Source organism: Nostoc sp. NMS8, from assembly GCF_017115045.1.
GTDB lineage: Bacteria > Cyanobacteriota > Cyanobacteriia > Cyanobacteriales > Nostocaceae > Nostoc.
Genome location: NZ_JABXKK010000121.1, coordinates 1 through 57,671, shown reverse-complemented (window position 1 = coordinate 57,671; position 57,671 = coordinate 1). Strand labels below are relative to the sequence as shown.

The following is a 57,671-nucleotide window of genomic DNA, read 5'->3' as shown; positions in this document are numbered from 1 at the left end:
CTTGTAGTGCAAAGCTTTCTAAAAAGTATTATCGTGACTTGCAAAAGTTGCTTTTATTCTAAGAAGTGGTTAAAAAGAATTACAATAGCTGTCTTAGCTGCCTTGTTAAGCGTTTCGGGAATTTCAGTTCCTGCCTTCTCTCAATTTACTCAGACCCAGCCAAATGCTCAACTATTGGTTGAACAAGGCCGAAAACTCTATGAAACTGGACAGTTATCTGAAGCAGTAATAATTTTGCAGCAAGCAACAGATGCTTTTAATCTGCAAAAAGACGAACTAGGAAAGGCAATGGCGTTAAGCAATCTTTCGTTAGTCTTTAAGCAACTTGGACAGTGGAAAAAAGCAGAAGCTGCAATTACACAAAGTCTCAACCTTTTAAAAAACTCACAACTAAAAACTCAAAAGTTTGCAATAATCTTGGCACAAACTCTAGATATTCAAGGAAATCTGCAATTAGAACTAGGCAGAACTGAACAAGCTTTAGACTCATGGAAGCAATCTGCTAGTACCTATGCTCAAGCAGGTGATGAAGTTGGTAGTATCCGCAGTTTGATTAACCAAAGTATGGCAGAGCAAGCATTAGGGCTTTACCATCAAGCTCGCACCACCTTAGAAGAGTTACAACCCCGTCTTGAACAGCAACCAAACTCACTTGTTAAAGCTACTGCTTTACGTAGCTTTGGTGATGTTCTGCAATTAGTCGGTGATTTAGAACTATCCTTCAAAGTTTTACAACAAAGCCGAGACATCGCCAAAAAATTACAATCTCCTTCAGAAATAAGTGCTACACTGCTGAGTTTAGGTAATACCGCACTAGCTTTAGGTAATAGAGAAACCTCGCAGCAAGACAGTATCAGTTTTGAAAACTATACTCCCTTGCATTGTATTAACAAATCTGTCTCTACAGAATCTGTCAAATTTTATCAACAAGCAGCCCAATTCTACGAAGAAGCTGTCACCACAGCAACCTCACCACTCTCACAAATCCAAGCCCAACTTAATCATTTGAGTATATTGTTGAAACTTCAGCAATGGTCACAAGCTAAGAAATTATCTTCTGAAATACAAGTAAAGCTAGCTAAAATCCCCCCAAGTCACACAGCAAATTATGCACAAATTAATTTTGCTCAGAACTTAGTATGCTTAAAACAAGCTACCAACGCAGACATTCCTTCATCGAAAGAAATTGCTCAAATTTTAGCGACATCTGTACAGCAAGCTAGAAGCATGGATGATGAACGTTCAGTTGCTTATGCTTTAGGCGCATTGGGTGGATTATACCTAGAAAACCAAGACTTAATTAATGCTCAAAAACTGACACAGGAAGCTTTAATGGTAGCCCAAGCGATAAAAGCTGGTGATATAGCTTATTTGTGGCAATGGCAACTAGGGTACATACTTAGAATACAAGGAGATGTGACTGGAGCGATCGCTAACTACACTGAAGCGGTAAATACTCTCAAATATTTACGTAATGATTTAATTGCTCTCAATCCAGATGTACAATTTTCCTTTCGGGATAATATAGAACCCGTTTACCGACAATTAGTTGATTTACTTTTGCAACCTTCATCTACAGTTAGTTCAAAAAGCATTAGTCAAAAAAATTTAAAGCAAGCTCGTGGCATACTTGAAACACTCCAACTAGCTGAACTAGAAAACTTTTTCCGAGAAGCTTGTTTAAAAGCCGTACCCGAACAAATTGATGAGGTAGTTGATAAAACAGATGGCACCGCAGCAGTAATTTATCCCATTATTTTGGCAGACCATCTAGACATTATTCTCAAGTTACCAAATCAAACTGAATTATCTCATTACACAATTAATGAAAAATTCAGAGATGTTGAAAGTATTTTAGAAAAATTACAAAAATATTTGAGAGAACCAGACAGGATCAACGATGTTAATAAGTTATCTCAACAGGTCTATAGTTGGCTAATTCAACCTTTAGAAAGTGAATTAGAAAGGAAGAATATAAAAACCCTAGTATTTGTACTAGATGGTGACTTACGGAATATTCCAATGGCGGTTTTATACGATCGGGAACACCAAAAATATTTAATTCAAAAATATGCTATATCCTTAGCTCCAGGTTTACAATTAATTGAACCAAAATCTTTACAAAAAGTACAGATAAATGGATTAATTGCCGGAGTAAGTGAGCAACGCCAAATTGAAGGACGTTCATTTGCTAAACTCAAAAATGTAGAAGTTGAATTACAACAAATTCAAACAGCTATACCTAGAAATGCAGAACTATTTAATCAAGCCTTTACCAAAATAAATTTACAGAATCAAATAAAAAAAATACCATATACAGTAGTTCATATAGCAACTCATGGTGAGTTTAGTTCTAATCCCGATAAAACATTTATTTTAACTTGGGAACAACTATTAAAAGTTAAGGATTTTGATAATTTAATTCGGCTCAGTGGACAAAGAGAATCCAGCGCTATTGAACTACTTGTCTTAAGTGCTTGTGAAACTGCTCAAGGAGACAACCGAGCTACTTTAGGGCTTGCTGGTATAGCAGTCCGTGCAGGCGCTCGAAGTACCTTAGCAACTTTGTGGGCGGTAGATGATAAATCTACTGCTCAATTTATGAGTCAGTTTTATCAAGAATTAGAAAATAATAAAGTAACTAAAGCTGAAGCTGTTCGTCGCGCTCAAATTCAGCTATTGACTGATTATGAAATCCCTTATTTATGGGCACCATACATTTTGATCGGAAACTGGCTTTAAAAAGCACAAGGAACAATAAGTAGGGGCATTTGTGCGTCCCTACTGTTTAATTTTTACTTCTCCTACAAGAGGTTTTTGGGACAAATTTTCTAGTTCAATATTTCTCAGGAGACTAGCCCATTCATTGTCTAAAGTTGCATTTTTGGGTTCAGTAAGGCGGAGTTTTGCTAACTCTGTCAGGGCTGAATACCAAATACCATTTTGAGTATATATTTGAATGCGATCGCGTATTGTGGTAGCTGTTTTTAACTGCCTTTCCAAGTCAAACTTAAGTGCTATACGTTGTACCCATCCGCGCACAAATACAGAGTCAAATTTTTGTTGATTACAATAAACTTTAAAGTACCATTGGTATCTTTTATTAACTTCTAGCGGTACAGATGATGGTAAAGCAAAGCTAACAATACCTGGTATCTCAGGTAGGGTAAAAGAAGCCCGGTAAATGTCGTTGTTTGCTTCATCTTGCAAGACAAATTCTCCGCTAGGTACATCTTTAAGTTGATAGGGTACAAACACCCAAAAGGTGGGATTCGCTTCAACAACTGAGCTTACTGTTTTTTCAGGTATTAAGGCTATAAGTGGTACTTCCACAGATGGACAGTTACCACGGCTACCTGCTCCTCCTCGTTGAGTAGGTCTACCTCTACTCGATCCGTCTTGTGGTGGTTGATTACCACTGCTAGTTGGCTGCTGAGACTTTGCTATCAATGTTAAAGGATAACTAGTACAGCTAAACAATGCCACAAGTAGAGCGATCGGAAATTTACTTTGAGATAGAGAAAATATTTTCTGTATATTTTTTAGTTTCATAGTTAGATATAAATACTCAATATTCTCAAATCACTGACAATCTTACCATTGGTGTCAAGCTCAGAAAAATAGAATCTTGTTAAACTGAAATTCAGATGAGGATTTTTTACTTTTATATCTTAAATGGATATAACAGAAATCAAATTATGCATCTGTGAATTCTGTTCGATAATTGTTAAGAGAGAGCGTGGCAGCTGATAGATCAGTAAATGCGCTCGTCTTCACCTATCCTGTCTGATAGTTACAACTTGGCAGCAAACCGGGATACGACCATTTAAAATCACATAGATAATTTATACAATTTTTATTTGAAAATTGCATAAATTGATTTATTTAATACCCATTAGAAGTATAGAGGTATAATAAACGGAGTTGAAGTTCTGCCCTTTCTTTGATTAATTTATGTAAAATGCAAAAAAAATATGAAAAAACGTGAAGGTATCATCCACCAATTTTCAAGTTTTCTTAGCTTAATAAACGACCACAAAAATTTTAATTTTGTTTGGCAAGTTGATATAGACCTAAAACGGGATATAAGTTCTTTAACGCAGTTAGAGCCAGATGCTAAAGAAGAATATTGGGCACGTTATTTTCTAAAAATACTTAGAGAGGTATCACCGCAAGAGTTACTTAAAATTTGTTCTCAAACGGAGAATGAACAAAAGCTTAGTGTCTCTAGATCATCGGCAGAAAAAATATCAAAGTCTTCTTGCAGAGCAGAGAAACATTTGTCTGCATACTTACAGGAGGCTTGTCTTTGGGCAGCTAGAAAAAGCTATCAAAGATTTAAGTTTATCCAGCATAAATATCCATTAGAAGAATACTTTCAAATAGCTAACTTAGCTATCTTTCCTCCAGCCAAACTTTTCAAAAGTTTTGATTTTGAGCGTTCTCAAAGCAATATAGAAGGTTATGCTAAAACATCTATCATCCGTTTTATTAGTAATACCATTTATCAGAAAGACTTAGAAGGTAAAAGAGAAAAATTTTCTAACTACGGTCTTTTAAAAGATTTGACTAAAAAAGAGATGCAGGAAGCTTTAACTATAAAAGGAATAAATCAGAACCGTGTTAGTTTATATTGTCTAACTTGGCAATGCTTAGAGCAAATTTATCAACCAAACCAAAGGCAAGGAAGTCGTAGTTTAGAAACGCCTAGTGACGAATGTTTTCAGGCAATTGCATCATTATATAATGAACGGTGTAATCAATTAGGATTTATGGAAGCACCAGCTTCAAAGGATAGAATTCAAGAAATATTAGAAATTTGTATCCAAGCTGCTCGTGATTACAGAACAAAGTCTTTTCTGCCTTTAGAAAACTACGAAAATTTAACTGATAGTCGGTATACTGCCTTAGATAATCTTGTCCAAGAAGAAGAATGGCAGCAAGTAAGCTCACTTATTTCAAGCTTATTTTCAACTATCTCAGAGACTAGCCAAATAATGTTAATACTGTGGCTAGGATTAAACTTAACTCAAAGTGAGATGGCAGTAGTTTTAAAAAATAAATATCCTGAACTCCAGAAACAATATCAAGTAGCTAGACAGTTAGCAAGATATAATAAAATACTATTAAAAGACTTTATTAAAGAATCTCAGAAAGTTTATCCGGAAATTTCTTTGAATGAAGACAAAGATATTGAAATTATCAAAGAATCATTAGATGAATGCTTACAGTTACACTGTCAGAAAATCTGTAAATCTGCTTTAGATAAAATTACTCAAGAATGGCAGATTCAAGATAAGATAGGTGTTTTAGAATTGGAGTTGACAGACCAAGAAAAAATAGATAGAAAGTTGGTACATTCAAGCTTGAAGGGATCTATTAGTAGAAATGAAGTAAATGAAAATGTGAGAGAAGCTTTTATGTACCAACTAGAAATAGATATGGGTTTACCTAAAAATTCTTTAGTGGTAGCCAGCAATAAACTAGCTAATTTTGTAAATGAATGGCTAAAAGATAAATTTTTAATTAAGACTAGGAATTAATCTTATGACAATTAGCTTAAATGATTTGACTCTAATTTATCCTGAACATTTATGTTTAGATATATCAAAGCAAGAGCAAGAAACTGCATGGCACGAAACGATGCAAGAGTCTTACTCAAACACAGCTACTCGCTGGAATGCTTACCTAAATAATTTATCTTTAAATGCTTTTTTAAATTGGTTGCAAGAAGACCCAGATTTGCAAGTAATGCCTAGATTATGCTTTCCAAAAGCTGAATTACCGAGTATTTGGGAATTAGTAAATGGCTCTGTGTTAACTCTAGGTGAGACTCGATTAGCGTTAATTCCCAGCGATAAAAGTTCCTTTCCAGAGTTTCGGATTCCTCAAGAATGGATTGATATTCCTAGTTGGTCAGCCCATTACTATCTAGCGGTGCAGTTAAATTTAGAAGAAGGTTGGCTGCGGATATCGGGTTATACTAACTATCAACAAATTCGGGAGCAAGCTATTTATGACCCAATGGATCGAACTTATTGTTTAGATGCAGAATATTTGATTGCAGACTTAAATGTGATGTGGGTAGCACAAGAACTTTGTCCTCCCAAAATACCAGAGATTAAATCTTTAGCAACTTTGTCAAAAGTACAAACAGACCAATTACTGGAACAATTGAGTAAGTGGACTTTTTCTTCGCCAAGACTTAATGTCCCCTTTGATGTGTGGGGAGCATTTTTGGCGGTGGATGAATTGCGGCAGCATCTCTATCAGAAAAGATTGAAAAAGCAAAACAATAATCAAGTTGAAGCCAGCTATGTGGGTAGTAACTTGAGTTTATGGTTTCAAAATATCTTTAGTGTGGGTTGGCAAAATTTGGATACTTTATTATCACCACAACAAAAAACTTTAGCCGTTCAATTCAGAAGTGATTTGGGGTTGAATGAGGGATATGTTAAACGAGCCAAGTTAATTGATTTAGGAATGGAAGTTGGGGGTAGTGCAGTTGTGTTGTTAATTGGCCTTAAAACAGAGGTTGATGGCAAAATCGGTCTGCGCGTACAGTTACATCCAGCAAATGCAGAACCTTATTTAATACCTAATCTCAAGCTAATTTTGCTTTCACAAACAGGGACAATTCTTCAGGAAGTCACTTCCAGAAGTCACGATCATTATATTCAACTCAAAAAATTCAAATCTTCTCCCGGAATTCGGTTTAGTATACAAGTTGCTCTTGATAATGTCAGTATAAAAGAGGATTTTCTACTGGAAGCACTTGATGACTGATAGCCATGACTAAATTAGTCGTGTTGAACTTAGGAAAGGGTAACTTGAAGCAGGGATTTGCTACCGTTACAGCACAGTTGTACAACTATAGCAACCCTATACCGATACAATTTACAGGTAGCTTGCCTGCGGCTCTAGAACTTATAGAACTCTACAGACGTTGGCAGTTACTCTATTTGTTGCTGCATGAGACTCTTTTCCCTGGTCAACGTTGGCATAGAAATATGTCAAACGATGCAGGTATTGAAATTGATACAGAAGATATAACTAATATTTCCTCTGTTGAGTTTAGTAATTTATGTGACAATTTACAAAATGAAATTAATGTTTGGCTGAAATCTGAGCTATTTCGCAACATTGACCAGAAATTACGCACTAAGTTAAATCCTCATGAAGAAATTCGGATTATTCTAGAAACAGAAGACGACCAAGTTCGTCGGCTACCCTGGCATTTATGGGATTTCTTTGAGGATTACCATAAGGCAGTATTTGGTTTAAGCGCTCCTGAAGTAGATGAAGTTAAACCATTACGCAAACCTACTACAAATAAACTTAGAATATTAGCGATTCTTGGTAATAGTGAAGGAATTGATATTCAACAAGACCGGGCAATACTTGAACAACTACCAGAAACGGAGACTGTTTTTCTGATTGAGCCACAGCGCAGGGAGTTAGATCAATGGCTTTGGGACAAGAAAGGCTGGGATATTCTCTTTTTTGCCGGACATGGTTCGAGTCAAGCTGATGGTGAAATAGGTCAAATTTATATCAATCAAACTGATAGTTTAACAATTTCTCAGTTAAAAAATGGACTGAAAGCAGCGATCGCTAGGGGTTTGCAATTGGCAATTTTTAACTGCTGTGATGGACTAGGATTAGTACGACAATTGGCATCGCTGCACATTCCCCAAATGATTGTCATGCGGGAAGCAGTACCAGATCGGGTTGCTCAAGAATTTTTAAAGCACTTTCTAGAGGCTTTTGCTAATGGAGAATCTTGCCATTTGGCGATGCGGGAAGCTATAGAAAAGTTGCAGGGTCTAGAAAGCAGCTTTCCCTGTGCTAGTTGGCTACCAGTGATGTGTCAAAATCCAACGGCGATGTCGTTGGTATTGGCGAACAAAGTAGACTCTCAACCTACTAGCTGGCATAGCCGAAATATTATTGAGACAATTTTTAAAGTCAGTATAGTTACGACTGCCTTGATAATGGGGATGCGCTCCGTTGGCATGTTGCAGTCATGGGAGCTTATGGCTTTTGATGCAATGATGCGATCGCGACCTGATGAAGGACAAGATCCACGTATTTTAGTCGTTACCGTCACTGAAGCTGATGTGCGATCGCAACCAGCCAAAGAAAGAGGTGGAGCTTCACTATCAGACCGCGCCCTAGCTCAAGTTGTAGAAAAATTAGAGCAGTTTCAACCGCGAGTCATTGGCTTAGATATCTATCGAGAGAATCACGTAGATAAAAAGTATAATAAGTTATCTAAATTAATGCAAAAAAGCGATCGCTTTTTTGCAATATGCGAAGTTAGTGAGGAAAACAAAAACAGTGGTGTTTCGCCACCCCCTGAAGTTCCCAAACAAAACTTGGGTTTTAGTGACGTTATACCCGATCCCGATGGCATTATCCGCCGTCAAATATTGGCTATGGCTCCTGCATCGCCCTGCAACGTTGATAAATCTTTTAGCTTTCAATTAGCAAATCGTTACTTGCTTGCTCTTGGTATTCAGTCCAAACTAACTACAGAAAAAAACTGGCAGTTTGGGAATGTTGTCTTTAAAAACTTAGAGTCAAATAGCGGCGGCTATCACAGAATCGATAATCTAGGTCATCAAGTGCTACTTAATTATCGCTCTTCCCATCAAGCTGCTATACAAGTAACTCTAGCAAATGTTTTGAACAATAAACTCACTTCTGATTTAGTGAAGAATCGGATCATTCTCATTGGTACAAGTGCTGAAAGTTTTCATGATTATTGGTCTACACCATATAGCGCCAGTCAGTGGTCGTATAATCAAATGCCAGGGGTGATGCTTCAAGCACAGATGGTGAGTCAGATTCTCAGTGCCGTTTTAGATAATCGTCCACTATTGTGGATGTTACCAAAGTGGGGTGAATTTATTTGGGTATGGGGTTGGTCGTTAATTGGAGGCATAATTGTTTGGCAATTTCGATCGTGGTTAAGATTGGGATTGGCAGGAGTGGCAACTGTTTGCATTTTATATGGTGTATCCTTTGGTCTGTTGCTCCAAGGAGTCTGGATACCTATAGTGCCATCAGTTTTAGTTTTGATAGTTAGTGGCGTTAGTGTAGCTATTTATTATATATATTCTTTAAGTGGCCAACGTAATCAATAGACCTATTACAGAATAAGTGCAGGTTAATTTTTTCTAGTTACACATTTTCTTTCAATAAAACTCAAAATTTCTTCCTCAAATGCTGTCAAATACGGTCGCTTCAGTTCTCCTAAACACTTCAAAACTGCCTCTGCTGGTGCTTCTAAACTTGCCACCGTCCCTTAACCTATAAATGCGATCGCTGATTAACTGCATCTGCTGACATTCCGACTTCAAGTAATTCAGTAGCTTTAAGTGGTCAATTCTGACAGAGTAAAGGAATTACTCAGTACCCTAACGATTGATGAGCGGTTGGGTGTGATGCTGGAGTTTGAGGATGTTGACCCTGAAAGGTTTGCTCAATTGGTGACAGATGCGCCGCATTGGACTGAATGAATGGCTTGATTTACTCAAGTTATAGAATAGTTGACTGTGTTAATTCCTCAAACATCGCATTTTCAACCTGGCTTTATTGCGCTTGCTCCATGTAAATAATTTCCTAAATATGACAGTTTAAGTCAGCAAACCCGTGTCCGTACAAAAAACTGTGGTCTTGTGGTTCATTGTAGGTTGCTCCATCGGCGGTAAGTGCAGGGAGCAACCATCGCATCGCATCAACTTTTTCTCGGCTTGATGAAGATAAACATACAAGCACCTCATCCCTAACAAGAGAGACTCAAGCTTTCGCCAAAAACTCATCTAGGCAGTCAAAAGTGGAGTTCCACCCTTCGATCACACCCATCTGTTCATGCTTACGCCGATCCTCAATAGACTCATGTATAATCTGGAGCGTGAGTTTGGTATTGCCATCTAAATCCTCGAAAATGACTGTTATAACCATTTCCTTCGGCAAATCAACGTTCACTACCTTTTCAAAGCCTTCATCAAATTCATCAGTGGTAACAATCTTATAAAAGGGTACGATTTCACGAAAGACACCTTTAACTGGGTACTCCCTGCCGTCTGGGCCAGTCATCACGTAGCGCCATTTCCCACCGGGACGCAGATCCATCTCAATCACACGGGTTGTGAAACCTTTGGGCCCCCACCACTGCGCTAAGTGTTTAGGATCAGTCCATGCTTGGAACACAAGTTCGCGCGGCGCTTTCAAGACGCGGGTGATCACGATGTCACGTTGAGATTGAGCATCAGTGTCATCATTTTTGTTGCTCATTTTGTTTCTCCTGAGTTTGTAATTCGTGCAGGTAATTATCAAGCTGATCAAGCCTCTGTTCCCACAATTGACGATATTGCTCAATCCAATCCGCCGCGTCCCTGAGCGGCTGTGCTTTAATCTGGCAGGGTCGCCATTGAGCTTCGCGACCCCGCGAGATCAGTCCAGCACGTTCTAGCACCTTGAGATGCTTTGAAATTGCAGGAAGACTCATCTTAAAAGGCTTCGCTAACTCACTCACCGATGCCTCACCCTTGGCGAGGTGAGCCAGAATTGCACGCCGTGTAGGATCGGCTAGGGCAGCAAAGGTAAGGCTCAGTTGTTCGTTAGACATTTTTGTTTAACCTAATGGTTAATTAACTACTAGGTTAAATGTACTATTGAAGAATGTCAAGCGCCCACTTAAGGGAAATCCGCGTGTAAGTAGCAATGGAACGAATCTCAGTTTGCAGTACTCCAGATTGCACCATTGGTAGTTGGGTAAGTGCTGCTTGTACTGACTCTAGATTGGTTGCTTCGTATATCAAAACAGCTCCACTCATATCAGCAATATAATAAACACTGCGAATGTGGTCGGCTGCATAGTACTCCCAAATCTTCGCGGATTCCAGTTTCACATTGGAATATATGCATTTATCACCTGAAGATGCAGTCGGCATTGGCGATGCAGAGAATGACCATGATTTCCTGAGTATTTGTGGTTATTCAGTAGCAGTTGCCAATGCTTTGCCAACGCTAAAAGAGCGCGTGGATTTTGTGACTAATGGCAGTCGAGGCGATGGTGTTATAGAACTAATCGAAAAACTCATTTCCTCAGATTAGTCATGCCTATGGCGGCAAATTAAGCCATAAGATTATTCCATTCTCAATAGAATCTACTACATTTCATATAAATGCCATACATTAGTCGCAGCAAAGTCATAGATGCTGGTTGATTTACCGATACTTTATTAAAAGTAAATTCTCTAAGCCTGAAAAATTATGCTGTTTTTGGCAGTGGCAAATACAAGCTGCGGCAGTGGTAGTGAAGTAAATCTAGACTTTGCTAACCTCGGCTGGGTTGAAGTGAGCTTTTTGGGTATTGTTCAGGGAATTACAGAACTGTTGCCTATTAGTAGTACTGCCCATTTGCGGATAGTACCTACTTTACTGGGAATGCAAGATCCTGGATCTGCTTTTTCAGCAGCTATGCAGTTAGCTAGCTTAACGGCTGTTTTGGTTTATTTTTGGCAAGACTTAAAAAAGTTAACAGGCGAGACATTTAGAGCTATTACTGGGCAAGATTATCAATCTAGTTCTTTACGATTAATGTTGGGCTTATTGCTAGGAACTCTGCCGATAATTGTTACAGGCGCACTACTCAAGCCGATTCTCAATGCCTGCAATTCACCAATGCGAGGGTTAATCGTTATTAGTGCAGCCTCTATTATTATGTCTGGATTGTTAGCGATCGCAGAAAAGTGCAGAAGGGGCACTCGTACCTTTGACAAGCTAACCCTTCGAGATGGCATTTTGGTAGGAATTGCTCAAGCCTTTGCCTTGATTCCCGGTGTTTCTCGCTCTGGTTCTACCCTAACCGCAGGGATGTTCTTGGGTATGGAACGGGAAACATCAGCGCGATTTTCTTTTCTGTTGGGCTTACCAGCAGTGATTTTGGCAGGTGCTGTAGAACTCCACACCCTATTTAAAGCTGGGTTAAGCGCATCTGGCTGGTTGACTTTATTAGTAGGTTTAATCTGTGCCAGTATTTCCGCCTTTTTGGCGATTTGGGGACTCTTACACTATTTGGAAAAACACAGTACTTGGATTTTCGTTTTTTACCGTTTTGCGATGGGTATATTTTTAATAGTCGCTGTGATGCTTGGTTGGTTACAGAATTGATTTAAACTTTGTCGCTCAACAACTTTACCCACAAACTTTTATTCTGCTAGCTTGTGTTTGAAATTTTCTGACAGTAATTTGGTTAATGCATCGGGGTATAGCCGCCAGTTAAATAATCCGGCTAGTCCCATCAACAAGCCAGATATAGTTGGTAGCAAAGCGGCGTAGAACCAATTACTGCTCAAGAGAAATATTGGCCGAGTAGATATGCCATCTACGTTGCTTTGGAGTTGAGCCAGGAACGTTATTGACTCGTCTCAGCTTATAGCTACCATGAAAACGCTGTGGAGTTCCATTGCTAGTAACAGAAGTAACAGTAACGGGAATTTCAATATATAGCGAGCCTGTTGCTCCTTCTAAAGAACCCGGTTTTCCGACTTCTTCAACAACGGATACGGTGTTAGCAAAACCCTGCTGAAATTCCTCAAATGATTGCTTACTGGCAGTACCATCTCCATCCCAAGCCAAGTAAGCTTGTTTATAGTCTTGGCGAGCGATGGCATCATAATAATCATGAATGAGTTGGACTGCTTGTTGTTCTTGAGACTGGTTATTTACAGGCTTTTGTGTGCCAGAGGCGGGTGGAGAAGATGGATTAGAGGTGTCCGAAAGATTTGCCAGCGTTGGGCGATTGGTAGATGCTAGTTGTGATGTAGCAGAGTTATTACAAGCTGTAATAGACGTAGCAAGCAATAAAACTCCAATGACTGTATAACGCTGTTTTAACCAGATACAAAAAGAAAAGTTGATATTGAACAAAGCTATCTCCTGTGGAATCTGCACTAGTAGCCTGATAAATTCAGCATACTTGAATTTATTGGTTACAGCCATTGACAAATTAAGATGAATATAAGGTTGAGTGAAACAAGAGAATAGATACTTGTTGATAGAATGCCTGTATTGGTGTTGGGTTAGATGTAAAGGGTGTACGATTCACAATACCTTTGCTAAAAACAGAGATGTCTAACTTTTGCTGAAACAGTCCAACACAATGATGTGCTTAATTATTGACCAAAACCTATAACCCTCACCCAGATGTACAGGAAAGTCAAAATTACTTCCGCAAAACTATACAGGATTTTATTAACTCAGTTTTTTTGATGGCAAAAAGAAGCCTGTAAAATATTAAGTTTGTTCTATATCAAGCCTCGTAAATTGGCAAAGTATTGCTACTTGAAAAGTCTTTATTAACTAAATACCTACGTTCGGGATTGGAAAAACTAAATCTTCATTTCGATCCACCGCCAAAGCCGCTTGAGCATTTGCCGCAACCATGTATTGCTTTTGTAGTGTATTTTAGCAATTTTACCGAAAGCAAAGTGAAGTGCGAAAGTATGGTTTTTTGAATTAGGGACACTTCGACCCTTTGGCAAAGCTTAGGGCAACGCAAGCTTAGAGCATCGCTGAGGATTGGGAAGATAAGTTAAAACTAGGGTGAGTAAATTTTTGCAAGTCGATGCGATCGCATTGTTAGCCCATACAATCGCATTGTCAGTCGATACAATGGCATTGTTAGCCGATGCAATGGCATTGTCAGCCGATACAATAACATTGTTAACCGATGCAATGGCATTGTTAGCCGATGCAATCGCAATGTAACCCAAAACAATGGCATTGTTAGTCAAAACAATGGCAATGTAACCCAAAACAATAGTATTGTCAGTAGATACAATGGTATTGTAAGAGTATACAATAACAATGCAGAAGGTTGCGTTTGTATAGCAGCGATTTCTAATCGCTAAGGCTACATCCGTTTTAAATCTTGTAAAACTTCGGTGGCTGATTGATAGCGATCGCTAAAATGATAGCAAACCATCTTATCTAAAATTGCCGCTAATCCTTCGCTCACTTGCACCGTTTGCCGCCACATCACATTTCCCGTTTCTGGATCTGGATGAAGTTCTTGCGGTGGTATGCCAGCTATGGCTTGAATAGCAATCATTCCTAAAGCGTAAATGTCACTGCACAAGCGGGGATGACCGGCAAATTGTTCTGGAGGTGCATAACCTCGCGTCCCGATGGCTACTGTGGCTAATTCTGTTTGCTCACTACTCGATGGTTGCATCAATTTCACAGCACCAAAGTCAATCAATACCAGCCGATTATCTTTAGTGCATCTAATAATATTAGTCGGTTTGATATCACGATGAATCACTCGATGCTGATGAACAAATTCTAGAACTTCTAAAACTTCTTTGAGCATCTCCATTACAAATGATTCGTTCTGTACATTCTGCACAGGTGGTAATTCTTCGTTTAGGGTATGCCCTTCAATATATTGTTGAATTAAATAAAATTCTTGGTCATCTTCAAAATAAGCAAGTAGTTCGGGAATTTGATGATGTTTACCCAAAGATTCTAAAATTTCAGCTTCACTATTAAACAACCTGCGGGCAACTTGCAAAAATCTTGTATCTTGACGGGCTGGCATTAACTTTTTAACTACACAAATCGGATTACCCGGTCGTTGAGTATCCTGTGCTAAATAAGTGCGACCAAATCCGCCAGCACCGAGAGTTTGAGAGATTTTGTAGCGTCCACTCAAAAGCAAATCACCCGATTTTGTTTCTCGTGAATCAACTGGGGGAGGAAAGTCAAGATAGGAATCGGGAACTGCTGTTTTATCTTCTAAGAGGACATTTAATTGAGCGATCGCTGCTTGTTGTTTTTCAACTTGCAGAATAATCACCTGAGTTTGCCGCTGATTTTGATAGCTAGTATAAGCAATCACGCAGATACTACTAATTACGAAGGCAAGAGCAGAGGGAATTAACGGTATCCATCCGGCTTGCAAAAACAAAGCAACACAGATTACTACTAAACTAAGTAGAGTTATCGTTCCCACCACTAGCAACAGCAGCGGATTTTGCCACCGCCATGCTAAAAAACTACCTAAAAGCGACCAACTCCATATCCAAACAAGTTCCGCCCAATTTGGCCAATACCAAATTAGCGATCGCCCATCCAACACTGTACTGATCAGTTGACTTGCTATCTGTGCATGAATAAACAGAGCAGGCATTCTGGCTGGTTGGTCTGGTAAAGCGCTGTAAGGTGTATAAAAGCCACCTGGAGGCATATTAGCTGCTGTGGTGCCAATAATTACCAGACGGTCTTTAATTAAGCTGGGATTTACTCGACCACTAAGAACATCTCTAAGGGTTACTTGGTTGGCGAGGCTGTTGGGGTGACGGTAATTTAATAATATTTGATAGCCATCTGCATCCAAATGTTGGTAGCCACCAGAATTAGGTTGTAAACGTGGAAACAGGGTTTTACCTAACTGAAAATCTCCTTTCTCAGTGAAATTGTATTTAATACCTTGTTTATCCAGATAATTAATTGCAACTAGGGCCCCAAATGCAAATGATGTTGTACATTTTTTGTCTGTAGAATAAGCGAATAACAAACTGCGGCGGAGAGTTTGGTCATTTTCACTATCAGGAACTACATCGCTAAAACCAACATTATCTATAGGAAAGTTGGGTGGTGGTGGAATTTCATCTCTACCCAAGCTGCTGAACAAACAAGTGCTGACAATGCGATCTTGATTTTGCTCCTTAGCCGCCAAATTATTGTTTTCTGGTTGGAAAAGATATAAACCAACAATTCGCGGTTGATAAGACTCTATTTTATTTAATAGCTGATTGATTGTCCGACCTGATAGAGTCCATTTCTCTCGTTTGAGATCCTCATCAGTGATTTTGACTAGCAAAATCCGCCGATCGGGTGCTTGTATTGGACGCGATCGCAACATCTGGTCATAAACTCTTAACTCCCAAGGCTGTAACCATTTGAGTTGCCGAACTCCCCAAATAAAGGCAGTAACTCCTAAACTAGTAACAAAAATAATTTGCAGCCAGCTTTTGCTCTTGGAAGTTTCACGAGAATCTTGAACTTTGACAAGGGGGACACGGAGTTTTTCTAATAGTCCACTAATCACGGCATTGGGGCGGTAGCCTGAATTGGGTAGATGTTGCAGGCGCAGAAGTTAATTTTCGGAATCTAGGTTAAAAACTAGTTAACCTCAGCTTTCTATTAATGTAGCAATTTCCTCGTTGGTTAGAGACTTGGGCGTATTCCTACTTTTAAAGCAAGCTTACACGCAGTGTCAACTATAAAACAAGCGCTAATCATCTGTTTGAGATGTTTGGGCATCTTCAACAGAACTAGCAATTGGAAAAGAAATCGGATTAGTAGATGAAGTTAATGAATCTAATTGAGGTTGTTCTAATGATGCTTCAATGCTTGAATCAGCAAAATATGAACCTATGATTTTATCATAGTTAGAAGCAACAGCTAAAAAAGCGCCACCCAAAATATAGATAGGTAATGGCAGATTAAATTCTTGCAACCAGTCAAACAGTTCCGCCAAGGCAAACAGCACCAAAAAGCAGGCAAGCCAAACCCTCATATTCTCATCCCTTGGATTAAAACAACTATATTACTAGCTTAAATAGCTTGCATGATAATTGATGTAGTATATAATCAACAACTTACACCCTCTATAAACCTAGATAGGTGCAGTCAGAGTTATAGCATCTGCTATAGTGCAATATATCTTAGAAAAATAAAAATATATTTAACTTAGGAACGTGGATTAAATAAGATGCAAAACCTCATCCTGTCTCTAGCTTCCCTCTCCTTTATAAGGAGAGGGATTGAGGGTGAAGTAAACCAGGGACAGAAATTGTAGCGTCTCACCCGCCCGTAGTTAAAGGCAGGCAAGACTTTGGCGTGATACTTCGGTAAGATTTGAGCAGACAGCAAGCTACCTGATACGTTGAGGTGTGATGGCTTGATATTGCTGAGTTGGAAGGATCGCGTCTCTGATATCTATCTTACGGGGGATGACTTTTTCTTGAAAATAGAAATCAGCAACTTTTTGTTGTTCAGCAATAATCCCAGGTGTAAGTTTTCTCAATCTAAAAGTACGTCGGCGTGCTACCTTTTCTAAAACAGATACATCTAATTTCAGTTCCGGCGCAAAAGCTTTTGCAACATCCGTTGGGTTTTTTTCAGCCCATTCTCCTACCTTATCTGCTTCCTCTAAAAATACTCGCACCAATTCCAGATTTTGAGTGACAAATTGACGCCTACCAAGATAAAAGCCCCCTAGAGTATTAATTCTGGCTGCATTTCTCAAATTACGAATCGGGACAATTTTTTCCACAAGAGCCAAAAAAGGGTCACTAGCCACCCAAACCTCAACCTTATCTTGAATAAAGGCATCACGGGCTTCAGATGGAGTCAAACCAACAATTTGAACATCGCTAATTTTTAACCCCACCTCTTTCAAAGCTTTTGCTAGTAAATAGTGTGCATTCGATCCCCTCTGAAAAGCAATTTTTTTACCTTTAAGATCGGCTATTTTTTTAATGGGAGAATTAGCTCTCACGACAATTCCTTGATTTTCACCCTTACTAGGGGTGCGTCCAGCAATATAGATAACTTCGGTTATACCTGCGGCTTGGGAGAATATTGGAGGTGTCTCTCCCACATTACCGATATCCACCCTACCTGCGTTCATCGCTTCAATTAATTGCGGCCCAGCTGGGAATGGCCCAACCCAATTTACAGTCACACCCAATGCTTTGAAACGTGGTTCAACAACTTTTTTAACTTTGACAATATCTCCAGAAGTTTGATATGCCAAATTGATGACTTTAGCAGTAAAACTGGGTTTTGTTTGTGCTTGAGTGTTATTTATCAAGCTACCTACTAAGGGAGTTGATAGAGTAAACAATCCCACTACAGAATATTGGAAAATACGGTTTAAAACTGTGCGGCGTTGTAGTGAAAATGGTATTTTCATGGTTGGGATATTTTAGTAATCTAACTTTCAATAACTTAGTTATAAAGTAAATATTAAGTAGTGGTGTGGCAAGCTTAAAATAGTACATTAGACGTAGGTTGAGTGAAGCGGAGCGCAACCCAAGATATATCAGAATGTTGGCTTTGGAAAAGCCTCCAACGCCACTTGCTACAACGCGGGGAACCCGCGCAACGCAGTGGCTCCCCAACCTACAATTTTTTGCAACAATTTAGTCTTGCCAGACTACTACAATTTCAGATTTACTTTATAAACGGTCTCTATCTCTAAGCCTAACAATTACGAATTAGTAATTAATTAAAGCAACCGCTTAGGGGTAGAAGCTTGATATTGTTCGGGGCTAAGTAAGAATTCCCTGATATCAAGTTTGCGGGGAATGAGTTTTGCTTCAAAATACTCATCTGCAACTCGCTGTTGTTCAGCAATTACAGAAGGTGTCAGTTTTGTTAAACGAAAAGTACGCCGACGTGCCACACCTTCTAAAAGGGATACATCCAGTTTCAACTCAGGAGCAAGAATTTTTGCAACTTCACTTGGGTTCTTTTCAGCCCATTCTCCCAGTTTGTCTACTTCCTCTAAAAATATTCGTACCACTTCTGGATTTTTGGTAGCAAAATCACGTCTTGCCAGATAAAATCCCCCTTGAGTAGATATTCTTGCTGAATCTCTTAGGGTACGGGCACCAGCATTTTTTTGTACATAAGCCAAATTCGGGTCCCAAACTGCCCAAGCGTCAATTTTTTTCTGAAGGAATGCGTCGCGGGCTTCGGCTGGAGTTAAACTAATAGACTGAACATCACTAATTTTTAAACCTGCTTCTTTCAAAGCTCTAAGCACTAAATAGTGTGCAGATGATCCCCTCTGAAAGACAATTTTCTTACCTTTAAGATCCGCAACTTTCTTAATAGGAGAATCTTTTTGAACTATAATTGCTTGACTTTGACCTTTGCTGGGTTTGCGTCCAGAAATATAGACCAATTGTGCGCCTGCTGCTTGGGCAAAGATTGGCGGTGACTCTCCCACAGAACCGATATCAACCCTATTTGCATTCATTGCTTCCAACAGTTGCGGCCCAGCTGGAAATGGTATCCAATTTACAGAAATACCAAGAGCCTTCAGACGTGGCTCTACAGCTCCTCTAATCTTGACAATATCCCCAGAAGTTTGATAAGCCAAGCTGACTGATTTTGTATTTATTCCAGGTCTTGTTTGTGCTTGAGAATTTTGCACCAAACTACCCACAAAAGGAGCAGATAAAGCAAATAGCCCCAGTGCTGAATATTGGACAATACGCTTTAAAAGCGTGCGCCGTTGCTGTTGAAATGGTTTGTTCATCAGTTAAGATTTTACTCCTAAGTATTATTTTTTCATTTACCAGGCTTACTTTTAATAGTCAGTAAGATGATTGGAAGTTGCTATATCAACCTCCTAGAACACCAATTAAGCATTAAAATACAACTTGACAAATTTATATTTGATACTAGTAAATTGGCGTTTTAAGTAAGTAGATGCAATTGTAAAACTTCATTGCGATCGCACCACTTTCCCAACTCTGAGAAGTACTGGAGAATAAAATATTATTGAGATTTACTTGGAGCCTAAATCCCCATGCAAATATTCTCAATCCCCAATTCAATCCTTATTTTTCACTGATGAGTGTTTCAGGGGTGATAGCTGCATATTCTTGAGGTGTTAGCAGTGCTTCTTTAATATCAATCTTTTTGGGTAAGATTTTTTCGTTATAGAACAAATCAGCAACACTTTGTTGGCTTTGCATTAGTTGTGGGGTAATTCCTCTCAGCCGATAAGTAGCACGGCTAGAAATTATTTCCTGAATGGGTAAATCAATTTTCAGTACAGGTGCTATAAGTTTGGCTACTTCTTTTCGATTCGCTTCTGCCCATTGACCATTTTTGTCAATTTCTTCTAGAATGATGCGAACTAATTCGGGATTTTCCTTAGTAAACTCACGTGTTCCTATGTAATAGCCCCCTGGAGTGCCAATATTTGTAGCATCTCGCAATACACGGGCACCGTGAAGTTTTTCTACCAAAGCTAAATGAGGATCGCCAGTTACCCAAACTGGAATAGCCCCCTGAATAAATGCCCCACGTGCTTCGACATTGGGCATACTCAGAACTTTAATATCACTATATTTGAGATTCACCTCTTCTAAGGCTTTGATAATAAAATAGTGAGCAGCCGAACCTTTTTGAAAAACTACTTTTTGACCTTTAATTTGAGCTAAAGTTTTAATTGGAGAACCTTTTGGAACTGCGATCGCACTACCTTTCCCGGAATTAGGGCCAAGTCTTCTACCAGCCAAGTAAATAATTTTTGCACCCGCAGCTTGGGCAAAGATCGGAGGCGTTTCTCCTACTGAACCAATATCAATTTTGCCCACATTCATCGCTTCCATGAGTTGTGGCCCTTGAGCAAATTGTGACCACTCTACTTTCAAACCCAAAGGCTCTAAACGTTTTTCTAAAACTCCTGTGACTCTAACTAAATCACCAGAGCTTTGATATCCTATTCGCAGTACCTTTGTTTTAAAAGTTATAGTCTTTTCCCCGGCTGGTTCTGCTTTAGGAACTGTACCCGTATTTGTGTTAGGTACAGTTGACGTACAACTGACTAAAGTAGTAGATAAAGCTAGAAAACCAGGCATTACAAATAATGCTAGTCTGCTAATTATTGTTGTTTTGGTTATTACAAAATCGTTAAACATTTTTACACCTCTTGTTTGTATTACTTACTGATACAAAAACATCAGTTAATAACTTAAATTGTCCAGTTTTTAAAATTGAAGATTTAATAATTATTGTTGTTTATCATAACTGCAAACAACTATCAACTTCAGTATAAATTCTACCTAATATGTTTTTAAAATAAAGTATTCATCAACACTAGTTTTAAACAAAAAAGTAATATTTTTATCTATTAATCTTTATAAGCATATAGTCTGATACTTAAAAAAGTTTTATGAAGCTTTTACTTATTTATATCAAGATCACTCTAGCAATCCTATTTGACTGCTAAGAACTTCAGCCCACAAGTCCCCGACTTCTTAAAGAAGTCGGGGATCTTATTTATTGAACAGAATACATGCGTCAGTCATCAGAATTAAGTTGGGTATTCTTATTGAAAAAGCGCATGAATAATCAGCATTTAATGACTCTTGATTACCTTAACAAAATGCAAAATTTGAAGGCGCATTAGCTTAATTTTTTGAGGTATAAAGCCTAAAAGGGACGACTACCTGCAAGGCTAACCCGCTTCAATACTCGTCGCTCATTCGGATCAAATGCTTGACGGTAATGCAAAGTAGCTTGATTATCCCAGTAGACAATATCACCTACTGACCATTTGTGTTGGTAGTAGAACTTGGGTTGATTGAGATGTTGCCTTAACTGTTCAATTAGTTTAGATCCTTCTTCCGGATCTAACCCAACAATTTCCACTTCTGTAGCAGCATCTAAGTAAAGATGTTTTTTCCCACTATCTGGATGTGTCCTAACTAAAGGATGGGGAAAGACTGGACTGATTAAAGGAATATTCTTATCTAAACGATACAAAGAGCGGGGTGCATTTCGGTCTTGCAAAAATGGGTTGTAGGTAATTAACTGCAAATCTGCAATCCGTTCTTTGGTAGCTTCATCTAATGCTTCATAAGCTAAATTGGTGTTTAACCAATAAGTATCTCCACCATGAGTTGGTATTTCCAATGCATAAAGAAGCGAACCACTAGATGGGGTAGGAGTCCATTTGTGGTCAGAATGGAAAGTTAATTCTCCAGTACCGGTATAGCCACCATCAACATTGGAAATCGGAATCACTACCGGAGTTTCTCCTGGTTTAGAAGCCAATACTGGAGTTTCATCAGATGGTACAAAGAGTGCGCCAAAGTATAGAGAAAAGTTTAAAAGTTGTTGATCGGAGAGCTTCTGGTCTTTGAAGATTAAGATGTGGCGATCGCGTAGAGCTTCCTTAAGTTGTAGTATAACTTCAGGTGCGATCGCTTGACTAGCATCGAGATCGGTAACGATAGCTCCCAAAGGGGCATCAATAGACCTAATTTTAACTGCTGTCAAAGTCGAGGTAGACATAATATTCTCCTGTGTTTTAGTTTCTTCCTGAGGATAACTACTTATTCGCTAGAACCTCTGAAGGAGTAATTTTGGCGTACTCTTCAGGTGTCAAAAACCCCTCTTTAACATTCACCTTCTTGGGGATAAGTCCTAAGCTGTACCATTTATCTGCAACTTCCTGTTGCTTGGTAATAGTTTTATCAGTGATTGGTAACAACCCATAGTCATATTTCTTATGCATTATTTCTAGAGTTGGTACATCTAGCTGAGTCACAGGAGCAAGTAATTGTGCAACTTCTTTAGGATGATCCTTAGTCCAGATTTCTGCTTTTTCTAGCTCCTCTAGAAACACTTTGATCACGTCAGGATGAGCCTGATAAAACTGGCGCGAGGTTGAGTAAAAGTTGCCAGTATCCCGTAACTTACCACCATCTGCTAAAACACGAGCGATTTTATTTTGTACATTTCTAGTAGCGAATGGCTCCCAAATATACCAAGCATCCACCTTACTCTGACTAAATGCGGCATTTGCATCTGGCGGTGTGAGAAAAACTGATTGGACATCGCTTAATTTCAGTCCGGCATCTTCTAATGCTTTAACTAATAAGTAGTGACCGATGGAAGCTTTCTGGAAAGCCACTTTTTTACCTTTCAAATCAGCAACACTTTTAATCGGAGAGTTCACCGGAACTAAAAGTGAAATAGCTTTACCACTGGGGCGTGTAGTAGATAGATAAACAAGAGGCGCTCCTGCTGCTTGCGAAAATACAGGAGGCGATTCGGCTGTAGATGCGATATCTAGTCCATTGGCATTCAGAGCTTCTAGCTGTTGTGGCCCAGCCGCAAACTCAGGCCACTGTACTTTAAAACCCAGAGGCTCTAATCGCTTTTCCAAGGAACCCTGTTTTTCTAGAACTGCTAAAGCGGTAAGTTGTTTAGAACGTACAATCCGCACGACTTGCTTCTCAGTTGACTTTTCTGTAGTACTAGATGAAGAAGCGGTAGACTCAGGGGTAGCTGTTGACTGCTGAGTGTTATTTTTGGCTTCACCACAACTCGATAAGACTGTAGATAGCATTAAGCAGTAGCCCAAAGTAAACAACAGCGAACGACGCGTTGTTCTCTGACTTTTCCTGAATTCAAACTTTCCTTTTAAAGCTGGCATGGGTTGTTTTATTTATTCCTTTATCCGTGGTCAGAACGATTATGATTAATTACGAGCTAAATAGCCAAAAAAACTCTTGCTTATTAATATAGTTGAAAATTGGACTAATTAAATATTTTTCTGTAATTAAAAATATCTATTAATAAATCACGATATTTATTCATATCAAGCTATTAAGATCATTGTCATCAAACTTATGTCAAGCTATCAAAAGTAAATACAAAAGCTGTACAGCACTGTTGATCGTAAAAAGTGCTGTACAGCCTCCAATAATTATGACTTCTCTTTTAAATAGACCACGTGGTAGGGGCACAGCATTGCTGTGCCCCTACGAAAGATGTGGTTTAAATACATGAAAACTGCTGTAATAAATCAATTTTTAGGTTTCCATACTGCATCTTTGACTTGAAAAGTTTTAGGAATCAGCTTTTGACTGTAGAAAAGGTCAACTACTTGCTGTTGTTCAGCTACAAACTCATCAGTTATATCAAACACACCCAAGATAGGCCGTCTCTCTAAAGCCCATTTCCAGACTCCTGGTTCTTCTTTAGTTTGCGCTGCCAATAAGTTAGCAACTTCATTGGGGTTAGCTTTAGCCCATTCTTCTGCTTTTCTTTGTTCTTCCAAGATTATCTTCACTAAGTCGGGGTGATTTTCAGAAAAATTGCGTGTAGCGATATAGTAGGCTCTTTGGGGGGCGACATCAGAACCTTTGGCTAGAACTCGTATTTCATTTGCTGGCTCTTTCCGAGCATAAAACGGATCGCTAGTGGGTAACACATCAACCTTGGCACCTTCAAAAGCAACCTGACTTTCTGGAATAGTTAGGTAAGCAGGTTGAATATCATTGAGAGTTAATCCGGCACTTGCTATAGCTTTCAAAAGCAAATATTGCAGGGCTGTTCCTTTTTGGATCGCAACTTTCTTACCCTTGAGTTCTGCAAGAGTTTTGATTGGTGAATCCTTACGAACAATAACTGCTTGAGCGCCTGCGTTGGAACCAGTTGCAGCAACATAAACAATGGGATTATCACCAGCTTGAGCAAAAATTGGTGGTAGATTTCCAACGTTACCAATATCAACACTGTTTGCGGCCATTGCTTCCATCATTGGTGGACCGCCGCGAAATTGTATCCACTTGATAGCAATGCCATCAGCAGCAAAGCGCTTTTCCAAATAGCCCTGAGCTTTCAGTAGGTTCAGACCTGGTGTACCACTCTGATGACCGATGTTGATCACCTCTAGTTTTTTTGAGCTTGCAGTAGTTGGCTCAACTTTGGGAGTATTGCTTTGAGTACTTGGAGAGCTACAACCTGTCACTAACAGAAAAGTCGTAAACGCCAGCAAAAAATAACGAGCTATACTCGCAGGCAACCATGACTTTCTGTAGCTTCTGAACATGATTCAATGTAATTTCTTGGGGTAAGTGGATATTTTTAGTTTTTATTTTTGTTGGACTGAATTTTATTGATAATTCAGATTTCAAAAGTGGTCATAGTATCTATGACTACTTTCATGAAATCCACTTTTATCATGTTTACAGGTCATTGAGGACAATTTTTTAATAAATAAAAATAATTTTTTATATCTGAAGTTAGAAAAGAGAGTGGGTATGACCCACTCTGTAACGACTCGAGGAACTGAGAATTTAATAGTTAAGCTGCTCCATATTTAAATCGCATAAGCTGGGCGCTCATGTTGCCCACCCCACAAAAGTTATGTTTAATTCTATTATGCAATTTAGATGTTTTATTAGCTTAAGAGGAAAAATTTAGGAAGTGGAGTGAGAAAGACCCACTCCAAAGTGGTGCTAGTGGAAGATTGAAATTTGTGAATAAAACAGAGTTTCATTCGTGTTCAATTTTGCTAGTGCTTCCAAGCGACTAGAATTGTAGCTTCGAGTTCTTCTGTAAAATGTCCAGACGGCTCAACTGCTAGTAGCGCTTCTCTAAGATCCTTTTCAAATGCTGGGGCATTATCACCATAGAAAATTTTCAGAGAGAAGGCTGTAGTGTATAAATAGCCGAGATAGCTATCGACAGTCCAAGATTTTTCAAATGGCACTTCATAGGTTTCTTGACGAGCAAAAGCCGAATTGCCAATTACAACTTCATGAGGAGGATCGACTGGCTTACGAATACCTTGTCCTCGTTGTCCAGTTCGTCGCTCATCACCTAACCACTTTTTCACTACTCCAACAGCAGCTTGTTTCCAAGGTAGATTACTTTCCCAAGGGTTATCACCAGTCTGAAGCAGTACTAATGCACCATCATCAGTTAGCAATTCATAAAGGCGTTCAAGGACTAATTCGCGTTCCATCCAGTGGAAGGCTCTACCAATTGTGGTTAACTTAAATTTCCCTAAACTAGAGTCGATTAACTCTGCTCCTTGCTCTAACCAAGTAATATTATTTGCTCCGACTGTTGCTGCTTGCCGTTTGGCTTCTGCAATCATACCGGGATCGGGATCGATCGCCACAACTTCTTCAAATTTGGTTCGTAGACCAATTGAAATTAATCCTGGGCCAGTACCTAAATCAAGGAGTCGTCCTTCACCATTGAGATTAAATATTTCGGCTAATTTGTCGAATACAACAGATGGGTATTTGGTTCTATATTGAGCGTAGCCCTCTGCGGCTCCCTCAAATAAACTTGGGTCGTAAGTAGGAAGTGTTTTTAGTTGAGTCATATCAATTTTGGATTTTAGATTTTGGATTTAGGTAAGTAAGGTGGAATTACATAACGCCCACCCTACAAAACAGCGAGTAGACAGCTTGAATATTGGGCATTGGGAAAACTCTTCCTTGGTTCCCGTTCCCATTCCCAATCCCCTAAGAATATTGGGTGATGACGGGCAGCTGATCGTTGAGTACCCAATCACCGATCGCACGCAATTTGTAATCCACAGGATCGTGGAGGGTAAAGGTTCGCAAATCTCGCCAGTAACGATCAAATCCATATTTGGTTGCTGTGGCGCGGGTTCCCGTAACTTCAAAGATACGGTTGGTAATATCTATACCTACACGGGTCGCTAATGCTTTAGCTGCGGAAACTGCGATCGCAACTTCTCCTCTCTCCTGATGAGTGAGTTCTGCATCTTTTTCCCAGGCTGCTTGCACCTTCTCGGCTGCTTGGTCAGCTAGTGCGATCGCAGCTTGAATTTCTAGCCAAAAATCCCCGTAATGATGCAGAATATAGGGGTCTTTAGTCGCACTATCTACCCCCGATGTAATCCACGGTTGAGTAGTAGTTTTAGTATATTCACGAGCGGCGGCAAAGGCTCCTTTAGTAATTCCCAGATAAACGTTGGTTTTTGTTAGCTGGGCAATAATCCCAAGGAAAGTTGAGAAGGCACTATCAGGAGGATTTGGTGGCCCCAAAATCTCATCTTTCTCTACTAAGACATTGTTAAATGTATAACTTCCGCTATCAGTACGACGTTGCCCGATGTTGTCCCAATCTTGATTAGAAACTAACCCTTCTCTGTCTTTGGGAATTATGAATATGAAGGGCAATTCTACGCCATCTTCTAAAGCGGAGAATACCCGATAATCGGCAACGGAAATACCGGTACCAAAGCTTTTAACACCATTAACCCGAAAATTCTCACCTTCTGGATTAATTTTCAGCCTAGTATCCTTTGTATTAATAGCATTTGCCCAAAATAAGTTATTCTTGGCAGTTTCTCTATAATATTTTTCTTTTTGATCTGCTGTGCCGGAAACGTGACCCAAAGCTGTCAAATTGAGATGATTACCATACAACTGACCAATTGAACCATCGGCTTTTGATAACTTTCTGACAATTTTTAAAGCATCAATCCAAGTTGCACCAATGCCACCATATTGCTTGGGTACAATCAGTGGCAACAAACCACTTTCACGCAGTTTATTAATTTCCTCTTCTGGAACTCCGGCTTTAGCATCCCGTTCAACTGCGGATTGAGCAAGTTCCTTGGATAGAGAAGTTGCTAGGTCAACGTAATCCTTTGGTTTTGTAATATCTAGCACCATAATCAAATCATCCTTGGTATTGTTTCGGCAGTAGGCAGCAATCAGACACAGAATTTAGAGAAATGTAGAGTGGGCAAGGCCCACGCTACAAGTGAACAGAGGAAATGGAACATGGAACACTGTAATTGTCTTTTGTCATTAGTCCTTTGTCCTTTGCAAATGACTAATGACTAATAACAGTTATTTCTTAGCCGCTAAATATTCGTTGGCGGCTTTCTCAACACCTGTACCCTTGAAGAAGTCTTGATTGAGACTGGTGTACAACTCTAAAGGATGGATTGAGAGGAAGTAGCGGAGGTCTTCTTCGGTAATGATTTCGCGTTCTGCCATTGAGTAGGCGTTGGCAGTAACGGCGGTGATATCAGGCACATCCCAGTGACCGGAATCGGAACCCAAGAAGGCTTTAACGCGATCGCCAAAGGGATTAGCTGCACGGTTAAATGCTTGGCTGACACGGGTATCGTCTGATTCTGTACCGAAGTAGAAATGATTCAAGAAGCGATCGCGCACATCTTCTGGCTTCTCGATTCCTGCTAGTTCAAATTCGTCGAGTTCCCCTGGATCTTCTGGCGCTAATAATTGATGGTGGAATCCTAAACCGTCACCAATTTTATCTAAGCGCCCATCTACAAGTTCCCCACCGTAACGAGTGTACAACTCTACTAGTGCGTCCTTGTCGATAATAGCAGGATTGTTATTTGATAACAAATGTTGTTTGTTGCGGGTTTCCCAGTGCCAAATAATATCAGCGTAGAGACTAGCACCCCAAGCTGAACCACCTTCTAAAAAGGCAAACTTTAATTGTGGGAAGCGGCGAGTAACTCCACCAAAGAACAGCGATTTGCATAATGCTTCTGCTGCAAAGGCAAAGTGATTAATGTGATTGTACTGGGCGTTGGTGACAGAACGCTGAGTTGTCCAACCTTGGCTAGAAGCGTGAGTTGTGGGTACAACTTTCAATTCTACGCACTTAGCCCAGAATGGATCGTAATCATACTCACTATCTAAGCCAAAGTTATCAATCCAAACCACTTCGTTAGCTACTTCTTTGCCATATTTCTCAAAGGCAGGAATTGGACGACGGACGTAACCAGGAATTTGAATCGCTTTGAGTCCGAGAACATTGACTGCATATTCCAACTCTTCAATCCCTTCTTCGGGAGTGTGCAGTGGGATTGCCGCGATGGGTGTTAAGCGATCGCTATAAGGACGGAAAATATCAGCATGGTAGGTGTTAACCGCCCGACAAACAGCCCGCCGCATTTCTTCGTTACCGATATTTGGGGCCATTGTTGCCAAGTTGGGGTACACCACGGCAAAATCTGTACCTGCTTCTTGTAAGCGTTCGTGCAGCAACTTGGGCAAGCTAATAGTAGCCAAATTCAAAGTATCTTTGGTTGGACGACCCCACCAATTAGGGCGATTGGTGCGATAAGCAAAACGTTCTTCCCAACTTTGTTTGTACCACTTAAAGCGAGAAGATCCTGGTAAATTTTCTTTGAAACGTTCTACAAGTTCAGTTCCACCAACTTGTTCTAAATAATCCAAGACTGCTGGTTCAAATTCTTGGGTATGTACATCGGTGTCAATGATCGAATAACCAAGTTTTTCGCGAATTTGAGCAGACCTGGTTTTTTGTGGGCGGTCTAGAGCGATCGTCATGATAGTTTACCCTAAATTATTCAAATTGTTTATGGGCATTGGCAAAGACGCAGAATCAATCCTTTGTAGAGACGGCGATTTATCGCGTCTCTTTCGCAGCCAAAAATTCATCTGCTGTTTTCTCGACAGCCGTACCTTTAAAAAAGTCACGATTCAGGCTGGTGTACAACTCCAAGGGATGAATTGACAGGAAATATTGCAAATCTTCTTCGGTGATAATTTTGCGTTCTACCATTGAATAGGTATTAGCAGCGATCGCAGTAATATCAGGTACATCCCAGTGACCAGAATCGGAACCTAAAAATGCTTTAACCCTGTCCCCATAAGGATTAGCTTTGCGGTTAAAAGCTTGAGCTACACGGGTATCATCTGATTCTGTGCCGAAGTAGAAGTGATTCAAGAAGCGATCGCGGATATCTTCTGGCTTGGTAACTCCTGCAACGGCGAATTCATCTAAATCACCTGGTTCTAGAGGAGATAATAACTCAGCGTGGAAACCTAAACCGCTACCTAGCTGATCCAAGCGACCATGTACTAATTCGCCACCGTAACGGGTATAGAGTTCTAGCAGTTCTTCGCGATCGATATTGGCGGGATTGTTATTTTCCACCAAATGATCTTTATTGCGGGTATCCCAATGCCAAATCAAATCGGTGTACAAACTAGCACCCCAAGCTGCACCTCCTTCTAAGAAAGCAAACTTGAGTGTGGGGAAGCGGTGAGTTACACCACCAAAGAACAGAGATTTACATAATGCTTCCGCAGCCGATGCAAAGTGACCAATATGGTTATATTGGTAATTGCTAATGGAACGCCGATTGATCCAGCCCATACCGGAAGAATGGGTGGTGGGTACAACTTTCAGTTCTACGCACTTCGCCCAGAAAGGATCGTAATCATACTTACTATCCAAGCCAAAAGTATCAATCCAGATGGCTTCGTTGGCTACTTCTTCGCCATATTTCTCGAAGGCGGGAATCGGGCGGCGGATATGTCCGGGGATTTGAATTGCTTTAAGTCCCAGCACTTTCACCGCATATTCCAATTCTGCGATCGCCTCTTCGGGCGTATGCATGGGAATAGCGGCAATGGGTGTTAAGCGATCGCTATAAGGGCGGAAAATATCAGCGTGGTATGTATTAGCCGCCCGACAAACAGCCCGCCGCATCTCTTCATTGCCGATGTGTGGAGCCATCGTTGCCAAGTTGGGGTACACAACGGCAAAGTCTGTACCTGCTTCTTGTAAGCGTTCGTGCAACAACTTAGGCAAACTAACGGTAGCTAAATTTAAAGCGTCGTTAGTGGGACGAGTCCAAAAAGGAGGGCGGGCGGTGCGGTTAGCGCGGCGTTCATTCCAAGATTGCTTAAACCATTTAGAGCGAGATGCACCGGGTAAATGTTCTTGGAAACGCTCTGCAATCGCAGTTCCAGCAACTTGCTCTAAATAATCCAAGAATGCTGGGGGAAATTCTTGGGTATGCACATCAGTATCAATGATCGGATAGCCCAATTTTTCCCGAATTTGAGCAGACTTCGTTTTTTGTGGACGGTCTAGTGCAATAGTCATAGCATTTTACCTGAATTTTCAAATGGATTGTCAAGAAGCAGGAGCTAGGAGAGATGCAGAAAGCTTTTGAAATATGACGGTTGAGCCTTTCAACCTGGAAGTTGAGCCTTTGAGCTTGGAAGTTGAGCCTTTCAACCTGTAAGTTGCACCTTTGAGCCTGTAAGTTCCACCTTTGAGCTTGAAAGTTGCACCTTTTAACTTGGAAGTTGCACCTTTGAGCCTGGGAGTTGAGCCTTTGAGCCTGGAAGTTGCACCTTTGAACCTGGGAGTTGCACCTTTGAACCTGGGAGTTGAGCCTTTGAGCCTGGAAGTTGCACCTTTGAGCTTGGGAGTTGCGCCTTTGAGCTTGGGAGTTGCACTTTTGAAAGACTTAATGACAAAAATTTGGTTTTCTTGCTCAGAAAAGTTACTGATTCCTACCTCCTCTATTCCCGCATTTGGAATGGCTGATAGAAATTAACGCTGTTGTTTGTTCGCAGCCCAATCTGTTAATTTAAAGTCCGACTTGGCTAAACCCTGCGAGACTAAAAAATTCTTTGTCCCTTCTAAAAGTTTCACGCCCTCTGCTGGTAATGGTTCTTCTGATATCTGTTTGAGTGGTAACGATACTTTGATGATATCGATGGGATATTTAGTAATTTGGGCGTGGTACTGATAATATTCCTCAGGATTAGCTTTTAAATCCTTGGCTGCTTCTGTCAGGATTGCATTAAATTTCTGTGGAAAATCAGGCTGTTTCGCAAGAAAGCTTTCGGTTGCAACAACTAATGATGTCCCTGACAAACCTTTATGATTCGCCGAAGAATCAATCACCGGAAACCCTTGTGATTTCAGAAAAGGCCCGAGATCGCTTGAGGTTGCATAAGCTGCAACATCACCACGTTCTAAAGCTGCTTTTGCCTCAGTAGTCATCAAGTGAACAACTTTTACATCTTTGGCAAGTTTAGCTTCAGCTAATAGTCCCAGTAGGTATCGATGCATATAAGAACCTTTTTGGGTAGCTATTTTTTGACCCTTAAGTTCAGCAAGCGATCGCGGCCCATTCTTTTTCGCCACTAACCAGGCGGTTGTATTAAACTGAGTAATCCGTAGCAGTCGGGTTTCTTGACCCCTTGCTCTCAAAACTATGGCTGGTGTATCGCCTAAAGAGCCAACATCTAATTGTCCAGCGACTAGCGCCTCATTTAGATCCGGCCCGTTAGGAAATCTTGCAAAAGTAATGTTTTTAAATCCTGCTTGTTGCAACTCACGATCTAAAATTCCTTTTTTCTTTGCCCAACCAAGTGGCCCTGTAGGCTCTGAATTACCTACATAACCTATACGCAGAGTAGAAACGCTATTAGATGCAGCTACAGTGCTAGCACTTTTGGCATTAATAGCCTCAACAGATTGAGCAGATTTAGTTTCCCCTTGGCTACATCCTGTAGTTAGTAGTAGCAGGACACAAGCCATTGAGGTTGATAATTTGGCAGTAAATTTATTTCTACTAATAGAACCTGTTCCAACTGGGAACGACAGCATAACTTTTTTCTCCGCTGTACTGTACGCCGTGTGCAACTTTCTCTCAGACCTAACCCCCAACCCCTTCCCTACTAGCTTTGGGTAGCAAAAATCAAAGCCTCTTTCCTTGTGGACTACGGTGTATACACATCTTTTTTCTAGAAAACCAAAATCGTTGTAGATCCCCCTAAATCCCCCTTTTTAAGGGGGACTTTGAGAGCTTTTTGCCCCCCTTAAAAAGGGGGGTTGGGGGGATCAAAAGCCTGTAACGCAACTCTAGAAGACTTGTGTGTAAACCGTAGCCCTGTGCGGGAGAGGAATGGAAGTGAGGGTTCTAAGGATAAGTTGCACATTGCGTTACTATTTCATCTGCTTCAAAATTTGGAATGTTTCATCAGCCTTTGCTGTTGAGGTGCGTTTATGTCCCCAACCAACATTTTCACGGTAACTACCTAATAGCCCAACTTCTATTAATTCTGCCTCGTTGACTGAAGTTTTCATATCGCTTTCTGGTGCAACATAAAGTGCATCAACTGGACAATACAATTCGCACATATAACAGGTTTGACAGTCACTCTGTCGGGCAATGGTTGGCGGCGCATCTGGCACTCTGTCAAACACATTTGTTGGACAAATATTCACGCAGATATTACATTCTATGCACCGCGACTCGCTGACCAACTCAATCACACTGCTGCTCCTATTTTGGGTTGTGACTTTTCTGTACCATGTAAAGGCTGACTCTTCACCCAGACTTGATCTAATCCGCCACTAACTAGGTAATGTTGTTGATTAGCATCTTGTTCTGGATAGTCTAGATGTCTGTGCATCCCACGAGTTTCTTTACGTTCAATGGCACTGCTGTACATCCACCGCGCTGTGGCTACCATCGCCGCAGCTTCTCGTGCCCTGGGAAGGTCTTTCTCTGATGTTACCTGGCTACTGCGGAGTTCTTGCCAAAGATGATTTAATTTACCCAAAGACTCGGTTAAGCCTTGTTCTGTACGGAAATAGTTCTTTTCATAGGGGAATACTTCAGCTTGCACTGCCTGAATAATTTCATCAGTCGCTAAGGTGCGATCGCTCCCACTATGTAATACTACCTCTCCAACTCCCTTAACTGGTCGTTGAATTCTATTTTCCCCTAAACTGTGGGTATATTCAGCAGCCGATTTCCCTGACCAATAGCCAGAAGATATTGCCCAAGCCGCATTATGACTACCACCGCCAGTAAATCCGCCACAAATTAATTCCCGTGTAGCGGCATCTCCAGCCGCATAGAGTCCCACTACAGAACTAGCACAACTCTCATCGACAATCCGAATTCCCCCTGTACCGCGCACAGTTCCCTCTAGGCGCAGGGTGACAGGAAAACGTTGGGTAAATGGATCGATGCCTGCACGGTCAAAGGGTAAAAAGAAGTTCGGTTGCGCTAAACGCATAGATGCCCGCATTGATTCCGCCGCTTTGTCTATGATGGCGTAAACTGGCTGTTGCAGTAAGGTTTCAGCAATGACTGACCGTCTATGAGAACTTGCCCCCGGAATTACAGTACCGTCTTCGTAGGTAAAAGTTGCCCAATTATAAAACAGGGTTTTGGTGACTGAAGAAAAGGCGGGGGAGATGCCGTAAGCATTGGAAAATTCCATACCCGACATCTCGGCTCCTGCTTCTGCCGCCATTAGATAACCATCCCCTGTCAGGACGTTGCATCCTAACGCTTTGCTGAGAAACGCACAGCCACCTGTCGCAATAATCGTGGCTGGCGATCGCACTGCCCATTTCTCACCAGTCTGACGGTTCACACCTGTTGCACCAGCAACAGCACCATCGTCATATACCAGTAGTTCTAAGGCGGGGCTGTTGTCTAAAATCTTGACTCCAGCGCGTTGAATCTGCCGCCGCATCAGCCGCATGTATTCTGGCCCTTGCAGCGATCGCCGATAGGGTTTGCCTTCATCGTCGGTAGGGAAGGGATAACCCCACTCTGCTAACTGATTGACGTTTACATAAGTCTGATTCAGTACCCGATCCATCCAATTGCGATCGGCTAAAAACCCACCCAACGATTCCCGACTCGCCTTTGCAGTTTCCCGTGCTTCTGGATCGGGTGGCACATACCAAACACCATTTCCAGATGCAGCAGCGCATCCAGTTGTGCCACAATATCCTTTATCAACGAGGATCACCCTAGCTCCACTTGATGCAGCACTCCATGCCGCCCAAGTCCCAGATGGGCCACCTCCAATCACAAGCACATCTGCTTCTAAGTCGAGTTGAAAATCGGTTGTTAACGTCTTTATCATTTGCCATTTTCCCCCATCGATAAAGTATTAAGCATCAAGTCTTCACCCCATCGATGCTGCAAAATAAATATTTAGAAATCTAGCTAGCAACCTGAAATTATGGCCAATTAAAGACAAGTTGTCACTAGACTACCATCATAACTACTTTATCTTGATCGATAAACCGTAGTTTTTAACATAACAAAGCTTTTCACAGTTTTCGACAAAAAGCAAGCATTTTAACAAACAACTTTAAATATAAAGTTATGTAAAATAAATTTTATTATCCCTCTCAAGGGGCTTGCTTTTTATAGTCTTTTATGCAAATATCCAATGTTAGTACACAAAGTACTTAATTTCGATAGACTTACCGTTGTTTAACAAATTTTTCCAAACAAGAGCCAGGAATCCTATTCCGGCTCCAAGTATCTACCTACCAATGTTTTTCAGAATTTGAGTTTAGTGAAAGTAGCTAAAAGCTAATAAGCTGTTTAGCGTCTAAAGTTTATAAATTCTGAAATCCTAGCTATTAGTCAGTCAATAAATAATTGATGGCTAAATCTCTTGTAGAGACGGCGATTTATCGCGTCTCTCTAATTGGTTACGCCCAACTGGGTTTTTAGTGTTTCAGCGCTAAATCTTTGTAACAAATGAATCGGCTGTAAGGGCGTACAGATGTACGTCCCTACTTGGAAATCGAAGAAATTCCAAGAATTACATATCAAGAATTACATATACGGATGTTCGCTCTTCCACAAGGTTTTATAGCTACCGAAAAAGATTGAGCAGCGGAATTTAGTTGATATTGTGTGAGGAACAAACAACCCATGTCTAAAGTTTTGTGGAATTATTTGCTAGTGATTCCAGCCTTGTTTGGTGGACTCTTAGTCCTGTCTTCAGCAACAAATGCAGCTGAAGTAGAAAAGACAGCACAGCCGACACAGCAAGTAACATCAGAGATTACCCCAACCGGGATTACTCAGAAGACTTCATCTGAATCATCTTCAATACCTGTGAATGCAGAACCATTGGGTAGCGCAGTAAAATTGCCAGTTTTAGGTGTTCGTAGCGATCGCACAGAGCAAGTTACATCTGTTTCACAACTCTCTGACGTTCAACCTACAGATTGGGCCTTTCAAGCGTTGCAGTCTTTAGTTGAACGCTACGGAGTGATTGCAGGATATCCAGATGGCACATTTAAAGGTAATCGGGCGTTGACTCGTTATGAATTTGCCGCAGGCTTGAATGCAGCCCTCGATCGCCTCAACGAACTGATTGCTACTAGCACCGGAGATTTAGTACGAAAGGAAGACCTAGCTACTCTGCAAAAACTGCAAGAACAGTTTGCCGCCGAACTTACCACATTACGGGGACGGGTAGATGCCTTAGAAACACGTACTGCTAAGTTAGAAGCAACTCAGTTTTCTACAACTACTAAACTGCAAGGGATTGCACAATTCTTTGTGGGTGATACTTTTGGCCACGGTGTCAATAGTAATAGGGATAACACCAACGTCTTTTTTAGCTACCGCGCTACACTTGCCCTGCAAACCAGCTTTACTGGTAAAGACCAGTTGACCACTAGTTTATCAGCAGTTAACGTTCCAGCCCTGTCAGGCGTATTTTTTCCTGGGGGAACAACACCCCTGACAGGAACTCCACAGACCCGGTTTAATGTTGAAAGGAATACTTTTTACACGGACGGTTCTGTTTATCTTGACAGATTATTCTATCGCTTCCCAATTGGAGCTAAAACTACTGTTTGGATAGGCCCAAGGGCACTACAACCTGTTACTTTTGCTCCAACACTAAATCCTTTAGTTGGTAATGCCCAAACTGGTACTCTCTCTAGGTTTGCGCTTTTCAACCCTGTAATTTACCGACCTGGTTTTGATGGTGCTGGTCTAGCTTTTGCCCATAAATTTAATAATCAATTCCAACTCAACGCAGGTTACATCGTAGATGACGGTCTAGCTAATAACCCTGGAGGCAATGCAACCAATAAAGGAGGATTATTTGGTAACTCCTATGAGGCGCTTGGTCAACTAACCTTTACACCCAGTCGCACTCTAGATATTAGTTTCGCCTATGCCCGCAAATACTTTCCTGCCCCTATCCCCGTTGGTACTGGCTCAACTGCTGCTTTTGGATCTGGTTATAACATCACTGGTGGTACAGGTACTAGTTTCGCTATTCTTCCTTTTGCCGCCAATCCCACTTCATCCGATAACTTCGGATTGCAGGTCAACTGGAAAGCCAGTAGTGTAGTTAATATAGGTGGTTGGTTTGGTTATACTCTTGCCCATCAAGAAGGTACTAGTAACGATGCAACCATAATTAATGGTGCGCTTACCTTGGCTTTTCCAGACCTATTTAAAAAAGCGAATCTAGGTGGGTTAGTCTTTGGTGTACCCCCTAAAGTCACTAGCAATGATGTCGCAGCTCGCGTCAACAGAGATACTTCCTTCCATTTAGAAGGTTTTTATACTTATCGGTTGAATGACAACATTAGTATTACTCCAACTTTGTTTGTAATTCTCAACCCCCAAGGAGATACTGCCAACGATCCAATTTGGGTAGGTGCTGTACGTAGTACATTTAATTTCTAACTGGTAGATTTTTTCTGTACCTATAAAATACCCAATTTATCAACTAAATCCACTCCAAAATTCTGAGTACTGGCTTCTGGCACTCAGACTTTTCTCCCTCCATACAGACTAACTGAAACAGTCCTGAGTAGAACGAACGCGAACAGCATCCCGTATGAAAGTGACACCCAACAGACCTTGCAATATGTTGGGTTTCGTTCCGAATGGCGCTAAGTTAAGACACAGCTTTTTGAATAACTGGTTCCAGCCTGGAGGCTGGGAATCGATTTTGGCAGGTTCCGCCTCCAGTAGCTTGACCAGAGGCAGAGCCTCTGGGAATACATTCCCAGTCTTCAGACTGGGAACGAGGTGACACAAGCCTTTCGGCTTTTCTTAGAATTCCCAGGCTATGAATACATTGAGCCTAAAAACTTCCGCAAAACGTTAAAACCTAAAGACTGTACGAACCCAAGCAAATATACTATCAGGATTGCTGCTATCAGAGTCCGGTGCAGTAATCCAGATCAAGCCAGGCGTTACCTCAATATTATCTCCGATTTTATATTGATAGAATGCTTCAACATGTAGGGAAGTATCTTTGTCCGCTTGTCCCGCACCTGCTCCCAAATTTACATTTGGACTGAGCCTGGTGATTTTCGGCTCCATACCAACTAAAACCCCTCCTAAAGCGCCTCGACTAAAAAGATCGGGGAATGCCAGCCCTACTGCCCAATCCATAGCATTACCATCTCCGTATCCCAAATAGCGGTGTGCTGCATAACTTACCCACCCATTGATGGCCAACTTAGGACTAACTTGATAGAACGCCTGTAGACCATAAAGGTTGCCTACAGTTCCCGCTCCAGCCACGGTGCTGTTTACTAAGTTACTCCCGACTGCTGGGCCAAAATTTGTTCCACTAAAACCGATGGTATTTGCTGGGCTATAGGTATTAACGTAAGTTGCAGCCACCCGAAAATTCCGATTAGAAGAGTAGTAGATTAACTGTGCTAAAGCTAAATACCTGCCTGTAAATAAGCCATTATTAGCTGTCGGATTATTACCGTTTGGTGCGCTGTACGCTATCCCGAATTGAAGCTGTTTGCTTATTTGCTGGAGTATGGCAATACCGGGGCCGCTGTCTCCATAGTTATAGACCAAAGACCGCCGTGAAAATCGTGAAATCCCATTAGCACCAGTTGCAGAAGACGATTCAAAATATGGGTTAATGGGGCCAGAAAGACCGATCTCACTAGCTCCATCAGACAAGGGATAAATGTTGACTTGGGTACCTGGATAAGGTTGAAACCGATAGCGAACACCACTAAGAATAATAGTGTTGCGTGCAAAAGTAATACTGGAGTTATCAGCAGTTCTCCCCTCATAAGTTCCTAATAATCCGGCTCTTGTTTGTCCCAATGATTCAATATTTCCACCACCTATTGTTATACCTAGTGAATCTCTACCATTAAAACTAGTGTTTAAGCGTAAAGAAGTTGAGCCTTGAAGTGTGACATTGCGAGGTGCTGGTCTCTTGGTGACAACGTTATTACCCGCCAAAAGTTCGCCAAAAACAATCTGAGCTCGGCCTACAAGTTTGGTTGTGGTTGTAAACTGAGTTGATTCTAACTTCGCAGTTCGCGTTTCCAAGCTATCTACGCGTCCCCGAAGTTGAGCGAGTTCTGGAGAAAATTGTTCTTGTAGTTTTTTGATGGTATCCAAGTCTTCGCGTTTGACTAAATCTGTCGTTGAAGTTGCTATTAGTTCATTGAGGCGATCTAATGCTGCATTCAACCCAGCGGCAAACTCATAGCGCGTTAGGGAGCGATCGCCTCTAAATGTACCATCTGTATATCCCGCAATTACACCATAGCGCTCAACTAGAGATTGTAATGCTTGAAATGCCCAATCTGTGGGCTTAATATCTGACAGTTGCGAGACGGATGTCACTTGTCCCGCAGAATTATTTGGAGCTTTCTTGTTAGTTGGCGGTGCAGCTTGCAATAATTGCGAGAAGGGTGTAACTCGATCTCGAAGCTCATTTGGAGCTTTTTTGTTAGTTGGTGGTGCAATTGAAGTGTCTACTGTTTGATTGACAACTGCTTCTGGAGCTTTGTTTTTTTCTACTTCAGTAGTAGATACATCAGATTTAGGTACTTGAGCCTGGCTTTTAGCTGGATAAAAAACCAGGATAGCTAGAATATCTAGCAACAAAAGCAGAAACACGATGGATCTATAATTCCAGCGAAAATTAGACATGAACCCTTAACTCCTCAACCTTAAAGATGAATAAACTAGCTCTCAATTGGACAGAAAAGGCATGATAAATCCTCGGTCTAGTGTTTGTTGTCAAGTACTAAATCGTTTATTTAGCAGGGCTTTACTGCTGAGAAAAGTACAAATCTCCGATGAATCTTGAAACCAATACCAAGCAGTCGAATGTACAGTCCAAAATTCGTATTAACTAATAAATATGACGTTTTCAAGAATATTAGAAACGTCTTGGATGAAACAATCACTGACTTAGCAAAAACTTCTCTCCTTTTAAGGTAAACTCAACCACACGCTATCTAAACCGATACTTTTGAGACATCCTAGATGCTGTTTTTGTGTTATGCTGTACCAAGTTATTCAATGGCTACTGACATTGACTCAAGCTTGATTTTGACTCAAGTGACTATTTGCCAATTAACACTAATTTTTAATGTAATCAGCTATCATTTGACAGCATCAATTGTTAGTTAAATACGATATTTCTATCGATTTACCGTACTTTTGTAGAATTATCTTTGCATAGAGATTGGTACAATGCAAGACCCAGTACTTTTCTCTAAGGCGAAAATATGTCAAAATTCTTGGCTAAGTTCACTCAAGCAACTGCGATCGCCCCAAAGGAAATAAAAAACTCCACGCCACTGGCAAGATGGAGTTTTAGGGCATTGAGAATGGGGAAATGGCACTAAGTTAAGCTGAATGGTAGACAGCGTATGGATTGCAGAGGGGCAGGAGTGCAGGGGTGCAGAGGGGAATTTCTAAATATCTGTTCATCTGCCTAAAACTTCTTCTTTCTCCCCTGCTGCCTCAACGATTGTCCCTTTTCTTGGTGCCATTCTTAACTGGCTCTTTGAAAATTCCAGTGCGGACGGCTTTTCCTTTCCAGGGCACTTCACGCGGCAGCCCGACTATTAACAGAAATAAGCTTCATCTTTAACTCCTTTTGGACTTCAAATCTGTGCCATACCGCCATCAACAAATAACTCAATGCCGTTCACAAAGCTGCTATCGTCTGAAGCGAGAAAGACAACGGCTTTGGCAATTTCATCGGGTTTGCCGACTCGTCCCAGTGGGATGGTGCTGGCTTGGCTGTCCACGAATTCTTGCAACTGCTGGTCATTCAGTCCCAAATGATCGTAACCAGGAGTCGGAACCACACCAGGACTAATGGCATTCACTCGGATCTTGCGTTCTTTGAGGTCGAGTATCCAATTCCGAGCAAATGATCTCACGGCGGCTTTGGTGGCGCTGTAAACACTGAATGCTGGCGTACCTTTTATAGAAGTAATCGAAGCATTCAGGATAATAGAAGCGCCCTCTGGTAACAGTGGCAGTGCCTTTTGTACGGTGAACAGCAAACCTTTAACGTTGATGTTGAATGTTTTGTCAAAGTGTTCCTCAGTGATTGCTCCAAGTGCGGCAATTTGTCCACCGCCAGCATTAGCAAAGATGATATCGAGGTGTCCTTGCTCTTGCTTAATGGTGGCAAACAGACGATCCAGGTCTGCCAGATTAGAAACATCACTCTGTACAGCCGTAACATTTTTACCAATAGCTTCTACAGCAGCATCCAGTTCGACTTGGCGACGACCCGTAATGTAGACATAGGCACCTTCAGCAACAAACTGTTTGGCAGTGGCAAGACCGATACCACTATTGCCACCTGTGATAAGGGCGATTTTTCCTTCTAGTTTTTTCATTATGTTAATTTGATGGGGATTCTAGATTTGTATGAACCATTGAAGTGTTATCGGTTCTGTTGCATCACATGAGAATAGCAGATTTAACCCTTCAGTCATTGTTGGATGAGTTAAAACGCGATCGCGCAAAACGGTATAGGGCATCTGAGCTTGCATTAACATCCCAGTCCCCAATCCCCAGTCATTCTTTCATCCAACGCTTTTGAAACTCGTTTTATCGGGACTGCCTTTCTTTGTCAATACTTATCTAGATTTTGCATAGTAGGATCTTCTAGATTATCTAGTTTGTCAGGATTGCTTGTTGAGTTGGAAGATTTGCGATCAAAACCAGCTACCTCTGCCAAAGTATAGAGGGGTCTGGCTTTAACTTCTTCGTAGATGCGTCCTATATATTCACCCAAGATGCCAACACTAACCAACTGGACAGATCCGAGAAAGAAAATTGCCATCAAAATAATCGTAAACCCGGTTAAAGGCGAATGAGGCACAAAAAGACGCCAATACAAGACTAATAGAGCCATCAAGATGGCCGCCGCCGCCGCTACTAACCCTAAGTAGGTTGATAATCGCAGTGGCACTATTGAAAAGGACACTAGACCATTAATAGCAAGAGCCAAGGATTTGCTAAAAGTATATTTAACTTCCCCAGCAAAGCGGGGGTCGCGCTCGAACCTAATTGCTGTTTGCTGAAAGCCAACCCAAGAACGTAGACCACGAATATAACGGGTACGTTCTGGCATAGAATTAAGAATATTTACAATCTGCCGATCCATTAAACAAAAATCGCCTGTATCAGTAGGAATCTCTACATCTGCCAACTTCTTAAGGAGGCGATAAAAGGAATAGGCAGTCAAACGCTTAAACCATCCTTCCTGAAGACGTTGAGTGCGTTGGGCGTAGACGACCTGATAGCCCTGTCGCCATTTTTCAACCATGTCGGGGATAAGTTCTGGTGGGTCTTGTAGGTCAGCATCTAGGATGACGATAACTTGACCCCGAACAAAATTAAGACCCGCTGTAACTGCAATTTGATGACCAAAGTTACGAGCAAAGCTCAAGTAGCAAATGCGCGGGTCTTTTTGATGGAGGTCTCGCAGTAATTGTAGGGAGCGATCGCGGCTACCATCATCGATCAAAATTAATTCGACAAGACCATCCAGCCGATTCATTACTGCGCTCAGTCTACGGTATAGTTCTGGAATAATTTCTTCTTCGTTATAAATTGGAACAATGAATGAATACTTTGGTAGCATCTAAAAATTTTGTTTAATTTTTGAACAGCCAAGCTGACAGACTGCTTGTGATCGCAAGGGTTTGGTTCTCAGTATACTTAGTAAAACTCAAGTTAGATTGTTATAATTTATTTATTCTTTGAGTTAATATCATCTGAAGAGTCTGATTCTTTAAGCCTTTCTACAGCTTTTTGAGGAAAAGTCCGACGATGGCGATACCAAGTAGACCCTGCTACCAGCGTTGCCGTTAAGCCTAAGGCAAGTACTAGCGGCAAGAAATCGCCTGTATTGACTGCTTTTAAACCAGAACTACCTAGTAGTACAAAAGGCAAGACACTTGGTACTGTTCCTAGTGTTGTACCTAAAACATAATCTTTAAAGCTGATCGAAGTCAGTCCTGCAACAAAGTTGACCAAGCCGTAGGGCATAATCGGTACTAGTCGGATGGCAAACATATAAAAAAGCCCTCCCCGACGCACCTCAGCATCCATAGCTTGCCAGCGTCCTGCTAGTCGTTTTGCCACTGTTTGGCGTCCAATAGTCCGAGTAAAAATAAAGGCAATTATTGCCGCAATCACTGCTCCAACACTAGTCCAGACAGTACCCAGCCAAGGGCCAAAAATTGCACCTCCAGTCAAATTTAGTACCGTTGAGGGCAAAACTAACATCGTTGCGACAACGTACAGGGCAATATAAATCACAGGTGCCCAAATACCAGAAGATTTTAGCAATGCTTGGATTTGGGCTGGTTCAATACCGCCAAGAAGATATACTGCTATACCAGTTGCAATTATGCAACTCAGTGTGAGTAGCAAGATACCAGCTTTCAAGTTCCACACTAGAACTTTACTCCTACTTTTTTGTAACTCAACCCAATCTTTCTCAAATTTAAATCCTTGTGGAAGCACTTTAGCGTAGCGGGGCGATCGCATCTCGTAGAGAAGCCCAATTCAAGTTCCTGTCTCTACATTCTTTTTCAGCAAATGTCTATAATATTAGATAGTTTTAGCCATGAGCGATCATAACCTTTATTCAGGCACAGACAAAGAAACTACAAGGAGCAAGGCTTCTATCGATCAAACCGAAGGTAAATACTTCAGAATCACAGAAAAATGTGAGTAATTAACACAAAACTTGTATTCTTCACGACAGCCATTGTTGCAACAAAAGTGTCATGATTATCAGAACTGCTCATGAAAAAGTCAATTTTGTGGGCAGTTATTCTTTATGAATCGTTAATCTATTACTGGCGTTTTAAATAATTTCCTGTAAAATACTGACTATAAACTACGGCAATTCGGTCGAGCTACCGTAGACTTTATCCTTACCCTGCCTGACACAGATGCAAATTCTTTGGTTTATTCCTACTGGATCTCATGATGGACGCTATTTAGGCACAAATATAGGCTCTCGTGTTGCTACACCTGATTATTTGCAGCAAATTGCCCAAGCTGTAGATAATTTAGGCTACACGGGCGCATTGTTACCCACAGGAAGTTCTTGTGAAGATGCTTGGATAACTGCCGCTGCTTTTATATCTGTCACCAAGCAGATGAAATTTCTGGTGGCAATTCGTCCAGGAATTACTTCCCCTGGTGCTGCTGCAAGAATGGCAGCAACATTTGACCGGATTTCTAAAGGAAGATTGTTGATTAATGTGGTGACAGGTGGAGATCCTGTACAACTGGCCGGTGATGGACTGCATCTTAGTCATGACGATCGCTATGATTTAACCGACGAATTTCTGACAGTTTGGCGGGGTATTATCAGCGGGGAAACAGTCGATTTTCAGGGAAAATACCTGGATATCAAAGGCGGTAAACTCTTATTCCCACCAGTACAAAAACCTTATCCACCTTTGTGGTTTGGCGGCTCATCTGCTGCTGCCAAGCGGGTTGCTGCTAAACATATAGATGTTTACCTGACTTGGGGCGAACCTCCGCAACAAGTGGCTCAAAAGATTGCCGAAGTCCGAAAATTAGCGGCTGAACAAGGTAGAACAGTCCGTTTTGGGATTCGCCTGCATGTAATTGTGCGAGAAACCGAGTCAGCTGCTTGGGATGCGGCCAATGAGCTAATTAAGTATGTGGATGAGGATGCGATCGCTAAAGCTCAAAAAGGCCTTGCTAGTTCTGACTCTGAAGGACAGCGGCGCATGAGCCAACTACATAGCGGTAGTAAAAAAACTTTAGAGATTAGCCCCAACCTGTGGACAGGAATTGGATTGGTGCGGGGTGGTGCTGGTACGGCCCTAGTTGGAGACCCCGACACCGTTGCCGCGAGGATGCTGGAATATCGCAATTTGGGGATAGAAACTTTCGTTTTCTCTGGATATCCCCATTTAGAAGAAGCGTATCGTACCGCTGAATTATTATTTCCACGTCTACCTTTGCAGAACGAACCTGCACCTTTAACACCACCAGTTTTGAGTCCTGTTGGCGAAATCATCGCCAATGAAAAATTTTCTAAACAACTAACGAGTGCTTCATGATGCCAATTTTAGATTTTGGATTTGGAACTTTGGATTAAGTAAAAACGCCAAATTTAAAGTCTAAAATCCGAAATTTGCTGCTTCTAGATTCATCCTTGTGGACAATCTAAAATCTAAAATACCAAATTCCATGACTATTACCCTTAAACGCACCAAAAGCAATAACAACAATCCAATATCCCTGAACGAATTGTGGGAAAATCAACAATTTCAGCAGATAGTTCCTTGGATTGTGCCTATTACCATATTAGTTCTTTGGGAACTTGCTTCCAGAACTGGTCTACTTTCAACCAGAATTTTACCAGCGCCAAGTGGTGTAATCGCTACAGCGATTAAACTAGGCTCAACTGGAGAACTGTTCCAAAATATAGGAATTAGTGCTGGACGGGCAATATCTGGTTTTATAGTTGGTGGCAGTATTGGCTTCGGTTTGGGATTACTCAATGGCTTTTCCCGCGTAGCAGAAAAGTTTTTGGATAGTTCCTTGCAAATGCTCCGTACCATCCCCAATTTGGCATTAATTCCCCTAGTGATTCTCTGGTTTGGTATTGGCGATCAAGCTAGATTATTTCTAGTGTCTATGGGGGTATTTTTCCCGTTATATCTCAATACATTTCATGGCATCCGTAGTGTTGATCCTGGATTGATTGAAATGGGAAAAGTCTATGGATTGAAAACACCACAACTTCTGTGGCAAATCATTTTTCCAGGAGCATTGTCTTCAATTCTTGTTGGCGTCCGTTTTTCCTTGGGGATTATGTGGCTGACACTAATTGTGGCAGAAACGATCGCGGCAGATTCCGGCCTTGGTTATATGGCAATGAATGCCCGTGAGTTTATGCAAACCGATGTTGTGGTTTTGAGTATTGTAATCTATGCACTACTGGGTAAATTAGCAGACACCGTTGCCAGAGGATTAGAAACAAAATTCTTGGCTTGGAACCCCAATTATCAAAAGTCATAAATGTAAGTAATTAAATTCCAATTGTTGTAAACAAGGAGGTTTTGCAAGTGAGTTCAAATGTACAGGGTACACAACTAAGTATTTTGGATTTGACGAAAGCTTTTGGCAAGAAAACTGTTTTAAACTCGTTCAATTTAGAAGTTGAAGCAGGTGAGTTTGTCGCTATTGTCGGACGAAGTGGTTGTGGTAAGAGTACCTTATTGCGTCTTGTGTCAGGATTAGATAAAGCAACTTCCGGCGGAATACTACTAGATGGAGAACCACTACGTAGACTCAGTGGTTCTGTAAGAGTGATGTTTCAAGACCCCCGTTTGTTACCGTGGAAGCGCGTTATCCAAAACGTAGGGTTAGGCTTGCAAGGTGATTGGCGTGAAAAAGCTTTGTGGGCACTCGATAAAGTCGGACTCAAAGATCGGGCTGATGAGTGGCCTCATGTTTTATCTGGTGGACAACGGCAACGGGTATCATTGGCAAGAGCATTAGTTAGTCAACCCCGTTTGTTATTGTTAGATGAACCTTTGGGAGCCTTGGATGCTTTAACTCGCTTAGAGATGCAGGGTTTGATTGAAAATCTGTGGCAAGAGCGGAGATTTACTGCCTTTTTGGTTACTCATGATGTGGAAGAGGCTGTGGCGTTGGGAGATCGAGTGATAGTGATTGATGAAGGACAGATTTCTGTAGATTTACCTGTGAGACTTTCACGGCCGCGAGACAGAAGTAGCGAAGTGTTTATCAATATCAGAGAAGCCGTTTTAGAGCGAGTCATGAGCAATGAAGGTTCTCAACCAAATAATCAATTGTTGCAGTTGAGTAGTTAAGATTTAGCGTTAGTTGATTAATAGAATGCTTGAGGTAGCTGCGGTAAATAGGCTACTTCGAGAAATAATTTTATCAATATAATATTATATGATTTGTAAAATATAATTTTTGATAAATAACCGCCCAGACGCAGAGAACGCAGAGAGAATAAAAAGAGATTTTGATGAATGATTTAAATTATAGTGTTGAAAAGGATTGTTAAATATCATGGTATGACTTTGGTTTTTAGGGACTTTATCTGTAATTAAAAATAATTATTAGAATTGGTGTTATTAGAAAATAGTAACTTTATTTTTTAGGAAAACAGAAGCAACTTATAGAAATAGTTCTATAAATATAAAAGAGGTTATCTACCATGAAACTGATATTACCGCTCGATCTCGTTGCTGACATTGAGCCTCATCTACCACCTGATACAGAGGTTGTCAGGGTAGATGTTGAAGGAAATTTAGACGGCGATGCAAGCGATGCTGAAGTTTATTTCAGTTGGTTTTTATCCAGAAGTCCGACGTTGCATAAAATAATAGAAGCAGCACCTAAATTACGTTGGCATCATGCACCAAATGCAGGGGTGAATCACATCCTGACACCAACTTATTTGAAGAGAGATATTATTCTCACAAATGGGGCGGGAGTACATGGAATTCCGATCGCAGAATTTGTAATTACTTATATACTGGCTCATGCCAAACACCTGCCAGAGTTATATGCTTTACAGGCGGAACGTCACTGGAAAAGAGGCTTTGCTATCGAAGAGTTGACAGATGCAACCTTGCTAATTCTTGGCGCTGGTGGTATCGGTCAAGAAATTGCCGCCCGTGCTAAACCCTTCGGCTTAAGAATTATTGGCAGTCGCCGTCATCCCCAAGAGTTACCCAATTTTGATAAAGTAGTGGGTGCTGATGAATGGCGATCGCTCCTACCAGAGGTTGATTATCTAGTTATTGCAACACCCCTAACTCCCGAAACCAAAGAATTTATTGATGAATCTGTATTGCGATCGCTACCAAATCATGCTTACCTAATTAATATTGCTCGCGGTGGCGTAGTTGATGAATCGGCATTAATCCAAGCGCTTACAGAAGCTTGGATTGCAGGTGCAGCATTAGATACAGTTAACTCTGAACCGTTACCACCAGAAAGTCCTTTGTGGTCACTTCCTAACATCTTTATCACACCCCATACTTCCGGGCATTCCCCAAAAAGTAAACAACGTTCAATAGCACTATTTATCGATAATCTCAAGCGTTACCAAGCTGGTCAACCGTTACGAAATGTAGTAGACAAAGAAGCAGGATATTAGGGACTGGGGATGGTTTTATTTTCAACCTCGAAATTTAGGTTGAGTTAAGCGTTCGAGTAGCGTTCCATAGGGAAGCTAAACCCAGTAAAGCAGCGTAAACGTTGGGTTTTGTCTCTCAATCAAATCTGCAATCAAGTCTAATTTGGGGTTTAAAAACACGCCCTAGAGACTGGGAATTAGTTTTCCTAAGAATACCCAGTCCCCAATCACTTTGAAAATCCAAAATGGAATCAGGAAGTAGCAAATGGTGAAACTAATCTTACCAGATCATTTAATTGCAGATATTGAGCCACACCTACCATCTAATATAGATGTTGTGGAGGTGGATAGTGAAGGTAATCTTGATGGTGATGCCAGTGATGCCGAAGTTTATGTCAACGGATTTTACCTAAAAACTTCTACCCTTGACAAAGTACTGACAGCAGCACCCGCACTACGTTGGCAACAGTCACCAAGCGCTGGCGTGAATCATATCCTCACACCAACTTTTTTGCAAAAGGATATTATTCTCACTAATGGCGCAGGGGTTCACGCAATCCCAATTGCAGAATTTGTATTAGCATTCATGCTGTATCACGCCAAGAATCTGCGAAAATTGCAAACTTTGCAGGATGAACACACTTGGGTAAGAGGAGTATTTCTCGAAGAGTTGGCAGACGCAACTTTATTAATTCTCGGCACTGGGAATATTGGTCAAGCGATCGCATCTCGTGCTAAAGCCTTTGGAGTCACAGTTTGGGGTAGTCGCCGCCATCCCGAACCCCTACCGAATTTTGACAAGGTTGTGGGTACTGATGAGTGGCGATCGCTTCTCCCGAAAGCAGACTATGTAGTTCTTGCTACACCATTAACTCCAGAAACTAAAGGTTTGATTGACGAAGCTGCATTGCGCTCTATGCGTCAGTCTGCTTATCTAATTAATATTGCTCGTGGTGAAATAGTAGATGAAGCTGCATTAATCACCGCATTACGTGAAGGATGGATTGCTGGCGCTGGATTAGACACAGTTGCAACCGAACCTCTGCCATCGGAAAGTCCCTTATGGTCGCTACCGAACGCCTTTATCACACCCCATTGTTCAGCCTTATCGCCACGTCTAAGAGGACGCATAGCACAACTGTTTATCGACAATCTCAAACGCTACCAAACCGGTCAGCCTTTGCGGAATGTTGTAGATAAGCAAGCTGGATACTAAATATTGGGCATTGAAAAGAGGCAGAGGGGCAGAGGGGCAGGGTGCGGGGGGCGGAGGGAAAAATTCTTCTCCCCTGCTCCCTGCCCCCTGCCCTTACACGTCCCCAGTCCCCATATCACTTAACTTTCAGCACCGACTTCCCTAAAGATTGGCAAATAACATCATTTTGCGGTGTATGGATACGGCTGCACAAAACGTCACGGTAGTGTCGCTCTAAAGGATTTCTCTTTAATAGACCAGGATTACCAGTTAATTCTAAGGCAATCTCCACGGCACGAATTGAGTTAGTTGTGGTGAGATATTTAACAGATTGTGCTTGTAATCCGATGTTCGGCTCATACTCGCCCTTGTCAATATCTTCAGCCAAACTATAAATCAATCTATTGTTAGCAAACAAGAGTGCTTCTATTTCACCTACAGCAGTTTGGAAGCGGGGCAAAGTTGCCAGTGGCTCTTTAAGATTAGAAGGCGATCGCTCCCAAAGATATTTAGTGAGCCAGTCTCGCGCATTAGTAGCCACACCGAGATATAAAGCACTTACTGTCAAACTACCCCAAGTGGAAATTAGCGGATCAAAGGATGGTGCAGTAGATATAGGACTGATACTGAGAGCATATTCTGAGGGAATTAATACATTCTCTAAAATGAGATCGTGGCTACCTGTAGCCCTCATCCCCAAGTGATCCCAGGTTTCGACAATTTGCAAACCTGGCAGATCGCGCGGAACCAGAAAACTTCCAACTTGTGGTTCATCCTCAGTTGTCCGTGCCCAAACAACAAAGTAACTGAGAATGGGACTGCCCGTGGTGTACTGCTTATGTCCTGTTAAACGCCAGCCTTCTGTTGTTGGTTCGGCAATTGTCGCAGGTAATCCGCCTCTAGCTGGGGTTCCTAACTCTGGTTCAACACGGGCAGCATTCAGCAGGGCAATACCTTCGATCGATTCACGACACAGCTGCTTATATACTTCTGGATGCCAGCGACGGCTACGGGACGCATGGGCATGTTGAAGGTAGTGCATTGTCAGTACTAATGCGGTGGAAGCATCACCACGCGCTATCCCTTCAATCACTCGGCAGATAGCTGGCAGCCCCAAATCCTGACCACCGAATTCACGCGGGATGGTCAGGCTAAGTAATCCTGCTTCATGCAAAGCAGTAAAATTCTCGAAGGGAAAGGAACCATCTTTGTCATGTACCCCTGCACGGGTGGCAAAGTCCTTGGCTAGAGCCTCAACTCGCTCGAAAATATTGGGGAGAGTTTCTAAGCCTTTGGCTACAAAGGTGTCTGGCACTGCTTGCTTCAACTGTGACATAAATACTCCTTTAAAACTCACTTTACTACTACTGAATCTCATCCCACAAAAAGTTGATGTTTCTGCAAACTTGTAGATGCTTCCATCGAAGTTAAGCGATCGCAACTACTTGTAGTCTAAATCCTGCTTTCTTTTGTTCATCTCGATCTCAAGTTTTTTGGCGATCGCTAACAATACTACTTAAAATCGGTCGTATTTTAGTAGATATAAGCTTCGTAAGTATGACATAAACAGTTTCCACAGAGCAAGCCAACAAGAAGATTCTGCGATCGCTCCACACCTGAACAAATCATTAGTAGTCCGTCAAGCTAACGATGGTGCTTTTGTTTTCTGACCTAAACCCTTTCTCTGAAGGCGTCGCGGCAGGAGACAGATAGCAGTATTACTCTTGCCTCTCTTGTTTAAACCAACCTCTATGATAAAAAACTCCACCCACAAGGGGATGGAGTTTTTAGTCATTAGTACCAATGACCAATGACAAATGACTAAAGCGGCGGAGCGGCTATCCCTTTCCACCTATTTGCGGGATGGAGTTTCCCGCCGCTTTCAAGGAATTTGGGCTGATGGGTTAGCTCACCGATCAATTTGCTAACAGTTTCGTTAAAATTTATGTGATAATACTTACTTTTAATTCCTATATATTGATATTTTTTACATTTATTTTATAATTCCTGTCTGTAAAGTAGCTAAACTTTATACTTTACAAGATATTAGACATCTTCACTAATTGCTTAGGAAAACATCCTATCCAACTTCACGATTACTTGAATGAAATGTCGTTAGTTATACCATTGTAGTAGCAGTCTACATGATTGATATTAGAGAAGTAGTTTAAAAACATAGCTTGTCTACTAATACATGAATAAAAAATGGGCTGCTAAACGACTTACCATAAACCTTACCTCAAGCGAGGCACAGAAGCTCGAACAATACTGTTCAATAACGGGGAGACCTGCGACTGATGTAATTCGGGAGTTGATTCGCTCTCTTTCTTCTAAAGAGGAAAAAGCTTCTGAACTCTCGTAAATCAGACTGTACAAAAAATAAAACCAGGGTAAGTACATCTATCTCAATTTGTGAATGAAATATAGTGCTTAACAGTTATCAGCTAGCAGTGAATCCTCATAGCTAAAGTTAGAGGATTTAAATAAAAACACTCTCTTACAAAGTTCAGAGTGGAGAAAGTCTCCACTCTGACTTTTGCCTATTGGACGTGCTAATCGCAGTTTTTTGGAGCCTGCCCTGGCGAATAGAATTCGCGGCTATAACAAACAAAACCCACCTCCGTAGGTTTCAAATTTGCAAAAAACTGGGATGCTCCCAGGAATCCTCGACTCAGTGAAGCGGTTTTAAGGCAATAATAACTGAATAACAAAGCTGTGGATTCTTCTGTAATTTACCAACCTTGGCTTTAAGGATGAGAGGGATATACTCAAATGTATGCAATCTCGTTTAACGAATTATGACAATACTATCTTTGGGAACTTGAGATCAGCGATACACTGAGGAAAATTCCTTGAGGAAGCGTTGATGGCACGAGCAAACGGGGTTACAAGTGAAACGTCTGTAGAGGAATTGCCTACAGTTTCAGACAAAGACACGGCAACAATTGAAAATTCGCCTGAACCACTAGAAGATGCCCAGGATATTGACGATATATTGAACTCACTAAAAACTTTACTCAGTACCCTAGAAAAACTCCAAAAAGTCCGGCAGGAAGTGGGTGATATCAAACCATTGATTGGGCGGATGCTGGATGGAGAACTGGTAGCTGGTGAAGAACTTGAGCAACTCAAGGCAGGTGTGAGCAGTCTTTCTCGGCTTGTTCGTGCTTATAACGACCATCAAGTAGCGTTGGCGAAAGCACAACCTGCTAGAAACTTGTTAGATCAAGTCTTGAAAGAGCGTAAAGTGAGTTGAGTTGGATTGGAGATGGTGGGGCCCCCTCTGGGGATAAGGGGTAATGGGGGTTGGGAACTAGGAATTGGGGAAAAAATACTTTGGATATTTGCTTGGAATCCCAATCTCCACTTAAATCTTAGGAGTTTACAGTCCCCAAATTAAGAAGCGATCGCACTTTTTTGAGAGAATGCGATCGCTGTAAACTGAAGGTGTAACTCAAACTTGCGGCTATCCCCATGAAGTCTTTACAAGACTACACCACAGCAATTTCTAAGAACATTTATTTAAAGTGCTAATTAAATAATTCGTAATGGGCTACGCCTTGCTACGCTAACGTAATTCGTAATTAAGTAATGATTAACGTTGCACCCGCCATTGTAATATTAGGTCAAAATAGCGTGATAGTAGCACGCAAAATAATCACAGTGCTACCAGGGGCGACACTATACGGTCTAGAGGGTCGCACATCTGGAGTTGATATCAGCTTTACTAACTTTGGCGAGACGTTGCGCGAGTTATTTGCCCAAGGAAGGCCGCTGATTGGTATTTGTGCCGCCGGCATCTTAATTAGGACGTTAGCTCCGCTACTTTCAGATAAACGACAGGAACCACCAGTGCTAGCTGTGGCTGAAGATGGTAGCGCTGTTGTCCCCCTATTGGGTGGACTTGGTGGGGTAAATGATTTGGCACGCCGCATTGCTGAAGCGTTGGATGTCAAACCTGCAATTACGACCACAGGCGATTTACGTTTGGGCACAACGCTGTTATCTCCTCCCCCTGGATACCATTTAGCGAACCCAGACGACGCTAAAAAATTTATCTCAGATTTGCTAGCTGGGGCACAAGTCAAGCTAGAAGGAATAGCGCCTTGGTTGAGCAATAGTAAATTGCCCATAGATCCACAGGGAGATTTGACCATTCAAGTTACAGAACGTTTGGTAACTCCCACAGCCAACAGTCTTATCTACCACCCAGCAACGATCGCGATCGCAATTAGTGACATCATTGATGATGCAGTAGCTTTAGTCCAACAGCTACTAGCTGATGCCAAACTAGAAAAAGCATCAGTCGCCGGCATGTTTGCACCCATCGCTATCGCCGCCGATCCCACAATCCACGCCGTCGCTAGCGCCTTGGGAGTACCTGTCCGCTTTTTTACCCAAAATCAGCTAGAAAGTCTACTTTCACAAGGTTATAGCCCCGCCCAAGCGGCAGCGATCGCCGCTACAGGTACATCTCCCTTATCTTCCCCTTCTCCTAACATTGCGATCGCTATTGCCCCGCAACCAATTGACCCCAACACCATCGGTCAGCCACGCGGACGGTTAGCGATTATTGGCACGGGCCCTGGTGGGGAGCAATGGATGTCTCCAGAAGTCAAGGAGATACTCAAATCGGCAACTGACCTTGTGGGTTATAAAACGTATTTAGATTTAGTTGGTTCTCTGGCTGATGGCAAAGAACGGCATGAATCTGACAACCGCGAAGAAGAAGGACGGGCAAAGATGGCTCTTGATTTGGCCGCATCTGGGCGATATGTAGCTGTAGTTTCGTCTGGCGACCCCGGTATCTATGCAATGGCAACAGCAGTTTTTGAGGTATGCGGTCGCGATCATAAACCTGAATGGGAAAGTATTGACATTCATGTAGCTCCAGGCATCTCTGCAATGCAGGCAGCAGCAGCAGCCATTGGTGCGCCCCTGGGGCATGACTTCTGTGCTATTTCCCTCTCTGATATCTTGAAACCTTGGTCTGCAATCGCACAACGAATTACCGCTGCTGCTGAGGCTGATTTTGTGATTGCTTTCTACAATCCTGTTTCCAAAGAGCGTACCTGGCAACTAGCAGAAGCGAGAAATATTTTGCTGCAACATCGCACACCAGATACACCAGTAGTATTAGCACGGAATCTCGGTAGACCAGGACAGACGGTAAAAGCGATCGCACTTGACCAGTTAACACCAGCAAGCGCTGATATGCGGACAATTATTCTCGTTGGTTCTACAAAAACCAGAACCATCAAGCGCAGCGATGGTAGCATCTGGGTTTATACACCGCGTCGCTATACCTAACAGCCAGTAGGGAACAAGGTTGAAACTCTTTCGATCGGCTAAAAAACTCTAATTTGCATAATCGAATTAAACATAACTCTTGTGCGGTGGGCATCTTGCCCGCCCAGGTTATGCAATTTAAATATGGAACATTTTATATGGCTTTGTGCTTAAAATTTGTACCTCACTTACCTGCAATCTGGTGTAACTAGATATTTTTGCCTAATTATCAACAGTAAATATCTCAAAGTCTTATTTTATCGTACAGACTAGCTAATTTAAGATGATTGCATTTACGGGCTACAGTCTAGTCACACAATGGCTTTGACTGTTTTCGGAGATGTCTAATGCTTAACGCCTAATTTTCTACTCCCCACTCCCTATTTTATTGATACCGGTTGACCAACTCAGGACAATCTCAGTCCCCTCCCCTGGATAGCTTGACAAATGAAAAATAGCGCCGATGGATTTAGCCCGTTCTTTCATAATTGCTATGCCCATAAGAGCCAAGATATAGCTTGTACACAGCAAGCAGGTTAACCCAAACCAGAAATGCAGTGCAGATTTTAATCGCGCAGAAGCAATTAGCAAGTGTAATAGACCAACATATAGGCAAATGCCAGCAAATATACCCAAAAGGCTTGAAATAATAGTCATTACCTAATTTCATAAGAAACTTGTTTTATAGATAACGCAGTAATTTCACCGTAGTTTACTGCTACTCACGCAGATGAATGTTGATTCTGCAAATCAGAAAACAGAACAAAATTATAGATATATAGGATCAATGACCTAGTGGATTATAGGTCATTGATCCTAGTCAAAAATAGGACAAGTATCCGATGCATTGATCAAGGCGATCGCTGTACAATCCATTACGCGAATGATTTAAGTAAAACTTTGGCAATGGCGGCAACGGAGACTTTGGCGGCGGTGGCTTCAGCTTTGGCTTTAACAATGGCGGCAATGGTGGCTACGGCGGTGGCGGTGCCCGGCTACTACAGTGGTAGTGCTGGCGGTGCTAGCGGCTACAAAGGTGGCGGCGGTGCTGGACTAGGAGGTGGTATCTTTGTCCGCAGTGGTTCTTTAACCCTCAACAACACCAGCTTTACCAACAACACGGCTACAGGCGGCACGGGTTTTCAAAATGGTCAAGGTTTAGGTGGGGGGATTTTCATCATGCAGTCCCTCACCAATCCCAACGGTAATAACCAGGGAATGCCTACGGTGCTTCCTACCGTCAATTCTGTAGGTAATCCTACCTTTAGTGGCAACAGTGCAGCAGATGATGCCGGAACAGCCACCAATAACGATAATGTTTACGGCACGATTAACGTCACTGCAACCAACCACCCCCCCGTCGCTAACCCCGACAGTGCCACCACTGCCAAAAATACTGCCGTTAGCATCTCGGCAAGTACCCTGTTAGCTAACGATACCGATCCCGACGGCAACCCCCTTAGCATCACTGGTGTCAGCAGTGTTACTAACGGTACTGCCGTCCTTAACAATAACGGCACAGCCAGCAACACGGCAGATGATTTCGTTCTCTTTACCCCAACTACTGGGTTCAGTGGCAATGGCAGCTTTAACTATACCGTCAGCGATGGCAATGGCGGCAGTGACATTGGTTTGGTAACAGTAGCAGTTGGGTCAAACCTCAACGGTACTAGTAATAATGATTTCCTTAACGGTACCGCAGGCAATGACATTATTAATGACTTTAATAGTCAAGATACGCTCTATGGTAATGGCGGTAACGACTCCCTCGACGGCGGCGATGGTGATGACAAACTCTATGGCGGTAACGGCAATGACAGCCTTTTGGGCGGTAGCGGTCAAGACACACTCTATGGCGACTTGGGTAATGACTCCCTGATTGGCGGCGATGGTGATGACAAACTCTATGGCGGTGACGGCAATGACAGCCTTTTGGGCGGTAACGGTCAAGACCTACTCGTTGGTGGTGCAGGTAATGATTTCCTCAAAGGCGACTTGGGTAATGATAGCCTGACTGGCGGGACTGGTAGCGATATCTTCGTTTTGGCAGCAGCAACAGATCGGGATACCTTTACCGACTTTAGTTTAGGTCAGAGCGATAAAATCGCCTTGGCTGGCGGTTTGACGTTCAATCAGTTAACTTTCTCTGGTAATGAAATTCGTCAAAACAATCAAACCCTAGCGGTGTTGACTGGGTTTAATACCACTACCCTCACATCTGCTGATTTCTTAACGGTGTAGGATTATAGCCTTTTTGGTTGATTGGTGATGCGATCGCATTTTCTTTTGATCTCAAACGCGATCGCCTTTTCGCCCATAAAGCGTATTTAATTCAAACGCGCTGAAAACAACAGGAATCACCCTATACCTAGTTGCGATCGCATCAAACGATATTACCGATTACCGAATTTTCTAATAACGTGCTGAAACCGTAGTACTTTATCAAGTTTAAATTCATGCGTAAGCAAGTTTTAGTTTTTGCTTTGCAGTAACCCCATGTCAACTTTAACTGTGCCCAAATTAGAGATTACCTGCTCACCGGACTTTGTACCTTGGCTGAAACCCAGTTTGTAAGCCTTGCCTTCACTACCTATCAAACAAATCGCCTGTTTTTTATCGGCTGTAATCAGCAAGGTAGAGTCGCAGCACACGAGCGGTTATTTGACAAACCAATGGGGATGTATGGGATAAATAACAGTCTGTTTGTTAGCACACGTTATCAAATTTGGCGTTTTGATAATTATCTGGCACCAGAGGAGATTTATCAACAAAGTGATTGCCTTTACATTCCCCGCACCGCCTACACCACTGGCGATCTCAATGTTCACGATGTCGTCTTAGACAAATCAGAAGAACTGCTATTTGTCAACACAGATTTTAGTTGCCTAGCCACCATCAGCAACGACTACAGTTTTGTTCCCCTGTGGCAACCGCCCTTTATCTCCAAATTGGTGGCAGAAGACCGTTGTCATCTCAACGGGTTAGCGATGCGTGACGGTGAACCAGCCTACGTCACCGCCTGTAGCAGCACGGACACCGCCGCTGGATGGCGCAATCACCGCGTCAAAGGTGGGGTTGTTATCGACGTGCAAACCAACGATATCATTGCCACCGGGTTATCCATGCCCCACTCACCGCGTTGGTATGGCGGTAAGTTGTGGCTACTCAATTCCGGCACGGGGGAGTTGGGGTATATCGAAGCTGGTCAATTTGTGCCGTTAACCTTCTGTCCTGGTTTTGGGCGGGGGTTGGCATTTTGGGACAAATATGCAGTGGTGGGTTTATCGAAACTCCGGGCGCGTCCCTTTAGTGGGTTAGCTTTAGAAACCAGATTGACACAAGAAAACAAAGTCGCCCAGTGCGGACTGATGGTGATTGACATGAGCAATGGCGAAATCGTCCATTGGCTGCGCTTCGATGGCGTAGTCGAAGAACTATTTGATGTAGTAGTGCTGCCTGGAGTACGTCAACCCAAAGCCTTGGGGTTACAAAGAGTTTTCATGCAAGCGAGTATTTGTTGAACATCGAATTCGTTCTGTAAA

49 protein-coding genes are annotated in these 57,671 nt (G+C 41.7%); 20 read left to right on the top strand and 29 right to left on the bottom strand.

Annotation, left to right across the window (positions count from 1 at the left end; genetic code table 11):
* Nucleotides 1-33 precede the first annotated feature (33 nt).
* Nucleotides 34-2,742, top strand: coding sequence for a CHAT domain-containing protein (locus HWQ39_RS33180; RefSeq protein WP_292854292.1), 2,709 nt, complete (start codon nucleotides 34-36; stop codon nucleotides 2,740-2,742).
* 39 nt (nucleotides 2,743-2,781) lie between these two features.
* Here HWQ39_RS33180 and HWQ39_RS33175 read toward each other — a convergent pair whose 3' ends face one another.
* A complete protein-coding gene (locus HWQ39_RS33175) occupies nucleotides 2,782-3,552 on the bottom strand; it encodes a DUF928 domain-containing protein (protein ID WP_292854290.1) in 771 nt (256 codons plus the stop codon).
* A gap of 422 nt (nucleotides 3,553-3,974) precedes the next feature.
* Between HWQ39_RS33175 and HWQ39_RS33170 the strand changes: the two genes are divergently transcribed.
* The 4 genes from HWQ39_RS33170 (at nucleotide 3,975) to HWQ39_RS33155 (ending at nucleotide 9,524) form a co-directional block, all read left to right on the top strand.
* The gene (locus tag HWQ39_RS33170) at nucleotides 3,975-5,543 is read left to right on the top strand and encodes a sigma-70 family RNA polymerase sigma factor (RefSeq protein WP_292854289.1); all 1,569 of its coding nucleotides are present in this window, start codon (nucleotides 3,975-3,977) and stop codon (nucleotides 5,541-5,543) included.
* Between the two features lie 4 nt (nucleotides 5,544-5,547).
* Nucleotides 5,548-6,786, top strand: a complete 1,239-nt coding sequence (locus HWQ39_RS33165) for a DUF1822 family protein (protein WP_292854287.1) — start codon at nucleotides 5,548-5,550, stop codon at nucleotides 6,784-6,786.
* A gap of 5 nt (nucleotides 6,787-6,791) precedes the next feature.
* Complete coding sequence (locus HWQ39_RS33160; protein ID WP_292854285.1) at nucleotides 6,792-9,149, top strand: CHASE2 domain-containing protein; 2,358 nt, start codon at nucleotides 6,792-6,794, stop codon at nucleotides 9,147-9,149.
* A gap of 234 nt (nucleotides 9,150-9,383) precedes the next feature.
* The gene (locus tag HWQ39_RS33155) at nucleotides 9,384-9,524 is read left to right on the top strand and encodes a hypothetical protein (RefSeq protein WP_292854283.1); all 141 of its coding nucleotides are present in this window, start codon (nucleotides 9,384-9,386) and stop codon (nucleotides 9,522-9,524) included.
* A gap of 103 nt (nucleotides 9,525-9,627) precedes the next feature.
* Here the strand turns inward: HWQ39_RS33155 and HWQ39_RS33150 are convergent, their stop codons facing one another.
* The 4 genes from HWQ39_RS33150 to HWQ39_RS33135 are packed head-to-tail and all read right to left on the bottom strand — an operon-like array spanning nucleotide 9,628 to nucleotide 10,919.
* A complete protein-coding gene (locus tag HWQ39_RS33150; RefSeq protein WP_292854281.1) occupies nucleotides 9,628-9,783 on the bottom strand; it encodes a hypothetical protein in 156 nt (51 codons plus the stop codon).
* Between the two features lie 21 nt (nucleotides 9,784-9,804).
* Nucleotides 9,805-10,302, bottom strand: a complete 498-nt coding sequence (locus tag HWQ39_RS33145) for an SRPBCC domain-containing protein (RefSeq protein WP_292854279.1) — start codon at nucleotides 10,300-10,302, stop codon at nucleotides 9,805-9,807.
* A complete protein-coding gene (locus HWQ39_RS33140; protein WP_292854277.1) occupies nucleotides 10,286-10,636 on the bottom strand; it encodes a metalloregulator ArsR/SmtB family transcription factor in 351 nt (116 codons plus the stop codon). Before HWQ39_RS33140 ends, HWQ39_RS33145 begins: the two co-directional genes overlap by 17 nt.
* Nucleotides 10,637-10,679: 43 nt before the next feature.
* Nucleotides 10,680-10,919: a hypothetical protein gene (locus HWQ39_RS33135; protein ID WP_292854275.1), complete on the bottom strand. Its 240-nt coding sequence runs from the start codon at nucleotides 10,917-10,919 to the stop codon at nucleotides 10,680-10,682.
* 10 nt (nucleotides 10,920-10,929) lie between these two features.
* Here HWQ39_RS33135 and HWQ39_RS33130 point away from each other — a divergent pair, with 10 nt between their 5' ends.
* The gene (locus HWQ39_RS33130) at nucleotides 10,930-11,124 is read left to right on the top strand and encodes an HAD hydrolase family protein (protein ID WP_292854273.1); all 195 of its coding nucleotides are present in this window, start codon (nucleotides 10,930-10,932) and stop codon (nucleotides 11,122-11,124) included.
* Between the two features lie 159 nt (nucleotides 11,125-11,283).
* Nucleotides 11,284-12,183, top strand: coding sequence for an undecaprenyl-diphosphate phosphatase (locus HWQ39_RS33125; protein WP_292854271.1), 900 nt, complete (start codon nucleotides 11,284-11,286; stop codon nucleotides 12,181-12,183).
* A gap of 38 nt (nucleotides 12,184-12,221) precedes the next feature.
* On the opposite strand, the gene HWQ39_RS33120 is transcribed toward HWQ39_RS33125, so the two are convergent.
* Nucleotides 12,222-12,368, bottom strand: a complete 147-nt coding sequence (locus HWQ39_RS33120) for a hypothetical protein (protein WP_292854269.1) — start codon at nucleotides 12,366-12,368, stop codon at nucleotides 12,222-12,224.
* Nucleotides 12,358-13,014, bottom strand: coding sequence for a hypothetical protein (locus HWQ39_RS33115; RefSeq protein ID WP_292854267.1), 657 nt, complete (start codon nucleotides 13,012-13,014; stop codon nucleotides 12,358-12,360). The genes HWQ39_RS33120 and HWQ39_RS33115 overlap by 11 nt, the downstream gene beginning before the upstream one ends.
* A gap of 603 nt (nucleotides 13,015-13,617) precedes the next feature.
* Between HWQ39_RS33115 and HWQ39_RS33110 the strand changes: the two genes are divergently transcribed.
* Nucleotides 13,618-13,782 carry a hypothetical protein gene (locus tag HWQ39_RS33110; RefSeq protein WP_292854265.1) on the top strand — a complete coding sequence of 55 codons (165 nt, stop codon included), beginning with the start codon at nucleotides 13,618-13,620 and terminating at the stop codon, nucleotides 13,780-13,782.
* A 145-nt stretch (nucleotides 13,783-13,927) separates the two neighbouring features.
* On the opposite strand, the gene HWQ39_RS33105 is transcribed toward HWQ39_RS33110, so the two are convergent.
* From HWQ39_RS33105 to HWQ39_RS33050, 12 genes are all read right to left on the bottom strand, one after another.
* Nucleotides 13,928-16,126 carry a CHASE2 domain-containing serine/threonine-protein kinase gene (locus tag HWQ39_RS33105; protein ID WP_292854263.1) on the bottom strand — a complete coding sequence of 733 codons (2,199 nt, stop codon included), beginning with the start codon at nucleotides 16,124-16,126 and terminating at the stop codon, nucleotides 13,928-13,930.
* Nucleotides 16,127-16,312: 186 nt separating this feature from the next.
* Nucleotides 16,313-16,597: a hypothetical protein gene (locus HWQ39_RS33100; protein ID WP_292854261.1), complete on the bottom strand. Its 285-nt coding sequence runs from the start codon at nucleotides 16,595-16,597 to the stop codon at nucleotides 16,313-16,315.
* A 357-nt stretch (nucleotides 16,598-16,954) separates the two neighbouring features.
* The gene (locus tag HWQ39_RS33095) at nucleotides 16,955-17,998 is read right to left on the bottom strand and encodes an aliphatic sulfonate ABC transporter substrate-binding protein (RefSeq protein WP_292854259.1); all 1,044 of its coding nucleotides are present in this window, start codon (nucleotides 17,996-17,998) and stop codon (nucleotides 16,955-16,957) included.
* Between the two features lie 315 nt (nucleotides 17,999-18,313).
* On the bottom strand, nucleotides 18,314-19,351 hold the full coding sequence (locus HWQ39_RS33090) for an aliphatic sulfonate ABC transporter substrate-binding protein (protein WP_292854257.1): 1,038 nt from the start codon (nucleotides 19,349-19,351) through the stop codon (nucleotides 18,314-18,316).
* A gap of 304 nt (nucleotides 19,352-19,655) precedes the next feature.
* The gene (locus tag HWQ39_RS33085) at nucleotides 19,656-20,744 is read right to left on the bottom strand and encodes a sulfonate ABC transporter substrate-binding protein (protein WP_292854255.1); all 1,089 of its coding nucleotides are present in this window, start codon (nucleotides 20,742-20,744) and stop codon (nucleotides 19,656-19,658) included.
* Nucleotides 20,745-21,258: 514 nt separating this feature from the next.
* Complete coding sequence (locus HWQ39_RS33080) at nucleotides 21,259-22,122, bottom strand: TauD/TfdA family dioxygenase (protein ID WP_292854253.1); 864 nt, start codon at nucleotides 22,120-22,122, stop codon at nucleotides 21,259-21,261.
* Between the two features lie 37 nt (nucleotides 22,123-22,159).
* A complete protein-coding gene (locus HWQ39_RS33075; protein WP_292854251.1) occupies nucleotides 22,160-23,269 on the bottom strand; it encodes an aliphatic sulfonate ABC transporter substrate-binding protein in 1,110 nt (369 codons plus the stop codon).
* A 372-nt stretch (nucleotides 23,270-23,641) separates the two neighbouring features.
* On the bottom strand, nucleotides 23,642-24,670 hold the full coding sequence (locus HWQ39_RS33070) for an aliphatic sulfonate ABC transporter substrate-binding protein (RefSeq protein ID WP_292854249.1): 1,029 nt from the start codon (nucleotides 24,668-24,670) through the stop codon (nucleotides 23,642-23,644).
* 465 nt (nucleotides 24,671-25,135) lie between these two features.
* On the bottom strand, nucleotides 25,136-25,957 hold the full coding sequence (locus HWQ39_RS33065) for a class I SAM-dependent methyltransferase (RefSeq protein WP_292854247.1): 822 nt from the start codon (nucleotides 25,955-25,957) through the stop codon (nucleotides 25,136-25,138).
* A 142-nt stretch (nucleotides 25,958-26,099) separates the two neighbouring features.
* Nucleotides 26,100-27,281 (bottom strand): acyl-CoA dehydrogenase family protein, encoded by a 1,182-nt coding sequence (locus HWQ39_RS33060; RefSeq protein WP_292854245.1) that lies wholly within the window; start codon nucleotides 27,279-27,281, stop codon nucleotides 26,100-26,102.
* A gap of 180 nt (nucleotides 27,282-27,461) precedes the next feature.
* Complete coding sequence (locus HWQ39_RS33055; protein ID WP_292854243.1) at nucleotides 27,462-28,943, bottom strand: amidohydrolase family protein; 1,482 nt, start codon at nucleotides 28,941-28,943, stop codon at nucleotides 27,462-27,464.
* A 79-nt stretch (nucleotides 28,944-29,022) separates the two neighbouring features.
* Nucleotides 29,023-30,510, bottom strand: coding sequence for an amidohydrolase family protein (locus HWQ39_RS33050; RefSeq protein WP_292854241.1), 1,488 nt, complete (start codon nucleotides 30,508-30,510; stop codon nucleotides 29,023-29,025).
* Nucleotides 30,511-30,682: 172 nt separating this feature from the next.
* On the opposite strand from HWQ39_RS33050, the gene HWQ39_RS33045 reads away from it, so the two are divergent.
* A complete protein-coding gene (locus HWQ39_RS33045) occupies nucleotides 30,683-30,970 on the top strand; it encodes a hypothetical protein (RefSeq protein WP_292854239.1) in 288 nt (95 codons plus the stop codon).
* Here the strand turns inward: HWQ39_RS33045 and HWQ39_RS33040 are convergent.
* The 3 genes from HWQ39_RS33040 to HWQ39_RS33030 form a co-directional block, all read right to left on the bottom strand.
* Nucleotides 30,967-32,031, bottom strand: coding sequence for an ABC transporter substrate-binding protein (locus tag HWQ39_RS33040; RefSeq protein WP_292854237.1), 1,065 nt, complete (start codon nucleotides 32,029-32,031; stop codon nucleotides 30,967-30,969). The two genes, HWQ39_RS33045 and HWQ39_RS33040, sit on opposite strands and share 4 nt — an antisense overlap.
* A 339-nt stretch (nucleotides 32,032-32,370) precedes the next feature.
* On the bottom strand, nucleotides 32,371-32,700 hold the full coding sequence (locus HWQ39_RS33035) for a 4Fe-4S binding protein (RefSeq protein ID WP_292854235.1): 330 nt from the start codon (nucleotides 32,698-32,700) through the stop codon (nucleotides 32,371-32,373).
* Complete coding sequence (locus tag HWQ39_RS33030) at nucleotides 32,697-34,316, bottom strand: FAD-binding protein (protein WP_292854234.1); 1,620 nt, start codon at nucleotides 34,314-34,316, stop codon at nucleotides 32,697-32,699. Before HWQ39_RS33030 ends, HWQ39_RS33035 begins: the two co-directional genes overlap by 4 nt.
* An 806-nt stretch (nucleotides 34,317-35,122) precedes the next feature.
* On the opposite strand from HWQ39_RS33030, the gene HWQ39_RS33025 reads away from it, so the two are divergent.
* Nucleotides 35,123-36,904 (top strand): iron uptake porin, encoded by a 1,782-nt coding sequence (locus HWQ39_RS33025; protein ID WP_292854232.1) that lies wholly within the window; start codon nucleotides 35,123-35,125, stop codon nucleotides 36,902-36,904.
* Nucleotides 36,905-37,118: 214 nt separating this feature from the next.
* Here HWQ39_RS33025 and HWQ39_RS33020 read toward each other — a convergent pair whose 3' ends face one another.
* The 6 genes from HWQ39_RS33020 to HWQ39_RS32995 form a co-directional block, all read right to left on the bottom strand.
* Entirely contained in the window at nucleotides 37,119-37,259 is a 141-nt protein-coding gene (locus HWQ39_RS33020; protein ID WP_292854230.1) for a hypothetical protein, read from the bottom strand.
* A 68-nt stretch (nucleotides 37,260-37,327) separates the two neighbouring features.
* Complete coding sequence (locus tag HWQ39_RS33015) at nucleotides 37,328-39,142, bottom strand: iron uptake porin (protein ID WP_292854228.1); 1,815 nt, start codon at nucleotides 39,140-39,142, stop codon at nucleotides 37,328-37,330.
* A gap of 965 nt (nucleotides 39,143-40,107) precedes the next feature.
* A complete protein-coding gene (locus HWQ39_RS33010) occupies nucleotides 40,108-40,857 on the bottom strand; it encodes an SDR family oxidoreductase (RefSeq protein WP_292854226.1) in 750 nt (249 codons plus the stop codon).
* A 21-nt stretch (nucleotides 40,858-40,878) separates the two neighbouring features.
* Complete coding sequence (locus HWQ39_RS33005) at nucleotides 40,879-41,013, bottom strand: hypothetical protein (RefSeq protein WP_292854224.1); 135 nt, start codon at nucleotides 41,011-41,013, stop codon at nucleotides 40,879-40,881.
* A gap of 80 nt (nucleotides 41,014-41,093) precedes the next feature.
* A complete protein-coding gene (locus HWQ39_RS33000) occupies nucleotides 41,094-42,110 on the bottom strand; it encodes a glycosyltransferase family 2 protein (RefSeq protein WP_292854222.1) in 1,017 nt (338 codons plus the stop codon).
* Between the two features lie 107 nt (nucleotides 42,111-42,217).
* The gene (locus tag HWQ39_RS32995) at nucleotides 42,218-43,021 is read right to left on the bottom strand and encodes a TVP38/TMEM64 family protein (protein WP_292854220.1); all 804 of its coding nucleotides are present in this window, start codon (nucleotides 43,019-43,021) and stop codon (nucleotides 42,218-42,220) included.
* Between the two features lie 410 nt (nucleotides 43,022-43,431).
* Here HWQ39_RS32995 and ssuD point away from each other — a divergent pair, with 410 nt between their 5' ends.
* From ssuD to HWQ39_RS32970, 5 genes are all read left to right on the top strand, one after another.
* On the top strand, nucleotides 43,432-44,580 hold the full coding sequence (gene ssuD, locus HWQ39_RS32990; protein ID WP_292854218.1) for an FMNH2-dependent alkanesulfonate monooxygenase: 1,149 nt from the start codon (nucleotides 43,432-43,434) through the stop codon (nucleotides 44,578-44,580).
* A gap of 130 nt (nucleotides 44,581-44,710) precedes the next feature.
* The gene (ssuC, locus tag HWQ39_RS32985) at nucleotides 44,711-45,544 is read left to right on the top strand and encodes an aliphatic sulfonate ABC transporter permease SsuC (RefSeq protein WP_292854216.1); all 834 of its coding nucleotides are present in this window, start codon (nucleotides 44,711-44,713) and stop codon (nucleotides 45,542-45,544) included.
* Between the two features lie 47 nt (nucleotides 45,545-45,591).
* Nucleotides 45,592-46,362, top strand: a complete 771-nt coding sequence (locus HWQ39_RS32980; protein WP_292854215.1) for an ATP-binding cassette domain-containing protein — start codon at nucleotides 45,592-45,594, stop codon at nucleotides 46,360-46,362.
* Between the two features lie 356 nt (nucleotides 46,363-46,718).
* The gene (locus HWQ39_RS32975) at nucleotides 46,719-47,666 is read left to right on the top strand and encodes a D-2-hydroxyacid dehydrogenase (RefSeq protein ID WP_292854213.1); all 948 of its coding nucleotides are present in this window, start codon (nucleotides 46,719-46,721) and stop codon (nucleotides 47,664-47,666) included.
* A 244-nt stretch (nucleotides 47,667-47,910) separates the two neighbouring features.
* Entirely contained in the window at nucleotides 47,911-48,861 is a 951-nt protein-coding gene (locus tag HWQ39_RS32970) for a D-2-hydroxyacid dehydrogenase (RefSeq protein WP_292854211.1), read from the top strand.
* A gap of 115 nt (nucleotides 48,862-48,976) precedes the next feature.
* Here HWQ39_RS32970 and HWQ39_RS32965 read toward each other — a convergent pair whose 3' ends face one another.
* The gene (locus HWQ39_RS32965; RefSeq protein ID WP_292854209.1) at nucleotides 48,977-50,176 is read right to left on the bottom strand and encodes an acyl-CoA dehydrogenase family protein; all 1,200 of its coding nucleotides are present in this window, start codon (nucleotides 50,174-50,176) and stop codon (nucleotides 48,977-48,979) included.
* Between the two features lie 858 nt (nucleotides 50,177-51,034).
* On the opposite strand from HWQ39_RS32965, the gene HWQ39_RS32960 reads away from it, so the two are divergent.
* The 5 genes from HWQ39_RS32960 to HWQ39_RS32940 all read left to right on the top strand — a co-directional run bounded on the left by HWQ39_RS32960 (nucleotide 51,035) and on the right by HWQ39_RS32940 (nucleotide 57,650).
* Nucleotides 51,035-51,202: a CopG family transcriptional regulator gene (locus tag HWQ39_RS32960; protein ID WP_179065628.1), complete on the top strand. Its 168-nt coding sequence runs from the start codon at nucleotides 51,035-51,037 to the stop codon at nucleotides 51,200-51,202.
* A gap of 504 nt (nucleotides 51,203-51,706) precedes the next feature.
* Nucleotides 51,707-52,096 carry a hypothetical protein gene (locus tag HWQ39_RS32955; RefSeq protein ID WP_292854206.1) on the top strand — a complete coding sequence of 130 codons (390 nt, stop codon included), beginning with the start codon at nucleotides 51,707-51,709 and terminating at the stop codon, nucleotides 52,094-52,096.
* A gap of 335 nt (nucleotides 52,097-52,431) precedes the next feature.
* Nucleotides 52,432-54,150 carry a precorrin-3B C(17)-methyltransferase gene (gene cobJ / locus HWQ39_RS32950; protein WP_292854204.1) on the top strand — a complete coding sequence of 573 codons (1,719 nt, stop codon included), beginning with the start codon at nucleotides 52,432-52,434 and terminating at the stop codon, nucleotides 54,148-54,150.
* Between the two features lie 789 nt (nucleotides 54,151-54,939).
* Nucleotides 54,940-56,370, top strand: coding sequence for an Ig-like domain-containing protein (locus HWQ39_RS32945; RefSeq protein WP_292854202.1), 1,431 nt, complete (start codon nucleotides 54,940-54,942; stop codon nucleotides 56,368-56,370).
* A gap of 311 nt (nucleotides 56,371-56,681) precedes the next feature.
* Complete coding sequence (locus tag HWQ39_RS32940) at nucleotides 56,682-57,650, top strand: TIGR03032 family protein (protein WP_292854200.1); 969 nt, start codon at nucleotides 56,682-56,684, stop codon at nucleotides 57,648-57,650.
* Nucleotides 57,651-57,671 lie beyond the last annotated feature (21 nt).

Excerpts from the sequence above, each read along its gene's own strand:
- HWQ39_RS33070 (WP_292854249.1), bottom strand. The coding sequence starts at position 24,670 with ATGTTCAGAAGCTACAGAAAGTCATGGTTGCCTGCGAGTATAGCTCGT.
- cobJ (WP_292854204.1), top strand. The coding sequence starts at position 52,432 with ATGATTAACGTTGCACCCGCCATTGTAATATTAGGTCAAAATAGCGTG.
- HWQ39_RS33030 (WP_292854234.1), bottom strand. The coding sequence starts at position 34,316 with ATGATAAAGACGTTAACAACCGATTTTCAACTCGACTTAGAAGCAGAT.
- HWQ39_RS33175 (WP_292854290.1), bottom strand. The coding sequence starts at position 3,552 with ATGAAACTAAAAAATATACAGAAAATATTTTCTCTATCTCAAAGTAAA.
- HWQ39_RS33100 (WP_292854261.1), bottom strand. The coding sequence starts at position 16,597 with ATGAGGGTTTGGCTTGCCTGCTTTTTGGTGCTGTTTGCCTTGGCGGAA.
- HWQ39_RS33160 (WP_292854285.1), top strand. The coding sequence starts at position 6,792 with ATGACTAAATTAGTCGTGTTGAACTTAGGAAAGGGTAACTTGAAGCAG.
- HWQ39_RS33065 (WP_292854247.1), bottom strand. The coding sequence starts at position 25,957 with ATGACTCAACTAAAAACACTTCCTACTTACGACCCAAGTTTATTTGAG.
- HWQ39_RS32955 (WP_292854206.1), top strand. The coding sequence starts at position 51,707 with ATGGCACGAGCAAACGGGGTTACAAGTGAAACGTCTGTAGAGGAATTG.
- HWQ39_RS33125 (WP_292854271.1), top strand. The coding sequence starts at position 11,284 with ATGCTGTTTTTGGCAGTGGCAAATACAAGCTGCGGCAGTGGTAGTGAA.
- HWQ39_RS33130 (WP_292854273.1), top strand. The coding sequence starts at position 10,930 with ATGCATTTATCACCTGAAGATGCAGTCGGCATTGGCGATGCAGAGAAT.
- HWQ39_RS33095 (WP_292854259.1), bottom strand. The coding sequence starts at position 17,998 with ATGAAAATACCATTTTCACTACAACGCCGCACAGTTTTAAACCGTATT.
- HWQ39_RS33050 (WP_292854241.1), bottom strand. The coding sequence starts at position 30,510 with ATGACTATTGCACTAGACCGTCCACAAAAAACGAAGTCTGCTCAAATT.
- HWQ39_RS32965 (WP_292854209.1), bottom strand. The coding sequence starts at position 50,176 with ATGTCACAGTTGAAGCAAGCAGTGCCAGACACCTTTGTAGCCAAAGGC.
- HWQ39_RS33080 (WP_292854253.1), bottom strand. The coding sequence starts at position 22,122 with ATGTCTACCTCGACTTTGACAGCAGTTAAAATTAGGTCTATTGATGCC.
- ssuC (WP_292854216.1), top strand. The coding sequence starts at position 44,711 with ATGACTATTACCCTTAAACGCACCAAAAGCAATAACAACAATCCAATA.
- HWQ39_RS33000 (WP_292854222.1), bottom strand. The coding sequence starts at position 42,110 with ATGCTACCAAAGTATTCATTCATTGTTCCAATTTATAACGAAGAAGAA.
- HWQ39_RS32960 (WP_179065628.1), top strand. The coding sequence starts at position 51,035 with ATGAATAAAAAATGGGCTGCTAAACGACTTACCATAAACCTTACCTCA.
- HWQ39_RS33015 (WP_292854228.1), bottom strand. The coding sequence starts at position 39,142 with ATGTCTAATTTTCGCTGGAATTATAGATCCATCGTGTTTCTGCTTTTG.
- HWQ39_RS33170 (WP_292854289.1), top strand. The coding sequence starts at position 3,975 with ATGAAAAAACGTGAAGGTATCATCCACCAATTTTCAAGTTTTCTTAGC.
- HWQ39_RS32970 (WP_292854211.1), top strand. The coding sequence starts at position 47,911 with ATGGTGAAACTAATCTTACCAGATCATTTAATTGCAGATATTGAGCCA.
- HWQ39_RS33025 (WP_292854232.1), top strand. The coding sequence starts at position 35,123 with ATGTCTAAAGTTTTGTGGAATTATTTGCTAGTGATTCCAGCCTTGTTT.
- HWQ39_RS33010 (WP_292854226.1), bottom strand. The coding sequence starts at position 40,857 with ATGAAAAAACTAGAAGGAAAAATCGCCCTTATCACAGGTGGCAATAGT.
- HWQ39_RS33140 (WP_292854277.1), bottom strand. The coding sequence starts at position 10,636 with ATGTCTAACGAACAACTGAGCCTTACCTTTGCTGCCCTAGCCGATCCT.
- HWQ39_RS33085 (WP_292854255.1), bottom strand. The coding sequence starts at position 20,744 with ATGTTTAACGATTTTGTAATAACCAAAACAACAATAATTAGCAGACTA.
- HWQ39_RS33165 (WP_292854287.1), top strand. The coding sequence starts at position 5,548 with ATGACAATTAGCTTAAATGATTTGACTCTAATTTATCCTGAACATTTA.
- HWQ39_RS33145 (WP_292854279.1), bottom strand. The coding sequence starts at position 10,302 with ATGAGCAACAAAAATGATGACACTGATGCTCAATCTCAACGTGACATC.
- HWQ39_RS33055 (WP_292854243.1), bottom strand. The coding sequence starts at position 28,943 with ATGACGATCGCTCTAGACCGCCCACAAAAAACCAGGTCTGCTCAAATT.
- HWQ39_RS33075 (WP_292854251.1), bottom strand. The coding sequence starts at position 23,269 with ATGCCAGCTTTAAAAGGAAAGTTTGAATTCAGGAAAAGTCAGAGAACA.
- ssuD (WP_292854218.1), top strand. The coding sequence starts at position 43,432 with ATGCAAATTCTTTGGTTTATTCCTACTGGATCTCATGATGGACGCTAT.
- HWQ39_RS32995 (WP_292854220.1), bottom strand. The coding sequence starts at position 43,021 with ATGCGATCGCCCCGCTACGCTAAAGTGCTTCCACAAGGATTTAAATTT.
- HWQ39_RS33060 (WP_292854245.1), bottom strand. The coding sequence starts at position 27,281 with ATGGTGCTAGATATTACAAAACCAAAGGATTACGTTGACCTAGCAACT.
- HWQ39_RS33115 (WP_292854267.1), bottom strand. The coding sequence starts at position 13,014 with ATGGCTGTAACCAATAAATTCAAGTATGCTGAATTTATCAGGCTACTA.
- HWQ39_RS33090 (WP_292854257.1), bottom strand. The coding sequence starts at position 19,351 with ATGAACAAACCATTTCAACAGCAACGGCGCACGCTTTTAAAGCGTATT.
- HWQ39_RS32975 (WP_292854213.1), top strand. The coding sequence starts at position 46,719 with ATGAAACTGATATTACCGCTCGATCTCGTTGCTGACATTGAGCCTCAT.
- HWQ39_RS33005 (WP_292854224.1), bottom strand. The coding sequence starts at position 41,013 with ATGCAAGCTCAGATGCCCTATACCGTTTTGCGCGATCGCGTTTTAACT.
- HWQ39_RS33040 (WP_292854237.1), bottom strand. The coding sequence starts at position 32,031 with ATGCTGTCGTTCCCAGTTGGAACAGGTTCTATTAGTAGAAATAAATTT.